The sequence below is a fragment of the Botrimarina hoheduenensis genome (assembly GCF_007859815.1).
Lineage (GTDB): Bacteria > Planctomycetota > Planctomycetia > Pirellulales > Lacipirellulaceae > Botrimarina > Botrimarina hoheduenensis.
In genome coordinates this window covers 1-57,671 of sequence record NZ_SJPH01000010.1, presented here as the reverse complement: position 1 = coordinate 57,671, position 57,671 = coordinate 1, and the positions used below count along the sequence as shown (strand labels likewise).

41 protein-coding genes (1 of these 41 running past the window's edge) are annotated in these 57,671 nt (G+C 60.5%); 10 read left to right on the top strand and 31 right to left on the bottom strand.

The window, feature by feature from the left end; genetic code table 11:
• Positions 1–2,343 carry the 3' portion of a hypothetical protein gene (locus Pla111_RS15645; protein WP_146575393.1) on the top strand. 18 nt of this gene lie to the left of the window's left edge, so only the last 2,343 of its 2,361 coding nucleotides appear in the window; the start codon falls outside the window, past its left edge; it ends in the stop codon at positions 2,341–2,343.
• A gap of 34 nt (positions 2,344–2,377) precedes the next feature.
• Complete coding sequence (locus tag Pla111_RS15640; RefSeq protein ID WP_197525081.1) at positions 2,378–3,673, top strand: cytochrome-c peroxidase; 1,296 nt, start codon at positions 2,378–2,380, stop codon at positions 3,671–3,673.
• A 72-nt stretch (positions 3,674–3,745) separates the two neighbouring features.
• On the opposite strand, the gene Pla111_RS15635 is transcribed toward Pla111_RS15640, so the two are convergent.
• The 4 genes from Pla111_RS15635 to Pla111_RS15620 all read right to left on the bottom strand — a co-directional run bounded on the left by Pla111_RS15635 (position 3,746) and on the right by Pla111_RS15620 (position 8,814).
• Complete coding sequence (locus tag Pla111_RS15635) at positions 3,746–4,567, bottom strand: response regulator (protein WP_146575392.1); 822 nt, start codon at positions 4,565–4,567, stop codon at positions 3,746–3,748.
• Positions 4,568–4,627: 60 nt separating this feature from the next.
• Positions 4,628–6,490, bottom strand: coding sequence for a PAS domain-containing sensor histidine kinase (locus Pla111_RS15630; protein ID WP_197525080.1), 1,863 nt, complete (start codon positions 6,488–6,490; stop codon positions 4,628–4,630).
• 537 nt (positions 6,491–7,027) lie between these two features.
• Positions 7,028–8,086, bottom strand: a complete 1,059-nt coding sequence (gene waaF / locus Pla111_RS15625; protein ID WP_146575390.1) for a lipopolysaccharide heptosyltransferase II — start codon at positions 8,084–8,086, stop codon at positions 7,028–7,030.
• Positions 8,087–8,178: 92 nt separating this feature from the next.
• On the bottom strand, positions 8,179–8,814 hold the full coding sequence (locus Pla111_RS15620; RefSeq protein WP_146575389.1) for an HAD family hydrolase: 636 nt from the start codon (positions 8,812–8,814) through the stop codon (positions 8,179–8,181).
• 258 nt (positions 8,815–9,072) lie between these two features.
• Between Pla111_RS15620 and ilvD the strand changes: the two genes are divergently transcribed.
• A complete protein-coding gene (gene ilvD, locus Pla111_RS15615; protein WP_146575388.1) occupies positions 9,073–10,764 on the top strand; it encodes a dihydroxy-acid dehydratase in 1,692 nt (563 codons plus the stop codon).
• Positions 10,765–10,888: 124 nt separating this feature from the next.
• A complete protein-coding gene (locus Pla111_RS15610) occupies positions 10,889–12,109 on the top strand; it encodes a DNA cytosine methyltransferase (RefSeq protein WP_146575387.1) in 1,221 nt (406 codons plus the stop codon).
• Here the strand turns inward: Pla111_RS15610 and Pla111_RS15605 are convergent.
• The 11 genes from Pla111_RS15605 to Pla111_RS15555 all read right to left on the bottom strand — a co-directional run bounded on the left by Pla111_RS15605 (position 12,024) and on the right by Pla111_RS15555 (position 24,114).
• Positions 12,024–12,860 (bottom strand): TIGR03792 family protein, encoded by an 837-nt coding sequence (locus Pla111_RS15605; RefSeq protein ID WP_146575386.1) that lies wholly within the window; start codon positions 12,858–12,860, stop codon positions 12,024–12,026. The genes Pla111_RS15610 and Pla111_RS15605 overlap by 86 nt on opposite strands.
• A complete protein-coding gene (locus tag Pla111_RS15600; protein WP_146575385.1) occupies positions 12,857–14,347 on the bottom strand; it encodes a Gfo/Idh/MocA family protein in 1,491 nt (496 codons plus the stop codon). The genes Pla111_RS15605 and Pla111_RS15600 overlap by 4 nt, the downstream gene beginning before the upstream one ends.
• Before the next feature lie 69 nt (positions 14,348–14,416).
• A complete protein-coding gene (gene ccoS / locus Pla111_RS15595) occupies positions 14,417–14,587 on the bottom strand; it encodes a cbb3-type cytochrome oxidase assembly protein CcoS (RefSeq protein WP_146575384.1) in 171 nt (56 codons plus the stop codon).
• A complete protein-coding gene (locus Pla111_RS15590; protein ID WP_146575383.1) occupies positions 14,587–17,148 on the bottom strand; it encodes a heavy metal translocating P-type ATPase in 2,562 nt (853 codons plus the stop codon). The genes ccoS and Pla111_RS15590 overlap by 1 nt, the downstream gene beginning before the upstream one ends.
• A complete protein-coding gene (locus Pla111_RS15585) occupies positions 17,115–17,909 on the bottom strand; it encodes a sulfite exporter TauE/SafE family protein (protein ID WP_146575382.1) in 795 nt (264 codons plus the stop codon). The genes Pla111_RS15590 and Pla111_RS15585 overlap by 34 nt, the downstream gene beginning before the upstream one ends.
• Positions 17,906–18,487: a FixH family protein gene (locus Pla111_RS15580; RefSeq protein ID WP_146575381.1), complete on the bottom strand. Its 582-nt coding sequence runs from the start codon at positions 18,485–18,487 to the stop codon at positions 17,906–17,908. The genes Pla111_RS15585 and Pla111_RS15580 overlap by 4 nt, the downstream gene beginning before the upstream one ends.
• Positions 18,484–19,926 carry a cytochrome c oxidase accessory protein CcoG gene (gene ccoG, locus Pla111_RS15575; RefSeq protein WP_146575380.1) on the bottom strand — a complete coding sequence of 481 codons (1,443 nt, stop codon included), beginning with the start codon at positions 19,924–19,926 and terminating at the stop codon, positions 18,484–18,486. Before ccoG ends, Pla111_RS15580 begins: the two co-directional genes overlap by 4 nt.
• Before the next feature lie 112 nt (positions 19,927–20,038).
• Positions 20,039–20,707, bottom strand: coding sequence for a cbb3-type cytochrome c oxidase N-terminal domain-containing protein (locus Pla111_RS15570; RefSeq protein ID WP_146575379.1), 669 nt, complete (start codon positions 20,705–20,707; stop codon positions 20,039–20,041).
• Positions 20,708–20,797: 90 nt separating this feature from the next.
• Complete coding sequence (locus Pla111_RS15565) at positions 20,798–21,133, bottom strand: cbb3-type cytochrome c oxidase subunit 3 (protein WP_146575378.1); 336 nt, start codon at positions 21,131–21,133, stop codon at positions 20,798–20,800.
• Positions 21,130–23,532: a cytochrome-c oxidase, cbb3-type subunit I gene (gene ccoN, locus Pla111_RS15560; RefSeq protein ID WP_146575377.1), complete on the bottom strand. Its 2,403-nt coding sequence runs from the start codon at positions 23,530–23,532 to the stop codon at positions 21,130–21,132. The genes Pla111_RS15565 and ccoN overlap by 4 nt, the downstream gene beginning before the upstream one ends.
• 96 nt (positions 23,533–23,628) lie before the next feature.
• Positions 23,629–24,114, bottom strand: coding sequence for an RrF2 family transcriptional regulator (locus Pla111_RS15555; protein WP_146575376.1), 486 nt, complete (start codon positions 24,112–24,114; stop codon positions 23,629–23,631).
• Positions 24,115–24,470: 356 nt separating this feature from the next.
• Between Pla111_RS15555 and Pla111_RS15550 the strand changes: the two genes are divergently transcribed.
• Positions 24,471–25,625 (top strand): hypothetical protein, encoded by a 1,155-nt coding sequence (locus Pla111_RS15550; protein WP_146575375.1) that lies wholly within the window; start codon positions 24,471–24,473, stop codon positions 25,623–25,625.
• A gap of 162 nt (positions 25,626–25,787) precedes the next feature.
• On the opposite strand, the gene Pla111_RS15545 is transcribed toward Pla111_RS15550, so the two are convergent.
• From Pla111_RS15545 to Pla111_RS15535, 3 genes are all read right to left on the bottom strand, one after another.
• Complete coding sequence (locus Pla111_RS15545) at positions 25,788–27,317, bottom strand: HlyD family secretion protein (RefSeq protein ID WP_197525078.1); 1,530 nt, start codon at positions 27,315–27,317, stop codon at positions 25,788–25,790.
• Positions 27,314–29,467 carry a peptidase domain-containing ABC transporter gene (locus tag Pla111_RS15540; protein ID WP_146575373.1) on the bottom strand — a complete coding sequence of 718 codons (2,154 nt, stop codon included), beginning with the start codon at positions 29,465–29,467 and terminating at the stop codon, positions 27,314–27,316. The genes Pla111_RS15545 and Pla111_RS15540 overlap by 4 nt, the downstream gene beginning before the upstream one ends.
• Positions 29,468–29,917: 450 nt before the next feature.
• Entirely contained in the window at positions 29,918–30,784 is an 867-nt protein-coding gene (locus Pla111_RS15535) for an AraC family transcriptional regulator (protein WP_146575372.1), read from the bottom strand.
• A 176-nt stretch (positions 30,785–30,960) separates the two neighbouring features.
• Here Pla111_RS15535 and Pla111_RS15530 point away from each other — a divergent pair, with 176 nt between their 5' ends.
• Positions 30,961–31,941, top strand: a complete 981-nt coding sequence (locus tag Pla111_RS15530) for a dihydrodipicolinate synthase family protein (RefSeq protein WP_231931095.1) — start codon at positions 30,961–30,963, stop codon at positions 31,939–31,941.
• Positions 31,938–33,365, top strand: a complete 1,428-nt coding sequence (locus tag Pla111_RS15525; RefSeq protein ID WP_146575371.1) for an oxidoreductase — start codon at positions 31,938–31,940, stop codon at positions 33,363–33,365. Before Pla111_RS15530 ends, Pla111_RS15525 begins: the two co-directional genes overlap by 4 nt.
• Before the next feature lie 22 nt (positions 33,366–33,387).
• Here Pla111_RS15525 and Pla111_RS15520 read toward each other — a convergent pair whose 3' ends face one another.
• The 5 genes from Pla111_RS15520 to Pla111_RS15500 all read right to left on the bottom strand — a co-directional run bounded on the left by Pla111_RS15520 (position 33,388) and on the right by Pla111_RS15500 (position 41,940).
• Positions 33,388–34,224, bottom strand: a complete 837-nt coding sequence (locus Pla111_RS15520) for a PhzF family phenazine biosynthesis protein (RefSeq protein ID WP_146575370.1) — start codon at positions 34,222–34,224, stop codon at positions 33,388–33,390.
• A gap of 113 nt (positions 34,225–34,337) precedes the next feature.
• Positions 34,338–36,035 (bottom strand): SulP family inorganic anion transporter, encoded by a 1,698-nt coding sequence (locus tag Pla111_RS15515; protein WP_146575369.1) that lies wholly within the window; start codon positions 36,033–36,035, stop codon positions 34,338–34,340.
• A gap of 27 nt (positions 36,036–36,062) precedes the next feature.
• Complete coding sequence (locus Pla111_RS15510; protein ID WP_146575368.1) at positions 36,063–37,520, bottom strand: proton-conducting transporter transmembrane domain-containing protein; 1,458 nt, start codon at positions 37,518–37,520, stop codon at positions 36,063–36,065.
• A complete protein-coding gene (locus tag Pla111_RS15505; protein ID WP_146575367.1) occupies positions 37,517–38,914 on the bottom strand; it encodes a proton-conducting transporter transmembrane domain-containing protein in 1,398 nt (465 codons plus the stop codon). Before Pla111_RS15505 ends, Pla111_RS15510 begins: the two co-directional genes overlap by 4 nt.
• On the bottom strand, positions 38,911–41,940 hold the full coding sequence (locus Pla111_RS15500; protein WP_146575366.1) for a DUF2309 domain-containing protein: 3,030 nt from the start codon (positions 41,938–41,940) through the stop codon (positions 38,911–38,913). The genes Pla111_RS15505 and Pla111_RS15500 overlap by 4 nt, the downstream gene beginning before the upstream one ends.
• A 317-nt stretch (positions 41,941–42,257) precedes the next feature.
• On the opposite strand from Pla111_RS15500, the gene Pla111_RS15495 reads away from it, so the two are divergent.
• Positions 42,258–42,962, top strand: a complete 705-nt coding sequence (locus tag Pla111_RS15495; RefSeq protein ID WP_146575365.1) for a response regulator transcription factor — start codon at positions 42,258–42,260, stop codon at positions 42,960–42,962.
• 54 nt (positions 42,963–43,016) lie between these two features.
• A complete protein-coding gene (locus Pla111_RS15490) occupies positions 43,017–44,441 on the top strand; it encodes a sensor histidine kinase (RefSeq protein ID WP_146575364.1) in 1,425 nt (474 codons plus the stop codon).
• Positions 44,442–44,502: 61 nt separating this feature from the next.
• Here the strand turns inward: Pla111_RS15490 and Pla111_RS15485 are convergent, their stop codons facing one another.
• The 7 genes from Pla111_RS15485 to Pla111_RS15455 form a co-directional block, all read right to left on the bottom strand.
• A complete protein-coding gene (locus Pla111_RS15485; RefSeq protein WP_231931094.1) occupies positions 44,503–46,713 on the bottom strand; it encodes an arylsulfatase in 2,211 nt (736 codons plus the stop codon).
• 207 nt (positions 46,714–46,920) lie between these two features.
• Complete coding sequence (locus Pla111_RS15480) at positions 46,921–49,302, bottom strand: arylsulfatase (RefSeq protein WP_146575362.1); 2,382 nt, start codon at positions 49,300–49,302, stop codon at positions 46,921–46,923.
• Positions 49,303–49,565: 263 nt separating this feature from the next.
• Positions 49,566–50,555 (bottom strand): HAD family hydrolase, encoded by a 990-nt coding sequence (locus tag Pla111_RS15475; RefSeq protein ID WP_146575361.1) that lies wholly within the window; start codon positions 50,553–50,555, stop codon positions 49,566–49,568.
• Between the two features lie 79 nt (positions 50,556–50,634).
• The gene (locus Pla111_RS15470; protein ID WP_197525077.1) at positions 50,635–52,236 is read right to left on the bottom strand and encodes an arylsulfatase; all 1,602 of its coding nucleotides are present in this window, start codon (positions 52,234–52,236) and stop codon (positions 50,635–50,637) included.
• Positions 52,237–52,331: 95 nt separating this feature from the next.
• Positions 52,332–52,898 (bottom strand): HdeD family acid-resistance protein, encoded by a 567-nt coding sequence (locus Pla111_RS15465; RefSeq protein ID WP_146575359.1) that lies wholly within the window; start codon positions 52,896–52,898, stop codon positions 52,332–52,334.
• A gap of 92 nt (positions 52,899–52,990) precedes the next feature.
• Positions 52,991–53,875: a hypothetical protein gene (locus Pla111_RS15460; protein WP_146575358.1), complete on the bottom strand. Its 885-nt coding sequence runs from the start codon at positions 53,873–53,875 to the stop codon at positions 52,991–52,993.
• 839 nt (positions 53,876–54,714) lie between these two features.
• The gene (locus Pla111_RS15455) at positions 54,715–55,638 is read right to left on the bottom strand and encodes an SgcJ/EcaC family oxidoreductase (RefSeq protein WP_146575357.1); all 924 of its coding nucleotides are present in this window, start codon (positions 55,636–55,638) and stop codon (positions 54,715–54,717) included.
• A gap of 383 nt (positions 55,639–56,021) precedes the next feature.
• Here Pla111_RS15455 and Pla111_RS15450 point away from each other — a divergent pair, with 383 nt between their 5' ends.
• Positions 56,022–57,251, top strand: coding sequence for a carbohydrate porin (locus Pla111_RS15450; protein ID WP_146575356.1), 1,230 nt, complete (start codon positions 56,022–56,024; stop codon positions 57,249–57,251).
• A 140-nt stretch (positions 57,252–57,391) separates the two neighbouring features.
• On the opposite strand, the gene Pla111_RS15445 is transcribed toward Pla111_RS15450, so the two are convergent.
• Positions 57,392–57,671: trypsin-like serine protease (locus Pla111_RS15445; protein WP_146575355.1), on the bottom strand; the 280-nt coding region annotated here is incomplete at its 5' end.

Here is a 57,671-nt window from a genome sequence, read left to right as displayed (position 1 = left end):
GCGCAAGCAGACCCGTTCAGCCAATTCAATTTCTACTTCGGGCCCTCCACGGCGGGAGCGGGTAACCTGGCGGGTTTCACGGTCGGTCCAGGCGGTGAGATATGGCTCGCCGGCACCACGAATGGCACGATTCGTCGCTTGCAAGAAAGCAATGGGGTATGGTCGGGGCAAACTTATGTCGGTTTGCTTGACTTGGCACTTTTTCACCGCTCCGAAGATGTGATCGGCGGGATCACCAATCCGGACGCCGGTGGGGTGATTGGTGGCTCCGCGGCATCGATTCTGCTCAACCCGGCTCCGCTGACGATCAATGTGACGACAGGCACGGGCGGCACGCAGGCGATTACTTACCCGGCCGGCACGATCGCTTACCTGACCGACGCGGTAGGTGTCCCTCGTTTTAATGGAGTCTCCCGCCCCGACGTTGGAAAGAAAGTCTATAGCTTCGATCTCCGACAGATCGACGAGCCCACCTCCGTTCAGCCCGACTACGATACGGCGAGCAGCGGCCCCCCAGAGATCGGCGGAATTGTCTTTGGTGAGTTTGGCTTCGCCGATTGGAATGATGTCTTGCGGCCTGTGGTAAGCGAACGTGACCTGCAAATCCAAGCAGGCTCAACCGGCAGCGACAGCTTCGGCCGACAGTTCGCGTGGTCTTCCGACGGTCAGTGGATCTACGCAGTTGATTCCAGCGTGAACCTGGGCGGCATTTACCGGATCGATCCCAAACGAACCGCCAACAGCTCGACCGGCATCGCGCGGGTCTGGGACGACGGCGGCAGCGATACCAACATGCCCAGTTTGCGATCTGAACCGGCGATTCTCTCGACCTCCGTTCGCAACTTCGCCCCTGGTGTCTTCGGGATGGGCGACCAGATCATCGTCGAAGGATCGCGAGACAGCGGCAATTCTGGCGGGATGAACGTTTTTTTTGACAACCGCACCACGAACCAGCTCGCGGCACCCCAGGTCGTTTTTACCGAGCAACAATTCCGATCGTTTGCTGATTACTACTCGAACGGTCCAGCAGTGAATGGTGTGGGTGTCGCATCGAACAGCGTCCCGCGGTACTTTTCAATCGCTTCGGATTCTGGAGGGAATCTCTACTTCTGGGAGCAAGAGACCGACGCGCTCTTTCGCTACGACACCCAGGGCCGCTTTATCAAGATCGCTAGCGAGCGTGAGCAAGATCTTTTCCAAACGGCCCAAGGTGTTGGCACCGCCACCGACGAGATCGGCAACCTGACCATCCGCACCAGCACAGCACCGGGCTTCCCCGTTACTGAAATTATGTACGCCGATGCCGAACTGGACGCTCCGGTCGGTATCTTTGCGTACAAGCCGGGTGACTTTGACCGCGACAACGATGTGGACGCCGCCGACCTATCTCTCTTTGCGGGCTCGATCGGCTTGAGGAATACGGCTGCTGATGACGAGTTTGTCCGCTTCGACCTTAACGGAAACGAAGTCGCTTTCTTATCGTTCCGTACGGACGGCCAGCCCGAGATTATTGCAAACGGAGATCAACGCCTCCGCCACACCAACAACGAAGGCATGGTCGTTGACTGGAAAGACGTGAAGATCCTGCAGCAATTTGTCGACTTCCCCAACGGCGACACCAACTTTGACTTCGCGCTCAACTTCACCGACCTCGACGTCATGGCGGCCAATTACTACACGCTGCCCGGTCAGAATGCCGAGACCTGGGTCACCGGTGACTTCGCCAGCATCGACCCCGATTACTTTTTCCTGGCCCCGGACGTGAATCTCGTCAACGAGGTCGATCTGGCGGTGATTGCTGAGGCCTGGATCAACGATCTGGGTCAGCCCGCCCCGAGCGACTCAGAGCTCATGGGCCGTGGCTATACGGGCCAGTTCCTGGCGGACGCGATCGCGGCGTTTGGCGGTGTCGGCGGGCTCGACGGCGACTACGATCGCGATGGCGACGTAGACGGGGCCGACTACGCCACCTGGGTGGCGGCTTACGGTGCCGCGGGGGTTGGATTGGATGCCGACGGCAACCGCGACGGTGTCATCGATGTGGCCGATTACACCGTGTGGCGGGACAATACCGTGATCAATCCCTCGGGAGCGGACTTCAACAACGACGGCTTCGTTGACGTCGCGGACTACACGCTTTGGCGTGACTCGCTCGGGCAGACAGGGGTCGGATTGGCCGCTGACGGCAACGGAGATGGCGTGATCGATCAAGACGACTATCAGGTGTGGAAAGATGCGTTCGGACTCTCGGCAGCGGCTAGTGCTGCCGTTCCCGAGCCTTCCGCCGCGGTGCTGTTGCTTTTCGCGATGATCGGAAAGATTCGCCGTCGCGGTGTTCAGTGATAAGCGTGATTCGAGAGAGGAATACAGCGTGCCGATGATCGTTCGCGTTAACTTTGCTCGGTTGAGCTCAGGATTATTAATCGCCGGACTGGTGAGCGGCGGGCTCGCAGGAGCCGATCCGGCTCAGCGCCTAGAAACCACGTCTGCGCAAGCAGCTTCCGCCGAAGCGCCTACCGCATCCTCCGCGACAGCCGCGGTGCGCGTCGTGGCTCAGCGGGTTTCGCGCCGCCTGGGCCTCCCCCCCCGCGAACCGATGTCGGCGGCGGAGCGCAGCGCGTACTTTGCCGAATTGCGTGAGCTTTACCAGCGACCGTCTGCCGAGTGGCCGGCTCCGACGCTCGATGCAGAGGTCGAGCACCGCGAGCTCGGTCTGCTACCGCCGATGGAGCATCCGGCCGCGAACCCGCCCGATGCTGAAAAGGCAGCCCTTGGCAAACTGCTCTTCTACGATCCGCGGCTCTCGGGAAGTGGTCAGATCGCGTGCGCCTCTTGCCACGATCCCGACCTTGGCTGGGGCGATGGACGAACCGTCTCTTTCGGACACAATCGGCGTGAGCTCGCGCGGAATGCGCCGTCGGTGCTCAACAGCGGTTATCGCACAACGATGTTCTGGGACGGTCGTGCGCCGAGCCTCGAGCAGCAAGCGAAGGATGTTCTCGCTAACGCCGACGAGATGCACTCGGGCGATGAGCTCTTCATCGGCCGACTCGCCGGAATTCCCGGCTACGTTGATCAGTTCCGTAAGGTCTTTGGAATCGAGCAGCCAACTATCGAAGAGGTAGCTCTGGCATTAGCGGCGTTCGAGAGGACGGTCGTGAGCTCGCAGACACGCTTTGACTCGTTCGTAAAGGGGAACTACCGAAAGCTCAGCGACGAAGAGCTTTCGGGCTTGCATCTGTTTCGCACCGATGCCCGGTGCCTGAACTGTCATAACGGTCCGGTGATGACGGACGATAAGTTCCACAACATCGGCCTGAGTATGTACGGACGGCCCTTTGAAGATCTGGGGCGTTTCAAGCAGACAGGACTCGCGGAAGATGTCGGTGCTTTTCGCACGCCTTCGCTGCGAGACATCACGCGCACCGAGCCCTACATGCACAATGGGCTGTTCGATATGGACGAGGTGCTCAGGCTATACAATGCGGGCATGCCGTCCGATGGGCTCCGCACGAGCAGCTTGAATGCCGATGCTCCCCGCCCGATCAAGAGCCCGCTGGTGAAACCCCTGGGGCTGAATGAGCAGGACCTGGGCGATCTCGCGGCGTTCCTGGCAACGCTCAGCGAGCCACACCGCCGGTTTCGACCTCCCCAGCTGCCCAAGGGGCTCTAAGCCGAGGGCTCGGAGGTGCCAGGTTCGCGGCACGGATCTGACGCCACCGGAGATCTCGGGGCGTAAACCGTACTAGCGATTCGTCGTGGCGTATTCTTCTCGTGTCGCGTGCAGCAGCGCGGCACCAAGGGGAATGAGTTCTTCGTCAGACAAAGTCTCAGGCTGACGACCGGATTGCCAGTCGGGATCGTCCCAAGGCGCGAGGGGCTCAGCAGCGCATTCGGCGCTCCTGATCAGCATCTCACCAACGCCGCTCAGGCGGGGAATCTCGCGGACCGCTATACCGAGTTCTGCGAGACTCTCCCCCGACTTGCCGAGCCCGCCAAAGGCCAGCGTTGCGGCGAGCCGGTACTCCCATCGGTCGGGAATGCCTGCTGCTTCGCGCTTCGCTTCGAACTGCTTTTCAGCCTCTTGAAACGATGGTCGTTGCTGTAGGCCGCAAGCGTCGCCGATGAGTCTTATCAAGTCGGGGAGAGTTTCGCTCAGCAGGTCTCGTTCGCGGCGTACAAGCTGATGATGCTTGAGGCAAGAGCGGATCGCTGCGGCGATCTCGCTGGGGTCGCAGGGCTTGTTGAGAAACGCCGAGACACATACCTCGCGTGTAGCACGAACGGCGGTCTGCATGTCTTGATTCCCGGTCAGCATCATCATGATGGAATCTGGCGAGAGCAAAGCGGCTTCGCGCAAGAACTCGACACCGTCCATCACCGGCATCCGCATGTCGCTGACGATAACCCCGAAGCTCTCGGAGTTTTTCATTGTGTTAAGCGCTGCAACGCCCGAAAGCTCCGTGGTCAGCTCGAACTCCATCCCCAGACATCGCTCCATGCTGGCGAGCAGCATCGCGTCGTCATCGACAAGGAGCACTCGATTATTCGTGATGGGAACGTTCATGAGCGTTTGTAGAAGTGTCGTGGGCGATACGTTGAGGATAAGACAAGGCTTTGCGGCCGATTAACCGGCAGCGACCGGTAACAATTCGAGCCTGTCCGCTGGGCAGGGGCTTTCTTGTCGAGGGTTGTTGGTGTTGGCGATCGGCAAGCGGACAGTAAAGGTGGTTCCGACTCCGAGCCGACTGCTGACCTCGATTCGCCCGCCGTGGTGGCCCACGACAATGGTGTGGCTGAGCGACAGCCCTTGGCCCGTGCCCCTACCAACCTCTTTGGTGGTGAAGAACGGATCAAACACTTTGGAGCGGACCGCTTCCGACATGCCACAGCCCGTGTCCTGCACCTCGATGATGGCTTCCGATCCTTGGCGGCGGGTGCAGACGACGATTTTTCCGCGGTTGGCCTCATCGGGGGCAGGGTTTAAAGCGGCGATGGCGTCTGAAGCATTGATAATCAGGTTCACAAAGACCTGGTTCATCTCTCCCTGGTAGCAATCGATCAGGGGGAGGTTGGGATCGAGTTGCAGATCGAGATCGGCCACGAACTTCCAGCGATTGCGGGTGATGGTCGCCATGCTCGTCAACGAGTTGTTCAGATCGGTCGACGTCTTTAACCGGTCACCGGGGTGCGAAAACTCTTTCATTGAGCGGACGATATGGAGGACGCGCTGCACCCCCTCAAGGCTGTCGGCCAGCGCCGTCGGCAGCTCCTTCCGCACCCGATCGAAGCGACTGGCAAGCCGAGTTGCCCGCACGTTATCGATCCGTTCCTTCCACGTGAGCGGAGAGACATCGCAATTCAGATTATCTTCGTAGCAGTCGATGACCTGCAGCAATTGGTCCATCACGTCGGAGAGGAAGTGCAGATTATTGCTAACGTACTGCAGCGGGGTGTTCATCTCATGGGCAACGCCCGCCGCCAGTTGACCGATCGATTCGAGCTTCTGCGCTTGAGCGAGCTGTGACTCGAGCTCGCGACGGTTAGTTAGGTCCATTCCGATAGCAACGTACACCGCTCTGCCAACTAGCTCGGAACGCTGAAGATGAATCATGACCGGATAGGTCGATCCATCGCGACGCTGATGATAGGTCTCGAACTCAACCCGGGGCTTCTCTCCCTGTTCAAGGGGGCGGACCAGCTCACGCAACTGTTCGAGAGTGTAATCGGGCAGAATGTCGGCGGGGGTCATCTCGGCGAGTTCCTCGAGCGCCCAGCCCAGATTCTCGCGAGCGCCGCGGTTCACGTCGAGAAAGCGCCAATTGTCCGAGTCGAAAACATAAACCTCATTGAAAGATTCTTCGATGATCTTGGCCATGCCGACGTCCTTGAGGACGGCGGTTTTGTTGGCATCGATATCGAGAAAAATGCCCGACAGGCTCTCGGGAACGCCATCGTCGCGACGCGCGTTAGCACGCCCCAGGGCATGCGCCCAGGAATAAGTGCCGTTAGCCCGACGCAAGCGGAACTGCCGGTCGTAGGGTTCTCCTAAAGCGAGGCTCGCCGCGTCGTCTTCTGTCCACAGGACGAGGTCGTCGGGATGGAGCAGCTCGCGGAACGAGTCCACCGCGGCTCCGAGGTCGGTATCGGTGTGCCCCAGGTTGACCAGCCAGTCGTGGCTGAGCTCGAAGTACCCGGTCTTGATGTCCCAGTGCCACAGACCCAGATTGCCCCCGTTAACGGCCAGCTCGATTGCCTTCTGGCTGCCTTCCAGTGCGCTGGCAAGGGTCTCGGCTTTTAGTTTGGCGTCTTGCAGTCGCTGTTCACGACGCCGTTGTTCGGTATGGTCTTCGACCAACACCAGCGCCCGCGCGCTAGCGTCGGCACCAAGCCGTGCGATCTTCACACGGCACTGAAGAGGCTCCGCTGCAAAGAGTATCGACAGATTGGTAGAGAAGTTTGGCAGGGCCCCGATCAAGATTTCGCTCAATGCGGATTGGATCTGCTGAGCACTAACTTCGCCGCACAGTTCCTTACACAAAGTTTTGTTAAAGGGTGTTCGATCGCTTTCGCTGAGCTCGGTGCCTCCCCTCTTGGTAAACGCCTGAAACAGCTCGTTGAAGGCAACGATGCGTCCCTCCTCGTCAAGCAGAGCCGCAGGGGCATCAAGCCCAGCCAAGAGGGCGCTGGCACCTTGCTCGGGTGCCGATTGACCGCAGCTGGCTCGGAGATCTTCGCCCTGACTTTTCTCCGTAGCCGATCGCGTCTTCTCACGCGGCACGAGTGCCCTCCCCTTTCGGACCCCGAGCCAGTAACCCGCGAGGGCTAACGCACTGGCAATACCGATGGTTATCGGCTGGAACGAGTCGATCGCGAACACAGCAACGCCGGGGCCTAAGGGGCGAACGTTCTATCCCCCAAACAAGACGGACAGATCTAAGAATCCTACGCCGAGCTGGCTGGCAGCTAACGACAATGCGGTCTACCACTATTCCGTCCCTCTCGGCACAGCCCGTGCCGTCTGCACTCACGCCGCGACAATCGCCGAGCGACCGTCTAGAGCGGCGTGCACCGCCCGCAGAACCCGCGCAACCGTCAGCTCCGTCATGCAATTATGATGGCCGAGCGGGCATTCTCTGGCCCAGCAGAACTGGCAATCCAACGCGAGCGAGAGTCGTTCCTCGTGTGCGTAATGGGTCTTGGTGGCCATCGGGTCGGTCGGTCCAAACAATGAGACCACCGGCTTGCCGAAGGCAATGCCGAAAAAGCGGGGCCCGCTGTCGGTGCTTACCAACAAATGGCTCCGCCGGATGATCGCTTTTGAGAGCCCGATCGGAAGCGAATCGATACGGCCCAGACTGACGACGGCAGGCGAGCCGGCGAGTTCGGCGATGCGGTTGGCGGTCTCGCGTTCGCCAGGGCCGCAATTGACAACCACGGCCAACCCTTCGTCCGCGACCAGCCTCCGCGCAAGCTCGGCAAAGTGTTCGGCCGGCCAACTCTTGGCGTCGCCGTACGCACCGCCCGTGTTGAACACCACCACGCGCTCACCTTGGGGCAGCCCGAGCTTTGACCACGCGTCGTCGGCGGCCGCTTCGTCTTGGGGAGTTGTGGCCAGACGCAGTTCGGGCGAGCGCCACGCGCCACCGGCGGCATAGGCCAGATTCAGATAGGAATCGATCTGGGGTAGCGGGGCTCTTTTACCGCGACGGCGCGGATCGCGCAACCGGGTCGAGAGCAGCCACGATCGTTGATCGCGTTCGTAGCCTATTCGCTCGGATGCGCCGCTGCGCCAGGCGAGCCAGGCCGTCCTGAGCGAGTTGGTCAGCAAGACCACCGCATCGAGGCGTTCCTCGCGCAGCGCGGCGATGACCGCGGCCCCGCTTAGCGTGCGGTCTTTCGCCCGGGGTTTGTAGAATACGTGTCGGTCGAGGGTTTCCAGACCCGCGAGCACGTCGGCCACATACGGACGCATAACGCCGACGACCCGCCCCTCAGGACCCGCGAGCTCGCGTAACGAGTCAAGGGCCGGCGTGGCCATCACCACATCGCCGATCCAGTTGGGCAAGAAGACTCCGAGACGCATCCGTGCGGCCTGGTGCAAAAATGTAGGGGGGATCTAATTCTCAGCGTGTAATGCGATTCTAAGGCACCAGCACGCTGCGCGGCTACGCGAGTTCAAGCCCCAGCAACCCCGCGGAGGCGTAGTTCAGCGGTCAGCTGCAGCGGATCCGTGAACACAATCGCGTCCCAGCCACAGGCGATCGCACCGGCCACGTTGTCGGCCCGGTCGTCGGCGAAGAAAATCCTTTCCGGGGCCACCCCGGTCAGCGCGGCTGCCCCCTGATAGATGGGCGGGGCGGGCTTCATCGCTTTCAAATGGAAGCTCCCCAATGCGATCTCAAACGCTTCGTTCAGAACCGGAAACCGACCGTCCATAAAGAATCGCCAGTGGATCGGGCTCGTATTCGAGAGCAGACCCAGGCGGTTTCCGGCCCGATGGAGCCGAGATAGCAGAGCCAGCGACGGGGCGATCGGCGTAAAAATATCACTCGCGGCGAGTTCCAGATCGGCCCGCGGAGGACGACAGCCCAGGGCGTCGGCGAGCTGTTCGTAGAAAACGTCTTCGGCGAGTGTGCCTTCCTCGAGTTGCCACTGCGAGTCGCCGGGCCGGAGCTCTCCCGAGGGCATCAGGGCCTGTCGCAGGGTGTTCTCCGGGACACCGGCGACCGCGGCCATCTGACGGACCATGCGATCATGGCAGAAGTCGAGCAGCACCCTGCCCAGATCGAAGAACAGAAATTCGGGCGGCATGCTTATCGGGACAGGGAACAGGGGAGGAGGCGCGGATCCGGTATCGAGCGGAAGCAAGATACCCGCTCTGCAGGCCGCAGTTTAGCCGATCTGTCGCAGCGGACCGGTCCAATCAGCGGGAGCTTGCCTGCGGCGCGGCACCCTCGCCCCGGCGAACCCGGGCCGGGTAAACTGCGTCTGGCGAGGAACGCCTGCGGGGGTCGCCCCCTCCTAACGAGCCGCCAATCCGATTTCATTTAACCCGCAAAATCACGCGAAATGTCTGAGCCGCTGAACAAGTATTCCCGTCAGATCACCCAGCCCAAATCGCAGGGTGCCAGCCAGGCAATGCTCTACGGGACGGGTATGACCGACGAGCAGATGAACCAGCCCCAGGTTGGCATCGCCAGCGTGTGGTACGAGGGCAACACGTGCAACATGCACCTGCTTGATCTCGCCGCGCAGGTCAAAACGGGAATGTCACCCGCCGGCTTGGTCGGAATGCGCTTTAACACCATCGGCGTGTCGGACGGCATCTCGATGGGCACCAGCGGCATGTCGTACAGCCTCCAGTCGCGCGACCTGATCGCCGACAGCATCGAGACGGTCATGCAGGCCCAGTGGTACGACGCCCTGGTCGCCCTGCCGGGCTGCGACAAGAACATGCCGGGCTGCGTGATGGCGATGGGGCGGCTCAACCGTCCGGCCATCATGATCTACGGCGGCACGATCAAGCCGGGCTTTACCAAGCGCTCGGGAGCCGACGAAAAGCGCGACATCGTTTCCGCTTTCCAGTGTTACGGAGAGTACCTGGCCGGCACGATCAGCGAGGATGAGCGCAAGGAAATCGTCCGCAAGAGTTGTCCTGGTGCCGGTGCCTGCGGCGGCATGTACACGGCCAACACCATGGCTTCGGCGATCGAAGCCATGGGCATGTCGCTGCCTTACAGCAGCAGCATCCCCGCCGAAGACCCGGCCAAGCTCGACGAGTGCCGTGCCGCCGGCAAGGCCATTCACCACCTGCTAGAGAAAGACATCAAGCCGCGCGACATCATGACGCGTCAAGCGTTTGAGAACGCCATGGCGCTCATCATGGCGGTGGGCGGTTCGACCAACGCGGTGCTCCACCTGCTGGCGATGGCCCGCAGCGTGGGCGTCACGCTGACGATCGACGACTTCCAGAAGACAAGCGACCGCGTTCCCTTCCTGGCCGACCTCAAGCCTTCGGGCAGGTACGTGCAAGAAGACCTGCATAAGGTCGGCGGCACCCCGGCGGTCCTCAAGCTGCTGCTAGAAGAGGGGCTCATCGAAGGCGACTGCCTGACCGTTACCGGCAAGACGCTCGCAGAGAACCTCGCCGAGTTGCCCGGTCTGTCCGCTGGCCAAGACGTGGTGATGCCGGTCAGTAAGCCGCTCAAGGCGACGGGGCATATCCGGATCATGCGTGGCAACTTCTGCCCCGAGGGGGCCGTGGCGAAGATCACGGGCAAAGAGGGGCTGCAATTCACCGGGGTCGCCAATTGCTTCGATTCCGAAGAAGACATGCTCGCCGCGGTGGAGCAGAAGAAAATTAAGAAGGGGGATGTCATCATCATCCGCTACGAAGGCCCGCAGGGGGGCCCCGGCATGCCCGAGATGCTTACCCCCACCAGCGTCATCATGGGGGCTGGCCTCGGTAAGGACGTGGCCCTGATTACCGACGGCCGCTTCAGCGGCGGTTCGCACGGCTACATCGTCGGCCATGTATGCCCCGAGGCGCAGGTGGGAGGGCCGATTGCGTTGGTGCAGAACGGCGACCGCATCACGCTCGACGCCGAGGCCAACCTGATCACGGTCGACGTGACCGACGCGGAGTTTGCCAAACGCAAGGCCGCTTGGAAGGCCCCCGCGTACAAGGCCAACCGCGGCACGCTCTACAAGTACATCAAGAACGTGAAGAGCGCGAGCGAGGGGTGCGTTACGGATGAGTGAGGACGATAAGCTCTTTGCAGCGAACTTTGTGACCAAGACGAATTCTGTAGGAGACAACGCGCGACCGTCAACCCTGAGTGATGCTGCCGTTCTCTCGACCTTTAGCATCTGACCTGCCAACGGAATGGAACCCCAACCCCTGCTGTTTGATTGCTCGCCCTGCCCTCCTTCGCGTACCGGCTGGACAGCGGCGGAGTACTTTGCCGGGGTCGGGCTCGCACGGATGGGGCTGGAGCAAGCGGGCTGGGTGGTCGAGTTCGCCAACGACCTCGACGAGCAGAAACACCGCATGCACCGGGGGCACTTCGGGCCCTCGCCGCACTATGTCGTGGAAGATATCCATCGGCTCTCGGCCGCAACCGTTCCGCCTACGCTGCTTGCTCACGCTTCGTTTCCCTGCACCGATCTGTCGCTCGCGGGCGCTCGGCGCGGGCTCAACGCCGGCCAGTCATCGGCGTTTTGGGGCTGGATCGACCTTTTGCGACGGATGGGCGCGGCGCGGCCGCCGCTGGTGCTGATCGAGAATGTCACGGGCCTGCTGACCTCCCGCGACGGGGCCGACTTTCGGTCATTGATCGCCGCGATCAATGAATTGGGCTACGCCGCAGATGCCATGGTTGTCGATGCCGCACACTTCACCCCGCAGAGCCGGCCCCGGTTGTTTGTCGTGGGCGTGCAAACGGAATTCGCGCCGGACGTGAACACGCACTGCCTCGACCAACTCGAACCAACAACCGTGCGGCCCCTTAAGCTGGTCTCGTCGATCCGTGCGCTGGGCGATCTTGCGTGGTCCCTCGCCGCGCTGCCCGAGCCCCCTCCCTACGGTGCCCGGCGGCTGGAAACGGTTCTCGATCGCGATTTGCCAAGCGACTCGCCGCAGTGGTGGAACGACGAGCGGGCTGAGTACCTGCTCAATCAGATGAGCGAGCGGCATCGCGCCACCGCTGAGCGGATGATCGCCGGCACCAAGACGAGCTACGGCACGGTGTTCCGCCGCGTGCGGAAGGGCAAGTCGATGGCCGAGCTGCGGACCGACGGCCTAGCCGGCTGCCTGCGAACGCCCAAAGGGGGCAGCGGGCGGCAGATCCTCTTCCAAGCCGGCGGCGGCGCGTATCGCGTGCGGCTGCTCAACGCCGACGAGTGTGCCCGGCTGATGGGGGCCGACGGCTACCGGGTGAGCGTCCCGCTGAATCAGGCGTTGTTTGGCTTCGGCGATGCGGTTTGTGTCGATGCGATTGCGTGGGTTGCCCAGCACCGGCTCAATCCGGTTGCGGATCGGCTGCTTGATCGGCCGCCGCCAGCGCTTCCAGCAGCCGAACACGCGTCACCGCATACGGCCACGTGAACGAGCGGTCTGCCGTATCAACGCCTGGCCAAACGACGTAAGCCTCGCCCATCTTCGCTGGCGCGGGGCCCTGATCGCTCATCCACCGCTGGCCCTGGGGTGCCTCCGCGTCGCGAAAGGCGAGCCAAGCCGACTGGCTAAGAAACCGCCGGAGCGGCATCTGCGAACGGTAATCGTCAACACAATCGAAAACCACAACGCAACGGTCGACACGCGCGGGATGCCAGTCTTTCGTCGCGGCCTCGATTACCGGGGTGAGTGGGACCGCAATAAAACGCTTGGCCATGTGATAGACCGGATCGCGCGGAATTGACACGATCCCGGTCAGAGCGAGCCGTTCGGTCGTCAGGAGTTCCGACACCCGCCAGTGGGTTACCGCCCGAGTCGGAGCGATTACCAACCCGCGAGCCGAGAGCATTCGGAAGTCGGTTTCCGGCAACGCCGCGCGAAAAAGACGGTCAGCCTGAGCAAGCAGGTCCGCCGGCACGGCATCCCAATCGGCCTGCGAGCGCCAGCGAATCTGCAAACGCACCTGATCCGGATTACTCGCCGGCAGCAGCGTTTCTTTACCTAGAAAACCGGGCTGGGTCTCAAGGGCTGTCGTCCAGATAACGCGATCCGCACGCAAGAATTCAGCGCGTGCCTCCGGTGCAACTTGGAAGATCAGTTCCTCGATAACCTCGCCGGCACCGGTTGGGGCCGCGCTCATGCCCAGCGCAAGCCACAGCGTCGCTAGCGCCTGTCGACTCATACGGCGATCTCGTAGCCCTTGCGGTTCTCGCGGGCGATCAGCTGGTTCGCCCGATCGTCGTTGACGAAGCGCTCGGTGGCGGGATCAAAAGTCAGTTTACGTCCGAGACGCATCGCGATATTCGCGGCGTGACAAACGGTCAGATGCCGATGGTGTGACGCGGCGTCGGAGATTGGCGTCTGTCGCGACTTGACGCACGCCATGAAGTTGGCCATGTGGGCTGAAGGGGCGTTCGGATCGGCGGGGCCATCGTAAATGGCTTTCAGATAGTCCCCGGCAAGCGGCTTGTCGGTCAGGTCCTCGACCGGCTTGCCGGTCAGCTTGCCACGGTTGACGAAGTAGCGGCCGGCGTCGCCTTGGAACAGGATGCCGTTACCAAACTTCAGCTCGTCAGAAAAATCGACGATGTCGAGTTCAATGCCATCTTGGAACGTCACTCGCAGGTGATAAGAGGTGGCGGTGTTGAAACGATCATCGAGGGTAGGCATGCCATCCTCAAAGGGAACCGGGTGCTCAGCACGCAACGCCTCGACCGTGAAGGGGCCGATTGATCCGTCGGATTTGTTGAGAGCCCACAGCGCGATATCGACATGGTGCGCGCCCCAGTCGGTCAGCTTGCCGCCGGCGTATTCGTACCACCAGCGGAAATGAACGTGTCCACGGCTCTGGGGCTGATGACCCCCATAGCCAATTCCGCTCGGCTTCTCGGCAGCGCGGTACTCGACCCAGGGGGCCGGCCCTAGCCAGCGATTCCAGTTCATTTCCGTGGGCGGTGCGCAGAGCGGCAGGGCATCGCTGCTCGGCGAGTCGTCGATGCCGCACGTGACACGACGGACTTTGCCGATCCGCCCTTCGCGCATCATTCCGGCTGCGATCTGAAAATCGACTTCGGATCTTTGCTGCGTGCCGACCTGAAACACGCGTCCCGTGTCGGCGATCGCCTTCTGGATCACGCGGCCTTCGTCGATCGTCAGCGTCAACGGTTTCTCGCAGTAGACATCCTTGCCAGCGTGCAGGGCCTCGACCGCGATCTTGACGTGCCAATGATCGGGCGTCGCGATCACCACCACATCGATATCCGGTCGATCAAGAACATAGCGGTAGTCCTCGCACTGATCGACTTGCGGGGCCGAGAGTCCGGCATCGTTGTAAACCCGGCCAAGCTTATCGGCCGCAGCGCGGAGTTGAGCACCGTCAACGTCGCAGATTGCTGCGCAGGGCCCGAAACGAACTCCGTCTGCGATCAGCGCTTCGTAGCGGATTCCGGTGCCAATGAAGCCGAAGACGGGCCGCTCGCCCGGCGAGCGGAAGCCCGCGGCCGAGAGGCGTCCCACACCGTGCAGGTTGGCGAAAGCCCCGGCGGCAATGGCAGCCCCCGTGCCAAGAAAACCGCGGCCAAGAAATTGGCGGCGATCGAGCGGGCTAGGAACCTCGAGGGGGGCAGTCTGACAATCCGTGGTGGTGCCGATTTGCTGGCGTTGGTGCATGGTGTCTGGATCAAGGAAGGAGGATGCGCTGGCACCCGACGCGTGCCGCAGATCGCCTAGCTTAATCGCTTAGCGTTTGTCGGTCACGTCGGCTTTTGGGGGGGGATCGTCAAACAGGATGCGGTGTTTGGGGGTCTCGACATCGTCGAATTGTCCGTCACGCGCCGCCCAAACAAAGCCCACGACCGCAACCGCGGCCAACACGAGCGCAATCGGTGCCATGATAAACACGACCGACACTAGGAGGGCTCCCGCTGGAGGGAAGAAGCCGAGCGCTTTGTTGTCGAGAAAGTCGCCGCCGAGGCCAGCACCGTTGCCGAGCTGATAGGCATCAGAATCGCGGCGACCAGCGGCGTGATGAGGCCGGCGATCGCGAGCGTAACCGCCACTAGGTTATACCCGAGCGATAGGCCCAGGTTGCGTCGGGCCACCCGCATGGTTTCTTCCGCCAGCTCAACGAGTTCAACCAGCTTTCCGATCCCCGGTTCATTCAAGTAGACGTCAGCCGCCGCCAAGGACACCTCGGCCCCCCCTTGAACCGCGATGCCAACGTCGGCCGCCGCGAGCGCTGCGGCGTCATTAACTCCGTCTCCGACCATCGCCACCACGCCGCGTTCCCCTTCTGGAACGCTAACGCACCGACGAACGTGTGCCAATTTTTCTTCAGGTGAAAGCTCGCCGTGGGCTTGCGTCGGCTCGATACCGACCGCCTGCGCGACCATCTGAACGGGTTGTGATGCGTCGCCCGAGAGAATCGTCGGGCACCAGCCCCCCTCAATGAGCCTTGCTATATCACGGCGACAATTCGCTTGTAGCGTATCGCTCAGCCAGATAACGGCATGAACATGGTTATCGAGGGCCACCACGGCAACCAGATAGCCCTGCGCGCGGCCGTGATCGATCAGTGTGACTTTGTCGGCAGCGATGAAGACGCCCGACTCGCGCGCGAAGCGGGGAGACCCCACCAGCATCAGCCCTAGTGGGGTTCGCGCGCGGACACCGCTGCCGTGCACTTCGGTGCGATCGAACAGCGAATCGGTTTGCTCTGCCGATACGGGGCCGAGACGGGCGACTAAAGCCTTAGCCACCGGGTGGTTTGATTCCGATTCGATCGCAGCAACCCAGGACTGTAGTTCAATCGGTCCGTGCCATTGTTCCATGCGCAGCACGGCGCGCGTGAGCGTGCCGGTCTTGTCGAGCAGCAGATGTCCGGGATTCTTGGGGCTGATCCGTGCCAGTTGCTCGAGGGCCGTCGCGCTCTTGATCAACATGCCCCGCTGAGAGCCTTTGCCGATCGCGACCGCCATCGTCAGCGGTGTCGCCAGCCCCAGAGCGCAGGGACATGCCACGATGAGCAAAGCGACGGTTGAATCAACGGCTCCGGCGAGGCCCGTTGTGGTTCCCCACCACGTGAGATTCAACGCCGCGAGTGCCGAGACGATCACGATGAACCAGCCCGCCACGCGATCGGCAAAGCGTACGATAGCCGGTTTAGTAGAGAGGCCGTCTTCCACAAGTTGGGTTAGCTTGCCGACGCGTGTCTCGGCTCCGACCGCAGATGTCTTCACCCGCAGCGTCGCGGCGAGATTCTGCGCTGCTGCGCAAACCGTGTCGCCCCGATCAACGGTGTGCGGCGTTGATTCACCGGTCAGGATCGATTGATCGATCGCCGATCGTCCGCTGATAACAACACCATCGGCGGGAAAGAGCTCGCCGGGGCGCACCTCGAACACGTCGTCGCAAGCGAGAGCCTCGATCGGCTCTTCAACAAGTTCAGCGCCGCGGACAACGCGGCACGTATCGGGCGTCATCGACAACATCAGGCCAACGGCCTCATGTGCCCATCGCTGCTGCATCGCTTGCAGATACCGGCCTACTAGCAGCAAGAAGACGAGCACACTGAGCGAATCGAAGTAGATATCGCCGCGCGCCAGCAGCACGTTTGCTGTTCCTGCTACGGCTCCAACCGCGAGAGCGCCCGCGATTGGTTGATCGAGGTTCGGTACACCAGCCCGCAAGCCCGTGATGGCACTCCTAAAGAAAGTGGCACCAGGCCAGAGCAGCGAGATCCAGCCGAGTCCCAAGCTCAACCAGCGAAAGAGCGTCGCGAACTGAGTCTCGATGCCATCAAACACTCCCGCGTAGAGTGCGAGCGCGATCAGCATGTTGTTGCCCGCTAACGCTCCTGCGACGGCAACGCGGACTAGCCTGCGGCGATTGTCGGCGTCATGCACCTGACGATTCGCGCTATCGCGGATTGGCTGCGGCGAGTAGCCAAGTCGATCTAGCTGGCGGGCAACGCACGAGAGCGACACACGCTCAGGATCCCAAACCACCCGTGCTCGTGCTGACCCCAGTGAGAGTCGCGATTCGACAACCCCGGGGACGATCTTCGGAAGCTTTTCTACTAGCCACACGCAGGCTGCGCAGTGAACCCCGCCCAACCGAAACTCGGCCGCCCGCAGGCCCCCCTCAGTGGTGTGCGTGTGACGATCAAGAAACACGCTTGAATCATAAGCCAGATAGGTTGAACCGATCCCCTGCGACGGCTGAGCCGATGAGACGACGCGTTGCCGAACCGCATAGTACTCGTCCAACCCGGCACCGTGGATCACTTCGTAAGCAACGGCACAACCACCGCAGCAGAATTGATGGGCAGCATCTGCCTCGAACAAAGCGATAGGCACGGGCAAGCCGCAGTGATCGCAGCTTACGTTTGGAATTCCCTGAGCATGCTCGACGGGCTCTTGAGCGCTTGTGGCAGAAGTCACTCGGACTGCTCCTTGCCGGCGCGACAGCATGCGGGGAGTTGATCGGGGTTGGGCACTGCGGCGGCGTGGGCGGCCGCGTCGGCAGTCGCCTGAGCCGCTATTGCCTGTGGCTCGAGCGCGAGCCGTCCGGACAGAGTAACAAGGCCAACCGCTACCAGAGCGGTCGCGGTAAGCACCGGCAGCCGATCGCCCAGCAGGCCGGACAGGCGCCGAACGCCAACGCCGAGCGTGAGCATGACCGGTAAGGTTCCTAACCAGAATACGGCCATCACCGTCGCTCCGGTGAGAGGTGCCCCTGCCCCTGCGGCGGTCACCACGAACGCATACAACCAACCGCACGGGAGCAGCGTTGTGAGCAGCCCGATGACCAGAGCGCGCGGCAAAGCAGGCTGCTTTGCCGCGAAGCGCTGGCCACGCTGGATGGTTTGCGTCCATCGCTGCGGAGGTCGCCAATGTCCCCAGCGGGCCAAGGCGTTATCGAATTTCTGCTGTCGCGCGATCTCAGCGAAGCCAAACAAGATCATCATGCCCCCGGCCGCAGCCAGAGCAAACGGCTGGAGCCCCGCAAGGGTCGAGGCCAGGTCGAGCATCGCTCCCGCACTACCTGCGATTGCGCCAACCAAGGCGTATGAGACGAGCCTGCCACCGTGGTAGGCGGCATGCAGGGCTGCGACGCTGCCGCCACGACGGTTACCGCTGACCGCAATGGCACACAACGGGCCACACATGCCAGCACAGTGGAGCGAACCGAAGAGGCTCGCCGCGAGCACCGCCAGCAAAAGGGAGGTCATGGCAGCCTTCCGATTGAAGCGGGGGACCAGATCTCCGTATCTACCAGCAACTGCTCGGCTCCGCGCTGGGCAACCGCCTTCAGTTGATAGGCACCTTCGCGACGCATCGGCAGTGCTGTGGTGTACAGACCGCTCTCGTCGGGCAGAACTTCGCTAACAAAGACCGTCCCGGGACGTGACAGGTGGTACATCTGCAGCTTTATCTCAGCGTTGCGGATTGGCTGACCGCCGCGATCAACGAGACGGATTTCGACAACACGGTCGCCGTTGAGTAAGTTTTTGTCCGTGGGAGACAACTCCAGGCTCCAGCCCAGTTGGTCGCTGCGTTGGCGAGCCGCTTGCAGATCGTCCCAGGCAAGAGCCTCTTCGTAGCCGGCCGGGGCGGTTAGCGCGGCGGGGATCCAGGCGAGCGAAAGCAGCAGAGCAACGGTAATAATCACGGCGTGGCCCCCCAGCAGCACGACAACTAGCAGCGGCCAGCGAGCGCTACGCCACCCTTCCCCGGGTGAGGGGGGATCAGTTGGCTGCGACTCAGCACCGCGGCCGACTCCGCTTGAAATAAGTTGAGGCGTGTTCATGGGTTGCTCAGGAGATTGCTGGACGGAGCAGGCGATGGCACCTTAGCGGGACCGAAGAGCCAATAGTTCAATTCGACTTGCCCCTCCGTTTGATCGCGGAAACGCAGTGCTATCTCGAGCGTGCCCCCTCGCTCGGCAAAGGCGGTGCTCGGCGCGAGCAAGCGGATTGGCTCGGTGAGAGAATCGCCGGCTTCGATTTCGAGCGTACGCACCTCGGCGAGGTGCACGGTTGCGGGCGAAAGCACCTCGATCTGATAACGATTGGCAGCGGTGCCCCGGTTAACGATCTTTGCCCGCAACAGATTCTCGATCTCTCCGCCCGGTGCTGTTGAGAACGGACGACCAAGTCCACGCAGCAGCGTGACATCAAAAGGCCGGCGGTTTGTAAGCAGGGTTAGGAACAGGATCAAGAGCCCGAGGATAACCCCGGCATAGATCAGCACGCGTGCTCGCACGATACGTGTCGGCTCCCCCGCCAACGCACGCTGCGAGCTATATCGGATCAGTCCGCGCGGCGTGCCAACCCGATCCATCACGCTGTCGCAAACATCGATGCACTGAGTGCAGTTGATACACTCAAGCTGGAGCCCGTCACGGATGTCGATGCCAGTGGGGCAGACATCGACACACATGTGGCAATTGACGCAGTCTCCGAGTCCTTTCTCTTGGCGATCGCGTCCGCGACCGCGTGGTTCGCCACGGCGTTTATCGTAGCCGACGATCAGGCTGGAGGGGTCTAAGAGCACCGACTGGAAGCGGCCGTAGGGGCAGCCGATGATGCACATCTGCTCGCGCCAATAGCAGAAATCAAACATCATCAAAACCGTCACGCTGAGAACCAACGCAAACGCACCGGGGTGCGCCCAAGGGGGTTGGGTCCAGATCCAACGATGCAGCGCCTCGACGCCAACGAAGTAGGCGAGAAACGTGTTCGCTAGGTGCCAGCAAATCACCAAGAAGACGAGGTACATCAGGCCGCTTCGCCAGGCAGGAACCGAGCCGCGTGGCTTGCCCCCCCTGCCAGACACTCCGGTAAAGAAGCGTTCGAGGGGGCGAAACACAAACTCCATATAGACCGTCTGCGGACATCCCCAACCACACCAGACCCGTCCAAAGATCGCGGTCAAGAAGAAAATGCTCAGTCCGACCAGCAGCCCAAAGACCGCCAGCAGCTCCAGGTCGGTGGGGCGGAGTTCAAGACCGAAAAGAGCAAACCGGCCATTGAAGAGGTCCAGCTGTATGGCCGGTCGACCGCCGATGCGGATAAAGGGCAGCAGCGTGTAGAGGGCGATCAACCCATAGGCTACGAGTCGTCGTCGAGACCAAAATCGTCCGGTCGACAGACGCGGAGACAACCAACGCCGACGCCCATCTTGATCAAGCGTTGAGAGGACCCGCTCTTCGGGTTGGAGGACAGGCAGTTGGTTCGTGGTAGTCATCGAAGTGAGCCTTCTGGCTCAAGAGGGTTGTCAAGCGCGCGAGCGCTGCGGCGGACAACGAGTGCCAACGCCTGGGTGCCTGACCGTCAGACCGCCGAAGTAAGGTCAAAGGTCAGCGCACTGAAGTGTCGGTACCAAACGCTTGCTGATTTTTATCGTCCGGCGCTTTGTCATTTGTTTCGTTAGGCACCGGCCAAGGAGCGATAATCTGTCCTTCAGCAGGCCGAGGCCCCGTCTCATTTTGTCCACGCAACGAAGCGACGTAAGACGAGACCAGCACGATCTCGTTCGGATGCAAGCGATTGCCCCAGGCGGGCATCGCGCCGTTCTTGGCACCCTCGGTTACGACCTTGGCGATATCCGCAATTTGCTTAACGTTCAGGTAGTGCTCATCGGTCAGATTGGGTCCTGAGAGGCCCTCCCCTTCGCGGCCGTGGCAAGAGACGCAGTTGGTGGTGAAAGTTGAGGCACCAACCTTAAGCCATTCTTCGTCGTTCATGTACTTAAGAATCGTTGCTTCGTCTGCGGTCAGGTCGCCGATCTCGCCGAACTGTAGCCGCATGTTCGCCGCCAAGTTTGCCTCGTAGCGCTTCTCAATGGTTCGGCCTTTCTGTGGCGAATGGAACCAGATTGTGTAGACCACACTGAACAGTATCGAACCGACGAACAGTAGTTCCCACCAGCGTGGTGTCGGGTTGTCGTATTCCTGGATCCCGTCGTAGCTGTGGCCAGCCAACTCGGGATTGTTTTCGTCACGCGATTGAGGATCTTGTTCGGCCATCGGACCAGAGCGTTTGCGAGGAAGGTTGCGTTACGGCAAGCGGAAACGTAAGTGGAGATAGCAGCAAGCTGCGGAAGTGAATGAGGCGGATCACACCGAGGCCGGTGTCGCGACTCCAACCTTTACGAGGGGCTGAGGATCGCAATCGCAGCGTTCGCACTTGCCACACGATTTCTTGACCGTGGGCAGTTGTGTGGCTTGGAGTCGATCGGTGGTGAGGGGGTCGGTGTCAGATGATGTTGGGGGCGTACGCGGTTGCACGGGGTCCTTCCCGTCTGCCAATGGCAGCGAAGACCACGTTTCGATATCGCGCCGCGGGCGAGTCATCGTCCACACAAGCACCCCAACGAACACCGCAAAAAAAGCGATCAGTCCCACTACCGCTATCGGTGCCAAGCCGGCTTGTGAGAGGGCTTCTTTAATCATTGTCGTTCTCCTGCGGTGGGGATCGCTCGGGCGGCTGTCCGCGCGGGCTCGGCCGCGGGGGCATCAGAAGGATCAGGTTCTTGTGCCAGGTTGGGGGCTTCGTCTTCGCTGGGGGGCACGTCCCCTTCGGAAGGGGTCGGCTCGGGGGTCTTGAACAGATCCGTCCCCACTCTCTGCAGGTAAGCCACCAAGGCGATAACCTGTTTGTCTTTGAGGTCGTATTCCCGCCCCTTCAGGTCCCGGTAGGGCTGCAAATCGTTTTGCTCTACAAACTCCTTGGCGATCTGGGCGGCTTGCGCCTCGGCGTCGGCCTTGGCTTTGTTACGGTCGTTGCCTTCGTACTGGGGATAGGGAACGCCCAGTGTTTGCATCGCACCAACCCGTAGCGGAATCGACTCGAAGTCCAGCTCCTTCCGCATCAGCCAGGGATAGGCCGGCATGATCGACCCCTGGTTGAGGTATGCGGGATTGCGGAAGTGCATTACATGCCACTGGTGGCTCTGCTTGCCCCCCTCGCGAGCGAGGTCGGGCCCGATACGACGCGAGCCCCATTGGAAAGGATGGTCGTAGACGCTCTCACCCGGCTTGCTGTAGTCGCCGTAGCGCTTGGTCTCAGCAACCGTGGGGCGAATCATCTGCGAGTGGCAGTTGTAGCAACCCTCGCTCACGAACAGGTCGCGCCCGGCGAGTTCGAGCGGCGTGTAGGGAGTTACCGAAGCGATGGTTGGCACGTTCGAGCGAATCACAAACGTCGGAATCAGCTCCAGTAGCGATGCCACCGCCACCGCCAGAACCGTCATCACGGTGAACTTGATCGGCCTGCGTTCCCAAACGCGGTGCCACCAGAAGCTGCTGAACACGTCAAGCCAGCGGGCAAAGCCAAGCACCTGATCGAGTTCAGACTGCGGCGGGCGCTCAGGCGTGAAAGCTACGTCGCGGAGCGCCGGTGCCTCGTAGACCGGAACGTCGTACACCGCGGGCCGCGACTTCCAGGTGCGGTAAAAGTTGTAGCAGCCAATCACGGCCCCAACGATATACAGACTGCCGCCGATCGCGCGGAGGTAGTACATCGGGATGATCGCTTTGGTTGTCTCCACAAAGTCGGGGTAGGCGAGCTGGCCGGTGGGGGTCATGGTCCCCCACATGAGCCCCTGCATGATTCCCGCGACGTACAGCGGGCAGACGTAAACCAAGATGCCGATGGTTGAGGTCCAGAAGTGCGCTTCCGCCAGCTTCGTGCTGAACAGCTTCGTCTGGAACAGCCTCGGGGCCAGCCAGTAGATCATGCCGAAGGTCATGAAGCCGTTCCAGCCGAGGGCACCGGCGTGAACGTGGGCGATCGTCCAATCGGTGTAGTGACTGAGCGCGTTGACCGCCTTGATCGAGAGCAGGGGGCCCTCGAAGGTGCTCATGCCATAGAACGTGATCCCTACGACAAAGAACTTAAGGACCGGATCGGTGGTGACTTTGTGCCACGCGCCACGGAGCGTGAGCAGGCCATTGATCATGCCGCCCCAACTGGGCATCCACAGCATGAGAGAGAACACCATGCCCAGCGTTTGTGCCCATTCGGGCACCGCCGTGTAGTGCAAGTGGTGTGGCCCCGCCCAGATGTAGATGAACACCAGCGACCAGAAGTGCAAGATGCTCAGCCGATAGCTAAAGACCGGCCGATCGGCGGCCTTCGGCAGGAAGTAGTACATAAGCCCCAAGAAGGGCGTCGTCAGAAAGAACGCCACGGCGTTGTGACCGTACCACCACTGCATCATCGCATCTTGCACACCGGCGTAGATCGGATAGCTCTTGATGAGCGACGGCGAGAGAATCGGCACCCACAGGTTGTTAAAGATGTGCAGCACCGCCACGGTCACGATCGTCGCGATGTAGAACCACAGGGCCACATACATGTGCCGCTCGCGCCGGGTCACGAGCGTCATGAAAAAGTTCACGCCAAAGAAGCCCGCCCAGACCAGCGCGATCGCGATATCGATGGGCCACTCTAGCTCGGCGTACTCTTTGCTCTGGGTGATCCCAAACGGCAGGGTCAGTGCCGCTGAAACGATGATCGCTTGCCACCCCCAGAAGTGGAGCCGGCTGAGCGTGTCGTTCCACATGCGTGCTTTGCACAGCCGCTGCGTGGAGTAATAAATCGCAGCGAAGATGCCGTTGCCCGCAAAGGCAAAGATGACCGCATTCGTGTGCAACGGACGCAGGCGTCCGAACGTGATCCACTCGATGCCACCGTTGAGCGAGGGAAACGGCAATTGCATCGCGAGGATCATGCCCGCCAGGAAGCCGACTAACCCCCAGATGAGCGTGGCGGTGACAAACATCCGGACGATCGCGTCGTCGTAGCTGAAACGCTCCAGTCGAGCGGTTGGAGCAGCAGACTCACTCATCGGGAAAGAACCTTGAAGACGGCGGGGGGTAACAAACGGAGGGGAGCCCTAAAACGCGCAGCGTGCGGGGTGAGAGTGTTCCTTGCAGGGATCTCGCTAATCCCCCACGTCATCGGCGGGCTTCGCCGTTGGTAAAGTCAAGCTAAAGGTGGCGGGAGAAGTGTCGCACAGCGGCTTGGAGCCGGTCTCTTGCCGAAGCAGGCCGGCAATCGTTTCGCTCGCAAAGCGTTGCTCGATACTACCGATCGCCTCGTCCAGCATCTGATGAAGCGGGCAGAGCTTTCCGGCGTGGGAATTCAATCGCAGCGGGCAGCGTTTGATCCGCTGAATCGGGTCTACGCAGTTGATGACCTCAAGAACAGTCAGTTCCTCAGGATCGCGTGCCAGGGTGTAGCCGCCGTTCACGCCGCGCTGGCTGGTCAGAATTTCGGCCCGCCCCAGCGGCTGGAGCACCTTGGGCAGGTAGTTGGACGAGACCAGCGTGCCGTCGGCCAGCTGCTGTGTTGTCTGCGGCTCGCCGGGGTTTTGAGCCAACCAAACAACAGCCCGAAGGGCGTATTCGGCGGTTTGCGATACGGACATAAGTGCTTTTCTCGATGAGGTTTGCGCTCAAGCCAGGAGACTTAGAAGGCCGGCGGGTCGCTACGAAGCCCGAATTGAGTTATGCAGCTCTCTTAGGCATCAATATCGGCCGACGGGCAATAAAGTCAAGAGGATATCTTTGTACGCAATACAAGTAGGCCCGTTTTGACCGGATTCGCTCATGCGGCTTCAGGGACCTTGCCGGGTTGCCGTGACCCTAGTGCCCCTCAACAGATTTAACGACTACCCTCAAACCGCATGCCGAAGTGACACCACAGCCGGCTATCCGCGGTGCTGATGCCGATGCTTGAAACCCCTGGGCGATTTCTTCGCCGGACGAATGGAGGCGTGTTCGGATGCGATACCTAGTGAATTCCGCGGCAATTCTTGCCGTGGCGTGCTGGATGGTGAATGCTGCTCATGCGGCACCCCGAGCGGTTGTTGACTGCTTTGAGGGAGTTCTCTCTCCGCAAGAATCGTGGACCGACACGCAGATCGATCCGGTGGGGTGGAGCGGCGACTGCTCGGCGGCCTGCTGCGGCGATAGCTGCTCTGATGCCGGCTGCTGCGGATCAACGGTTAGCGGCTGCGGAGCAGCATGTGGCTGCGCGTGCAGCCCCTGCTCGCTCGACAACTGCGGGCTGCTTGGCCAGGGCTACCTGACCTACGACGCTTGCGCCGAGGGTTGTGTGCTTCCGGAGATGCTACTGGGCTGCTTTGCTTGTCCGACCGAGGGCTGCTTCGACGAATTTATCAGCCCCATGACCAATCCGGCTTACTTCGAAGACCCACGGAATGTGAGCGAGCTGCGGGCGATCTTCCTCCAACACAAGGTGCCGCTTACCGCGGGCGGCGGCGACATCCAGTTGTACGCGCTTCAGGTTCGCGCCAAGCTAACCGATCGTTTATCACTGATCGCAACCCGCGACGGCTATGCCGTATCGACTAACCCGCTGATCGACGACGGCTGGGCCGATGTCGATGTGGGCCTCAAGTACGCCCTGATGCGCGACGCGGCGAATCAGCGACTGCTCTCAGCGGGCGTCACTTACACCCTGCCCGTCGGGTCGCAACGCACCCTCCAGGATCGTGGCGATGGCGTATTCAACCTGTTCCTCACCGGAGGAACCGAGATTCTTGGATGCGGCCACTGGGTCAGCGCATTCGGCGGACTGCTGCCGGTTGACCAAGATGCCAATTCTTCGTTCGTCTACTGGTCCAACCACTTTGACTACCAGGTGCGCCGCGGCTGGTACGCGGTGACCGAGTTCAACTGGTTCCACTACGCTCAGGACGGTGCCGGTCAGCTCGGCTTGCCCATCGACGGCGGCGACCTGTTTAACCTTGGTTCAGCCGGCATCGAGGGGCAGAACATCGTCACGGGCGCGATCGGTATGAAGTACAAGCCGAACAAGAAGACAGAAGTCGGCGTGGCGTGGGAGGTTCCGTTGACCGACCGTCGCTATGTTCTCGATAACCGTCTGACGGTTGATCTGATCCTTCGCTATTGATCCGGGTCGGAAACGACTCTTGCCCGCGTCGTTCGCCTGATCCGCTCGACGCTGCTAGATGATCCGTTGAAAGACTAACAGCCGGGTGTTTCGTCGTGAAACACCCGGCTGTCTTTCTATCGCGCGCCCGGGGTGCCACACAGCCGTGACAGGCGGGCGCTCTCAGATCTTGATCTTAGGCGCTTTTGATTTGGCGTCTTCTTCGTCCGCTGTACCGCGTGCATCGAGTGAGGGCGGGAATCCGTTCATCCGTCGCCAAACCTCCCAGCCCAGCGGGACGGTGTCGAGCAAAACCAGAGCGTTAGCCCGCACGCCTTGCCGCAGGTAAGGATACTTGGGCCAGGGCTGCTCGGGATCATCCACGCTCTTACCGATGACAGTTTCGTCAGGAATGATGACCACGCGAAACTTTCCCTTGCCGTCATCAGTGGGGTCAACAAGTGCCACCGTTCCGGCAAAGGTGCCGATAGCAACGGACGGCCAACCCGAGAACTGCACCGCGGGCCAGCCCTCGAAGGTCAAACGGGCATGATCGCCCACGTGGATCAGTGGTGCGTCGTTCCCCTTGACCCATACCTGCACCGCAGGCGACTTGGTCTCCGGGACAATCCGACATAATTGGTCGCCTACCTTAACGATCGATGACGTGTCGAAGACCCGCAGGTCCATGATGTAGCCATCGCGTGGGGCAAGGACGTCTTGGGTCTCTTGTACGGCAAGCTTGCGCTCTGAGTCGAGCAGCTTGGATTCTTTTTGATTGATCTCTTCGCGAGTCTTGGCGATGTTGATCGCGGCGTACTGGATCCCGGCCGTGGTCTTCTCGAGCGCTCCTTCAACCTTTTTAATTTTCGCCTGGTACTCCTCGCGTTTGGAGTCGCGCTCGCGTTCTTTACCGATGACCCCCGCCTCGGCAGCCGCTACTTCTTGCTCGGCGACCGCCACCTCGGCGACCGCCACTTGATAGGCTTGGTCGCTTTTCTGCTGCTCGCGTTCGGAAACGATCCCGTCGCGGAAGAGGTTCGACTGACGGATGTAGTCTTGCTCTAGCTGCACACGCTTCGCTTCGGCCCCAATCAGCTTGTTGCGGGCCGCGCTGAGCTTGTTGCGAGACTGCTCAATCTGTTGATCGATGGCTTTGACGAGCTCGTCACGTGCAACTTTGAGGTAATCGATCTCTTCTTCGACACGCATCAGCTCACGCTCGCTGGTCTCTTTGAGCTCAGTAGCGCTCAGGAGGCGTTCACGTGAGCGTTCCACTTCAGCCTGGGCGAGCTGGACCTGCGTTTGCAGGCGCATCAGATAATCGGGATCTTGGTCCTCAATACGGAACAGAAGCTGACCGCGTGTGACGTAGGCTGCCTCTTGCACGCCCGCGCCCCGCTCCGCGATACGCCCTTTTACGGGTGCCTGGACAATCTGCGGACGCTCAAACGGATCGAGCGCAATCACGGCTCCACTTCCTTTGATGACCTGCACCCAAGGCACAAACACAAGCGCTACAGCGCTGACGCCGATCAGCCAGAGCACCACCTTGCCAATTAATCGTATGCGGCGCGAGGTGCGCACCATTTGTAGAGCAGGAAAAGCCTCCTCCAGATACGCGACCTGGCTTAGCGTACGGGTCTTTTCGAGATCAATCTGAGGCTGAGTTTGGCGAGCCCGGGGCTCGACGCGCGTGGTGGTTTGGCTCATTCGCTGATCCCCCGCGAAGTCGACAGGCGTTCTTGCCCCGGTTGCTCGTCGGCCGCAAAGTGCAAGATGCGTCCGAACGGCTGGGCGATTGACTTCTTGCCGGTGGCTAGCACCAGCGTCCATTGTGCCGTCCGATCGGTCAACGCCGCCAGGGCGTCGTCAAACTCGGCATCCGGCAGTGCGTCGAGCGTTCCATCGACCATCACCAGAGACGGACGCGAAACGATGGCTCGGGCGATCATCAGCAATCGCAGCTGATTTGGCGTAAGCGGCACGCCCGAGGCCCCCAGGTGAGTTTCGATACCGTCTGGCAGTTCCAGGATGTCATCCAGCAAACCGATCGCTTCGAGTGCCTTGCGGACATCCGTCGAGGTGACTTCAGGCCGCCCGATTCGGACGTTCTCCATCACCGTGCCGGCGAATGTTTCGGGCTCGCCCACCAGGGCGATCTTTGCGCGGAGCACATCGGGCCGCAGATCACGCGGATCAGCCCCCTCGATTTCGATGTGGCCATCGTCGGGACTTTCAACACCATAGAGCAGGTTCAGCAGGGTTGTCTTACCCGTACCAGCGCGTCCGTACAACGCAACGCGCTCACCGGGCTCGATGCTGACCGTAACACCGCTCGAGAGCGCTTCGCCCCGGCCGTGGCGCTGCACGTCGGTCAGCCGAACCCCGAAGCCGGTACCCTGCGGGACACTGAGCAGGCCGTCGTGGCGCTCGATCGAGAGATCGAACAGGTGGCCGAGCTTATCGACAGCTGCCGTGAGATCGTAGAAGCCCTCCAAGTGCTTGCCTAGCTTCGCGAGCGAAGCCAGGATTGTTGAAACGATGAGTTCGGCCGCCACCAATTGTCCGAGCGAGAGCTGACCCTGCATCACCAGCCAACCGCCGCCGGCCAACAGGACCGTGCCAGCGATTGCTTGCAGCGCGAGCACGAAAACAACCTGTCGGAAGAGCAACCGAAAGTGCTTGCGACGACTGCTCAGGTACTTAGAAACAAGCAGATTGGCTCGGTCGGCCGCGAACTCGCTCCCCCCCTTCCCTTTGAAACCGGTGGGGCACCGCATCAGGTCTTCTAGCCAGGCACCGATCTTGTACTTCATCTTCGATTCGTTGATTCCCGAATCGATGGCACCGCGCCCCAGAAACAGCAAGCCGCCGATCACAACAACCGCAAGCAGCGCCGTGAAGAGCAACAGAAAGGGGTGGTAAAAAGCCAAGACCGTCATGCCGATCAGCGTCGTTAGCACGACGGTCAGACCATCGAGTAGCAACTGGGCGACGACTTTTTGGAGCGTCACGACATCGAAAAATCGGTTGGCAAGCTCCGGGGCATATTCCGACCCGAGCTTGGCGTGATCCACCCGCGGCAGCCGGTGCGCTAAATCAGCTGCCACTCTCGCAAAGAGTCGGCGCTGGATCATCTCGACGACGTAGGTCTGCAAACCGCTCATCGTTGCCGCAATCGTGAGGCAGCCGAACAGTAACGCGGTAATGACCGCTAGCTGTTGGAACAACCGACCAAACGCCACGGTATCGACCAGCGCCTCAACAGCGATTGGCGTTGCGAGACTCATGATGCCCGTGAACAGGGCGAAAACAATGATCACCCAGATGTCAGGCCATTCGGGCCGAACAAGCTCCAGCACACGGTCAATCGGCCGGTGCGTATGAGCGGCGTGCCCCGGCGAGGCACCCAACTCGGGGGGCTCAACCACCACCCAGGTGTAAACTCGCCCCGTTGAACCTTCCGCCCCGCAACGCGACTCCAGGGCTGAGCGTGAGATCTTCGTGCGGCCATCGATCGCCCCTGTGGCAACCTGCGCATTGCGGCCGTCGTAGCTCAGCAGAACCAGAACGCCGGCGTTGGGCTGGTAGCCGCCGATTACGTGCGCGCCATCTTCAACGAGCTTGAGCGCATCGTCCAGCGACAGCCGCGCCACCTTCGCCCGCAGTGCGAGTGAGTTGCTCGATTCCACGAGCCACTTCGCCCAGCGATCGGATTCTTCACCGGGCCAGGCAACCCGCGCCTCGGTCAGAAGTTGTTCGGTCCGCGACCGTTCGACCACGGCACCACAGTCGCGGCTGATGCGCAGCAGAGTCGTCGCGAGCGATTGCCGGTCGGTATTGAGCGATTCGGGGGCCATGCGGCGGCTTGATCGGGGCAAAGGGGGCCGACTCAGCGGGCTTGTACCAAGCCCCAAAGCCAACAATACGTTGCTATCCTGCAGGAGGATTGCGCCAAACTATAGAAAAATGCTGCAATCAGACGACACCAGTTTGGCGTATTTCAGCGAGATCGGGAGACCGATTCCGCTTCTTACCCAGTGGTTTAACCAGAAAGCCTTGAATAGCTCTCTCCCACTACGCCAACGCGAGACGCGGGAGGCGGCTGAAATCCGGATTTTTAAGGCAAGAATGGCCTGCTGTGAATCGTCAAACGGCCGTTGTTCCCATAGGTATTATCTATGCTTGATGGCGAGAGCGATGCCGCTCCAACAAGACGCAGGCTGATTTAGTCGTCTTGATTACGCCGCTTCATCTTTCTAGCGGAAAAGAACATCTCGCGGGCGTGCCGCACGGCCGCTTTAGCTGGCCTACTGATCCGCAGCTGGCTTGCCGGTCAGTGTTGCTCGATAAGCGGCAGGCGGCATCCCCAGCCTCGCCTTGAACTGTCGGTAGAAAGTTGACAAGTCTCCAAAGCCGCACTCGAAGGCGATTGCGGTGACCGGAACTTCGGTTTCTCGGAGCAGGCGTGCGGCATAGTCGATCGCTTTGAGTCGTGTGTAACGCAACCAAGACTCGCCCGTGTGCTGGCGGAACCTTTGGGTGAAAGCGCGGCGCGAGATCCCCAGTTGCTTTGCGGCGGCATCGACCCCCTCGGCTTCAAAGAAGTGCTCGTCCAGGTAAGCGATATACCGCGCCATATCGCTTGCGGAAGTGCTTTTTTGTCCGCCGGGGCCGTTCGTGTTCTGCGATCTCGCATCGCGTGACGCTACCGCAACCAGGTGCAGCAACCCTAGCGCCTCCGCAACCATCGGCACGCTCGCTTCATCGGCACCGTGGGTATGGTGGAATCTAAGCCGACGAAGACGCGTCTCTGCCCGATTTGCTAATAGTGCCGACCGGGGCCGCCGGCCCAAGCCGAGGCTTGCTTCGCAGCGGGGTTCAAAGCGGATCAGACGCCGAGCGATGCACAGCACATAGAGCGACGAGGGGCGACCGGGGGTATCCACAATCCGATTGCGAACCCCTGCCGGGATGACGAGCAGGTCTCGTGGAGCGAATGATTGCTCCAAATCTCCAAGGCACAAGACCCCCTCCCCTGCTAGCACGTAAACCAACTTCAAAAACGGATGGGTGCGCCATTCCATGCTGAAATCGTCAGCGTGGTGGCTTTCTAAGATGGCAACCCCCCATGGGGGCAGTCGTTCGGGCAGCGCGACACGGGTACGAGAGAGCATGGCAAAAAAGCGGTGACGAGCTACGGTGCCCAAAATGCAAATAGGTGATACCTGATTGTCCAAGACACCGCTCCGCGGGGCAACTATTTTTTTGATCGAGTTAGAGAACCGGCGTGGGGGGGCGGAATCGCTCCCTCGCCCTGCTCGCCATTCGAATCATCGTTGGAGGCTGTGCCGTGGAAGTCGATCCGCTCGAACTTATCCAACCTCGCCGCCGCATCACCGGCATCACCGCCGTCTTGCTCCCCTACTGCAGCGCGGGTGAGGTCGATTGGCCGGCGTTTGAGTCCCTGCTCAAACGCACCGTCGCCGCGGGCCTCACGCCCGCTGTCAACATGGATACGGGCTACGTCAATCTTCTGGACGATGCCACACGCGGTGCTGTGCTCGCGCGAACCGCAGCCGTCTTGGGGGGCGAGCGCTTTGTCGCGGGAGCATTTGTCGCAGACTGCCCGGGCGATGCCTTTGACCTTGCTGCCTACGCCACTCAGATCGACGGGATCCAGGCGACCGGCGGCGTCCCCGTCATTTTTCAGTCATTCGGTCTGGCTCACCAACCCGACGAAGCAATCCTGCGGGGCTATCAGGCGCTGGCGGAGCGGTGCGATGAGATGATTGCTTTTGAGTTGGGGACCATGTTTGCCCCGTTCGGACGGGTCTATTCACTGGAGGTTTATCGCGAGCTGATGGCAATCCGTCGGTGCACCGGTGCCAAGCATTCTTCCCTCCGACGGGATCTGGAGTGGCAACGCCTTGCGCTTCGCAATCGCGTTAGGCCCGACTTCCGCGTTTACACGGGGAACGATCTGGCGATCGATATGGTGGTCTACGGCAGCGATTACCTGCTGGGACTGAGCTGTTTTGCTCCGGACGCTTTCGCGCTGCGCGATGCCATGTGGGAAGCGGGCGACTCCGGCTGGAATGAGGTCAATGACTTGTTGCAGCATCTGGGTTTCTTGGCCTTTCGCGACCCGGTGCCGGCCTACAAGCATTCGGCAGCCATGTTTTTGAAGGAAAGAGGCTGGATTGGTGATCCGGCAACGCATCCCCGCAGCCCCAAACGCGGCTCTGCCGACCGTGAACTGCTGGCGCAGATCGCGACGCGGCTAGAACTCACCTTGGCGAACCAAGCCAATCACGCAGGATCGAATCAATGAGCTTTCCCAAGATCGCGTCTCTTAAAGATTATGCAGCGTTCCTCACCCATCTCGAGACGCTCGGCCTCGATCTGCCTGTGGATGAACAGGTGACGCAGGGTCCCGCAGCGCCGCTTGCGGCCGGCTTGGTCGCGGGTTCGTATAAGATCGGCAATCGCTTTTGTATCTTGCCGATGGAGGGCTGGGACGGCGACCACGCGGGTCTGCCCAGCGATCTCACACGGCGACGTTGGCGCAACTTTGGCGACAGCGGCGCCAAGCTGATCTGGGGGGGCGAGGCCGTCGCCGTTCGCCCCGACGGACGTGCAAACCCCAATCAGCTGATGCTGCTCGAAGCGAACATCGGAGCGATCGAGTCTTTGCGGCACGAGCTTGAGAATGCTCACCAGGAGCGTTTTGGCTCTACCGACGACCTTCTCGTCGGGCTGCAATTGACGCACTCGGGCCGCTTCGCGCGCCCCAACGCCAAAACCACCCCCGAGCCCCGGATTGCCTACCGGCATCCCCTGCTGGATCGGCGCGTTGGTGTTGAGGACGACGGGCCGCTGCTATCCGACAGCGACCTGGATCAGCTGATCGACGATTTCATCGCAGCGGGGGTACGGGCCCAGCAGGCAGGCTTCGCCTTTGTGGACGTGAAGCACTGCCACGGTTACCTCGGTCACGAATTGCTCTCGGCCTATGATCGACCGGGAAAATACGGGGGCGACTTCACGGGCCGGACCCGCTTCTTGCGAGAGATCGTTGCGGGGCTCGCCGCCGAGGCACCGGGCTTGAGTATTGGCGTTCGTGTAAGTGTGTTCGACTTCAGCCCTTATCATCCGGGTGCCGATCGCATCGGTGAACCCGACACAACCGGCGACTACCGATACGCCTTTGGTGGTGATACGACCGGCTTGGGGATCGATTTGACGGAGCCTAGCCGCTTCCTAAGATTGCTCAGCGAGTTGGGCATCTCGCTGGTTTGCACGACGGCTGGAAGTCCCTACTACAATCCGCATATCCAGCGCCCCGCGGCTTTCCCGCCTTCGGATGGTTACCAGCCCCCGGAAGATCCGTTGGTTGGAGTCGCACGGCAGCTCCACGCGACCGCTCAGTTGAAGCAGCAGCATCCTGAACTGATTGTCGTCGGGTCGGGGTACAGCTACCTGCAAGACTGGCTACCAAACGTCGCCCAAGCAATGGTCCTCACCGGTTCGGTGGACTCGATCGGACTAGGACGCATGGTGCTCTCTTACCATGACTTGCCCGCCGACGTTCTTCAGGGGAAATCGCTGACTCGCAAGCGGGTCTGCCGCACGTTCAGCGATTGCACGACGGCACCGCGGAACGGCATGGTTTCTGGCTGCTACCCGCTTGACCCGTTCTACAAAGATCGACCCGAGCGACAGCGACTCTTGGAGTTGGCAAAAACCAACGGCTAACGAGTGGTTCGAGATCCTGCGACTAAGAAGGATCGACAGGCGTGACAAGCTCACCCCGTAAGACGGTGATCGCCTTCCCCGCGAGCTCGACGCGATCCCCATCAGGTTGATCGCTCGCGGGATCCTTGCCAAGAACACGCACCCCAACGGTCCCGCCGCGATTTGAGAGCTGGCGGCCTGTCAGTTCGTTCTTGCCGAGCTTTGTCGCCCAATAGGGCCCCAGGCAGCAATGTGCCCAGCCGGTGACCGGGTCTTCGTTAATGCCGTGGGCCGGGGCGAAGAACCGTGAGACAAAGTCGTAGCGCGGATCCCGGGAGCGTGCCGTAATGATAAAGTCGTCTTCCTCCGCCTCGGCGAGTCGCAAGTAATCAGGAGCTGCCGAACGGATCTCCTCTTCTGTAGCCAGTTCCAGCATCAGACCCTGCGTGAAATGCCGCGTGCTAATCGGGTGAACCCCCAAAGCTTTTAGCACCGTGGCCGGCGCGTGGGTTGGAGTTGAAACCGTGGCAGGCAGGTTGAGAACAATTTTGCCGTCGGTCTGCGTCGCGATTAGCGGTCCGCTGCGAGTAGCAAATTCGATCGGTAGGCCGGCTTTGCACACCCCCGATTCCCACAGCGCGTGGGCCGCAGCGAGTGTGGCGTGGCCGCACAGATCCACTTCGACGGTTGGCGTAAACCATCGCAGTCGATAGCGATTCCCTTCCGCAACAACAAAAGCGGCTTCCGAAAGGTTCATCTCCGCCGCCACCCGACGCATCCAGCTATCGCTCGCTGCGTGGGGCAGCAGCGCGACGGCAGCCGGATTTCCGGTGAACGGTTCTTCGGCAAAAGAGTCGATCTGCCAGAGCGGAGTCGTCATGAATCTCGATATCGTAAAACTCGAAGCACGCAAAGCCTTTTCTTCCGTCTTAGCCAGCCAGCAAACCGGTTGTCTTGTTTCGCTGGCTGGCGGCTACCGTAGCGGTCTAAGATTCAGCTTACCGGTTTCTCCTTAACGCGTTTACGTGCCGCGTGCGGATCTGAGCTGTAGGGTTGCAGGTTTTCGAGCCCCTGGATATCCAGGACAAGCCCCTCACGGGTGAAGTCACGCTGCATCTCTTCCAGCTTCTGCATCACGCTAGAGTCCACGAGTAACGCACCCGACATGTCGAGCACGACGTTCCGGTGCTGGACCAGGCCGATCTGCTCAATCTGACGGCGGAAGGGGATCCAGTTGCTGAAGACCGCCGACTCCTTCGCTACGATTCGGCTGTGCGTATCGTCGATCGCCTGAACCTCGATGTAGGGCTTAAACAGCGACTTGATCGGTACGCCGTTCATTAGATGGATGGCCAGCTTGAGCATAATTCCGATGAAGATGCCGATCAGCAGGTCGGTTGCGAGCACAGCGATAAGCGTGGTAACGAAGATCGCAAATTGCTCTTTGCCGATGCGGAAAACGTGCAGGAACTCCGACGGATGGGCCAACCGAAAGCCCGTGTAAACGAGCATCGCGGCCAACGCGGCGAGCGGGATCCGGTGTAACAGCATGGGCAGCAGCGCTACGCACAGCAGCAGGAGTACACCGTGCCACAGGTTGGCATAGCGGGTGTGAGCGCCGTTGTCGATGTTTGCTTTGGACCGGACGATCTCCGAGATCATCGGCAGGCCACCGATTGATGCTGCGATGGTGTTACCAACGCCCACAGCGGTGACGTCGCGATCCAGGTTAGTCTTTCGCTTCCAAGGGTCGAGCAGATCGATTGCTTTGGTGCTCAGCAGGGACTCGATGGTTCCGATCATGAAGAACATCAAGACCCACTTCCACGCCTTCAACTCGCTCAGCGCCGAGAAGTTCGGGTAGGTGATGTCGTCGAACATGCCGAAGATGCGGGTGGGCATGCTCACTAGGTACTGTTCGCCGAGCTGGTACTGATGCCCTTGCAGGGTGTAGGAATGCGCGTGCAGTAGATCAAAGAGCATGCCAAGCGGGACCGCGAAGAGGAGCACAACCAGTGGCGCTGGAAGGACGCGCAGCGGCCCGAGCTTCCCTTTTATAAGCGGCCACAAAAACATGATCGCGATGCTAACGATGCCGATCGTGGCGATGGCGGGATTCGCTTCAAGCACGTACTTGGGAAACTCGCGGAGCATCTCAAGGGGTTCGCCACGAGCGCTCACCCCCAGGGCTACAGGAAACTGCTTGATGATGATGATCACGCCGATTGCGGCCAACATTCCGTGGACCGCAGCGCTCGGGAAGAACTCGCCCAAGATACCGCCGCGAAACAGGCCGAACGCAATCTGCAGCACCGCCGCGGCAACTCCGATGGCCAGGGCAGCCTGATAGGCCGCGGCGTCAGCATCAGACCAGCCCCCCGCCATGCCGTTACCACCGAAGTCTTCGATGCAGCCGATGGCGATCACAATCAGCCCGGCGGCGGGCCCCTTGATCGTGAGTTCGGAATTGCTCAGGAACGTTGCGACCAGAGCTCCCACGATCGCGGTGAACACACCGGCGATCGGCGGGTAGCCCGATGCAAGGGAGATCCCCAAGCACAGCGGCAGGGCGATCAAGAAGACAAGAAAACCCGAAAGAAAGTCGTACTTGAAGTAGCCGAGGAAACCTGCGCGGTCACCGATCGGTGTGATCTCGTCAGCGGCGTGGGAATGGGTGGAAGTAGCGTTCATTTCAAGAGCGGCTCGCGATAACTGAGCCTACCGGGGAGTGAAAATCGTTCGGTTGATGGTTGCTGTCGAGGTCGTTTCTCGGTCGGGCAGGGCAGCCTTTGCTCCGGACTGACGGTGTTCAAGCAGAGCACGGGCGGCGTGCTCGCGCGACGCGACGCCGGGCTGAGGAAATATTCCGCCGCCGAGGATCAGCAGCGAGAGGATCAAGACCGCGACCCGCTCGGGCGGGCTGGCCTTCAGGTTGATCGTGCCGGAGTGCACTTTGCCGGTGAAAACGCGGAAGTAGGCACGCATTACCGCGATGCCGTTCAGAGCGGTCGCAATGAGCAACATCACGCCAATTGCGGGAGCCGAGTGGACGGCTCCCTCGATGAGGATTTCAAGCGCGATGAATCCGATCGTGCCGGGAAAGCCGATGCTCGCGAGTCCGGTGAGCAAGAAGAGCCCGGCCAGTGTCGGCACAGCGTCGTGCAGACCGTTGAACCGATCGAGTGCGAGTCGCCCCACCCGGCTTTCAACGCACCGCAGTGTCAAGCCGAATCCGCTCATCGCCAGACCGACCGATAACCAGACACACAAAGCACCGGTCATGCCTAAGAGTGTGGCGAGTTCCATCCCGAGTAGCACCAGCGATGCCTGGCTCAGCAGCAGATGAGCATAGAAGCGCCTTGCATCCCGCTCCACGAGCGCCAGCCCAGCCGAGTACAACGCTGTCAGCATCGAAACGGTCGCGATCGTACGTAAAGCCCAATCGGGCGAATCGGGCAGCACCAAACGCAGAGCCGCATAAGCACCAAGCAGCGGAGTCATAAATAAAATCGACGAACCGAAGCTTGCCCTCTGAAACAAATCAGGGATCCAGCCATGCAGGGGGAAACCGCCGCAACGGATCAGCACCGCAAGTGTGACGAATGCCTCGCCGATACCGTGGGGTAAGCTTCCGGCCGCCGCGAGTTGGCGGATTGCTAATCCGCTAAAGAGCAGCAGCACGAAAAGACCCATATGTGCCACAAACACGCGTGGCGTTTGCCCTCGCCGAATCAGCTCAAGCGTGGGGGGGATGGTTCCCAACGTAAGCAGGGTTGCCAGCACCCATGGCTCGCGGGTGGCGAGCGTCGCAATGACAACCGCCTCGCTGATCAGGGCTCCGGTTAGTGAAAAGCGGCTCGCTTTGGTCCGCAGTGTCGCCAAGATCACCAGCAGAAACTGTAGGGAAGCCAGCGGGATCAACGGGGCGCTTAGCTCGTCGATCACCAGCGGATCGCCGCCCGGTAGCCAGCTCAGCAGTGTCCAACGATCGTGCGCTTCAAACGAGCGGATCGATGCAAGATCGAACCAAGCGACCAACCCGCATGTGAGCGACAGGGCTGACGCTGTAAGAGCGATGCGTCGCGCTCGATCGGGAGCCGCTCCATGGGCGAGAATTGCACCGACCAGCGGCGCGAGAATCGCCAGTTCGAGCAAGGGAAAATGAAGTTCGATCATAAGAGGTCAGATGCCTCCGCGGTGGTCTTTGGCAGGGCATCGAGTGGAGCGCCGTTCTCGGGGCCGGCGAGCCAGCCTAACCAGCGGCTTTCTAACTGCTGGCAGCCGCTAAACAGGCTTAGTAGCGGCGTCACAAGGTAGCGGTCCATCGTTCCATCCAGCTGGCCACGACGGTGGGCAAAGCGGTACAGAACACGGCTCAGCCTGGAGCGATCGGATCGGTGTTTGGGCGCGTTCAAACGGCCGCCAAGAGCATTCTCTAGTGATTGATGATCCTGCAATACACTAGGTGCCCGCAGGAGCTGTAGTGTCCTAAAACTCGCGTGGCCCAAGATGTGGATCAGGGCGAGATACTGCCATCCCAAACCGATCTCGATCGTGATCAGGCCCACCTGGGTCAGTGAGGCGAACGCCAGCGCGCTCTTGATATCGGTCTGGGCTCGCGTGACGACGGCACCGTAGACGGCGGTAATGGCACCCAGGGCAATGATGCTCGCCGCCAAGGGGACCGATTGTTGAATCAGCGGACTGACCCGCAGGAGCAGATAGGCACCCAAATGGACTGACAACGCACCGTAGAAGACGGCGCTTGAAGGGGTTGGGCCCTCCATCGCGCGGGGGAGCCACTCGCAGAACGGAAACAGGGCGGACTTACCCGCCGCAGCGATCAGCAAGAGCAGACCGATCGCGAGCGCCGGCCCCGGGGCAATCGAAGCCTGGGCATAAGGCCACGCCCCCTCGCCAGTCAGTGCCGCAAAATCGCCACCCCCAACAAGTTGGTGCATCGCAATCGCGGCGATCAAGAACGCGGCGTCCGCCACGCGGTAGACCGTCCAGACACGTTGCCCGTTCTGCACGGGTGCCGTGCGATCATGGAAGAAAGCGACGAGCAACGCCGACGACAACCCCACCAACTCCCAACCTAGAAACAACGTCTCGACCGTGCCAGCAAGGATGGCGGTAACCATTCCAAGCAGGAACAGCGAGTAGAGCGCGAAGAATCTGCCGTAACCCTTCTCGCGGTGCAAGTAGTTGTTGGCAAACGCGCCAACCGTTCCCACCAGGATAAAAGTCAGCAGGACAAACGGAACCGAGAGCCGGTCGAAGACAAACTTCAGATGAAAATGATAGGCCTCTCCGGTCTCATCCGGATGCAGAGAGACCCATTCGCCGAGTTCGACGATCACATTTCGATTGCCCGTGGTGAGCATTCCGAACAGAACCAGCGAAGACGCAAGCAAGCCTGCGAGGACCGCAGCCTGCGTCAGCCGGGCACTCAGTCTCTCGCTGGGCTGACGGGTAAACAGCGCCGTCGCGCAAAAAGCGAGCACCAGCAACGACGGCGCAATCACCACCACAAGTCCAGCAGTCGCAAGCACTGTATCCCAACTCATAGCAGCCCGCCTACCGAGGTACCGCGTGAGGGATCGATTTGAGCAAACTCCAGATGATCGCGTTGACCGCGGTACCAGGCTAGTGAGCTTGTGGCGACAGGCAGCTTCTCGCCGTTGTCGACAAATGGTTCAAACTGCCCCCGCTGAAAGAGCAGGAGTTCGTTGTTGTCGGGATCAATCGAAGCGATTTGAACCCAACTGCCGCGGACCAGTCGGTCGATCGCCGCGTTATTCGCCATGATCTTAAGAAGCACCTTGGGGGGGGCTTCGATGACAAACAGGATCCGCATGGGCTCGTGGATCTCGACCATCTGCCAGGGCAGTCCCGTTCGCACATCGCTGCCGGCACCATCCATTACACCCAGCATCGCGGCAACGTTGTGGGGCAACTTCGTGCCGCACCCGTAGCCGCGGTTGTCGACGCGCGAAAAGTAGTACTCAAGGTTGATGCCCGCGCACACGGGAATCACCGCTCCCAGGAGCCCCGCGAGGACGGTGCGCTCCTCGTTGTCGGTAGCCGGGTCGTAGCTGGTTAAGAAAGCGCGACGGTCCATAAAGAGACCGCGACTCCAATCACGACGACCGACCAAACAGGTTGCATTGGTCGCGTGACCGCACTCGGAACGGACCTGAGAGAGGTCGGCGGCACGCCCCTCGACGTGGTGCAACGCTTGTACGGTATCGGCGGTCAGGCTGGCCGACTCGAATCGGCGTGAACGCTCGTGAGCGTTTCGGGCGCGGGCCTCATCGATCGAGAGCCGTGCTCGACGTATCTTTTCCGTCACCCGAGCCGGCGCTTCGTCGAGATCGTAATAGTCGACGCTATCGTCGCACGTATTGTGGTAGGCACCGATGAAAACAGTGCTCTCGGGAATCGCCACTCCTAAGGCAAGCACCGCCTGTCGCACGCGGGGATCATTCGCCATCCGCGCAAACGCTCGTGCGTTGGGTCCGCCACGTCCGCCACCACAGGCACCGCAGTCGTACGCCGCCGCGTGCGGATTGTTCACGCTCGAAGAGCCGTGGCCGCAAATCACAACCAGCGGCGACAATCGTCCCTCCAAACCACACATCCGCAAGACAGCGGCCACAATCGCGGCCATCTCGTCAACGGTGTAGCCGTTCGCCTCGGGGCTTTCTGCCGAAGCGCCGGCTTCAATCGCCAGCCTGGTCCGCCCGCTACCAACCAATCGACGCGCGGTGTTTGCCAAACGTCCTGAACGGCGAGGGAAAACTACACGCAGCACAAGCGGCAGAGTTGCCAACGGCCCGAGCACCCCCGCCAGCAGTCCGCCCAGGATTGATTGCGAGCCACGTGTCGCGCTCTGCGCGGCCTTCCCGATCACCTTGCGAGCCGAGGCGCGGCGACGACTCGCCTCGGTCTCTGAGTAGACGGGCTCCTCGACGATATGGTGCTTAGGTTTGACATTGACGGGACACAGCGGGCGATAGAACGCTTCTCCCAGTCCGCGATAGTACATCGCCACACCAAAGAAACCTGCCAGACCAAGCGTTTCACACTCAGGATCCACTTCTTCCAGATGGCGTCGGAAGGATTCCTCACGATCGTCGATGCAACAGACTACCTGATAAGCAGGTTGCTGAGGTTTGGCCGTCGATAGGTGACCTTTCTTGCGCCCGTTTTGCACGAGAGCGTTCAGCGCCCGATCGCGATAGTGCCGCTCGTAGGCCTGATGAAAGACGCGTCGCCGCTCGCGGCTTGGGAACCGCTGCAGCTCGGTCCAGAGCGTCGCCCATTCATCGTTGGTTAGGGAGAGCAGATCGATCCCGGACCACCCACACACCTGAGCAATCTGGAACAACACATAAGCTCGACAGACCGGTGCCGAGGCCGCTCCTTCATCTTGACCCGAGGCCGACGCCGAAACGGCCGACACACTAGCGCTCGACGTGGCGAGTTCGCGAAGCAACAGTCGAACCGCCATGTACTCAACGAGCGTTCCTCGCGGAGCGGGGCACGGGGTCCACTCGGCATTGGTCTCCATTTGCCACAGCAGTCCGGCCCAACCCCGCAGAGCCAAGAGCTCTCGCTGCAAATATTCTGGTTGATCGGCAGCCGCCACTCCCATGCGATCCAGAGCAAGCGAGATCACCTCTTCCGGGGAAAGCTCGTCGCGATCGATCTCAAGAATGCGATCCGCTAGCGAGTCGAGCCAGTGATCAGCGTGCCAACCGTTTCGATGCAGCGACACAAACGCTTGGAGAAATCCGCGCCCGCGGTCGGGAAGGGTTGCCGCGGCCTGGCCCTGATCCAGGAAAGCCGCACAAAAGCGGATCAGGATCGGGTTAATTTGCTGGCCGATGGCCTCATCGGCGGCAGAACATCGCCACGGGTTATCGACGCTTACCCGCGATTCGGCCGAATGGAGCTGAGCCCCGAGCAGGCATGCGTCCCAGAGCGTCTGCAGACAGAAGGCTTCACGCTCTTCCTCATTCCATGTGGCGATCGCGCTGCGGCCACCAAGTCTCTCGACCGAGGCCTCGATCGAGTTGGCTAGCGGGCAGTGGCTTCGTGCTCCGTTGTTGTAGTCACGTACCAGCCAGCGATAGCTGGCCTCGACCGCGGTGCGGCGCGACGCTTCGGGGGCATCGGATCGAAATCGCTTGAGCGTGTCGGACTCATCAATCGACCAGCGGACTTCTTCTTCGCTACCTTCGAACAGCTCGTAAGCGAGCATGCTCATACGCAGGTAATGGAGCGTTCCTAGGTGACCGATCAATCGATCGCCCGTGTCATTTAGTTCGTCAAAAAGCTCGTGCTCAAGGTCGGCGCTAGAGATCCGGTCACACGCCACGGCACGGCGATACTCGGCTTCAGGTAGATAAGGGTGACAGTCGTAGAGATCCGCAGCGGCGTTCACTCCAGCCGAAAAGGTCTGATCTTCGAACGCATGGAGCGTGTTGTGATGGACGAAAACACTGATCGGCCCCTGCGAAGGCAGCAGGTGCGCACCGTGCTCGATTAGCTCCACGAGCAAGCCCGTCTCGCCGGCAACATGATTCATGGGGAGCCGGAGCGAAGCGAAGGGGACGGCGGTAACGATGTAAGGCGGGGCAGGTTACACCAGAAAGCGGGGCCCCCCGACTCGTCGTGGCGAAGCGAGCAGAATGCTTCATGGTGCATCGCCAAAAGCTACCCTGCGATCGGCTTCTTCGCATCACCGGCTGGATTACAATTCGTTAAGGAACCGCCAGACGGACGTCTCAATTCGTTAGGCTGATGCTAGGCTTGTCCAAGTCGTTCGAAACGTTCGCGAAACAGCCCGCACTTTCCTCCCGACGCCCCCCCAGCGCTTGTCGTCAAGGGTAGAAACCGTAGCGTATGAATATCTTGTTGATCGAGGACGACTTGACCCTCGGTCGATCGCTCCAGAAGGGGCTCGCAGAGGCCGGGATGCGATGCGAATGGCGTCGTGACGGCAAATCGGGCCTCACCGCGCTACAGGAGCAACAGGCCGATGTGGTCATTCTTGACCAACTGCTTCCTGATCTTGTGGGTCTCGAAGTTCTAAATGCTGCGCGTAAGATGGGGCTACGTGTACCGGTGCTGATCCTTAGTGCGCTGGGGTCGGTAGAAGATCGTGTTACCGGGCTCCAGCATGGGGCCGACGACTATCTTGTTAAGCCGTTCGCTTTCCCGGAGTTGCTTGCCCGGCTCCAAGCGCTCTCGCGCCGTACGCTCGAAGTGCCGTCTCAGCGACACACCGTTGGAACACTCACACTGGACCTCAGCACGCGGCGTGTCACCCGTGACGGCGAAGACATCGACCTCACCCCCACCGAGTTTAGCCTCCTCGAGTATCTCATGCGGCACGCGGGTCAGGTCGTGACAAGGCGGATGGTCTGCGGCCACCTCTGGGAAGCTGACTGGGAAGGGGTCACGAACGTTGTTGAGGTTCATATTTCACGATTGCGTGCTAAGATCGATCGCGGCCATCCCGAACCTGTACTCCAGACGGTTCGCGGACGAGGCTACCTGTTGACCGATGCCTCGCCACCCGACGCGAGCGGCTCGGCCCGTCTTTGAAGAGGGCTTGCCGGGCCAGCCTGCCTGGGGGGTCGATCGCTAAACGATCTTGCCATGCCGATTCGCTGGATAGTTCGCCTGCTTCGGTCGGTGCGTTTTCGACTAGCCTTGGCGACGTCCTTGGCGGTTGCGATCGTCGCGATTCTGACCATCTTTGGTTTGCGGCGATCGATCCATTGGGCCATGAGCAGCGAGATCGACCGGGGCTTGGTCGAAGACGCCCGAGAGCTTGGTCTGATTCTGCAAGAGCTAGGTCCACAGGGGCTTGAACCCGTCTCCGACGAGTTGCGTCGCAAAGCAACCGGCCACGCTCAGCACCGCTGGTTCGTGCGTCTCTGGGACGAAGACGAAAAGATTCTCTGGCAGAGCGAATTGGCCGATGAGGCTCCCCCCTCACCGGCGACGACACCCACCCCTACCCCTTCTCGGCCAAGCAGCCACTTGCTTTCGATCGCTGACTATCGAATCTACCGGAACGCAGCTCCTGCCAACCCCTTGTCGATCAGCTACTACGAGATCGGCTCCTCGCTGGATCGGGTCCGGGCGGACTTGGAGCGGATCGATCAGCAAGTTTTTGGCGCCGCGCTGCTTATGTTGCTCGCCTCGCCGGTGTGCGGCTATCTGCTCGCCGGCCTCGCAACGCGTGAAGTGTCTTCCATGACTCAGCAGGCGGCAGGCCTGCGGCCCACACAATTGGACGAGCGGTTGCCCGAGAGTGGGCTAGACGACGAGTTCGATCGCCTCGCTAAGACCATCAACGGTTTGCTGGACCGGATCGCCGAATTCATCCGAGAGAAGCGCACCTTTCTGGCGAATGCCGCCCACGAGCTACGCACACCGATTGCTGCGATCCGCAGCTCGATCGAAGTGGGATTGATGGCGGATCGGTCGGCAACCGAGTACCGCGAGTTGCTCGAACAGCTGATTGAAGACAGCGAATCGCTCGAAGTGCTCGTCAATCAGGTGCTGTTACTTTCCGAGGCTTATGCTCTCCAAGATTCACCGAGTGCCGAACGCGTTGCGCTCAGCACCATGATCGAACGGGCCGCCGAGATGTTCAGCGGAGTGGCTGAAGCCGGCGGGATCACCCTTGAAACCGACATCCCGCCCGACATCACCGCTCACGGATTGAAGCGTCACCTTGGTCATGTCGTCAATAATTTGATCGACAATGCCTTGAAGTACACCCCGCCCGGGGGCGTGGTTCGAATCACTCTCCGCGCTGACAACGAGCAGTGGATCCGACTCGTCGTTGCGGATACGGGTATTGGTATCGCCGAAGACGACTTGCCGCGCATCTTTGATCGCTTCTATCGGGCCGACCCGGCTCGTCGGCGCGACGGCACGCGTGGTGTGGGGCTCGGACTGAGTATCTGCAAGACGATCGTCGAGACCCACCGAGGCCACATCGAGTGCATTAGTCGTGTAGGAGAAGGCACTCGATTCGTCGTCAGCCTACCCAAGGCGGCTCTCGGATAGAGACCGCTGTCGACGCAGCCCGAGAGAGTACTCCCGGCATGTTGGTCGTTTCAGCGGGTGGTTAATCGATCAATTCGACCTCAACACGATCGATAACTCCGCTGAACTCGAAGGGGCGACGGCCTTCGTAACTCGCGCTCACAACAGAGCCCAGATCGACGCCAACGTCGAAGGTTTCGCTCGCAGAGAAAGCGACGGGGGTTGTCCTTTTGAGATCGACAGCGGCGACCTGCTTGTTATCGACTAGGATCGCCACCGTGCCGGCACCACCTAGTCGTGCGATGCGGGTAATCACCTCAACCCGATGCGTACCTGCTGCTAGCGGCTGCGAACAGCGAGCAACGTATTGCTCGATAATCATCATGTTGTAGTGGTAAACGAGACATCCTTTCTCCATCGAGAGCGACAGCCCTCCCCCCGCTCCTCCGAGCGCGTAAAGTACCCCGCTTGCTGCATCTTCGACCGAAATGTCGAGCACGACGCGGTTGCTTTGTTTCCCCAAGCCCGGAGCCGTAAATTCCGGCATACGGCGTGTCTTACCGCTGAACGTCCAATGGTCGTAGGGGGGGCGCTTCACATCCTCGGGGTGCAGGCGAAGCCAGATGCCCGCGCCCAACGGAAAAACCTGATTATCCTTCGCAACTTCGACAAACCGAGACTGTAACTCGGCAAGCTTCTCTGGATAGCGAGACGCCAAGTCGGTCGCTTGTGAAAAATCATTCCGTAGATCGTAGAGCTGCCAAACATCGCGTGCCGAGTCCCATTCGGACAAGCCCTTCTGGGCGTTGATCCAAGGCGTCAACGGTCCGAAAGTCGAAGCGAACCATCCGTCACGGTACAGACCACGACTGCCGTTGTTATCAAAAAACTGTTCCTGCTTTTGGCAAGCGGCTTCCGCGTTGGAGAAGGTGTAAACCATGCTGACGCCATCAATTGGCATCTGCTCGTGGCCGTTCACACTCTGGGGAGGAGCTATCTGGAGCAACTCGTAGATTGTAGGAGCGATATCAACAACATGGTGGAACTGCTGTCGAACAACTTTGTCGCTTCGGATTTGGTTGGGCCAGGAAACAACCAGCGGGTTTCTGGTGCCGCCAAAGTGCGCGGCAACGAGCTTGGTGCTGCGGAAAGGAGTGCAGCCGGCCCATGCCCAACCGGCATGGTACATGTTGTCGGTCTTGGCAGTTCCTAGCGCGTCGAGTCCGCCAAGCCGCTCTAGCGCAACGATCTGCTCATCAACGGTGTTTGCGATCTGGTTCTGCGCTAGCAATTCGCTGATGGAGCCCCGCTGGCCTTCGGCTGATGATCCATTATCGCCAAAGAGGTAGAAAACGATCGTGTTATCACGTAGACCCCGCTCTTCCAGACCTGAAACGACCCGCCCAACCTGCACGTCGGTGTGCTCAACAAAGCCCGCATAGAGTTCCATGAGTCGAAGTTGAAAGGCGCGCTCTTCTGCCGGCACGTCGTCCCAGGCCTGCATGGTTTCGGCGCGGGGAGTCAGCTGCGTGCCGGGCGGGATAACGCCCATGGCGAGCTGTCGCTGGTGGACTCGTTCGCGGTAAGCATCCCACCCGGAATCGAACTTCCCCTTGTACTTATCGGCCCACTCCGGAAAGACATGATGCGGGCCATGTACCGCACCCGGAGCCCAATACATCAAGAACGGCTTGTCGGGCGAATAAGCCCGGTGGTCATCGAGCCAATCAAGAGCCCGATCCACCAAGTCTTCGGTTAAGTGATAGGTCGGGTCGTCGTTGGGGGGCTCGACAAAGTTGTAGTTCTCAACCAGCCGCGGCTCCCACTGCGATGTTTCACCGGCCAAGAAACCGTAAAAATACTCGAATCCGTAGCCGTTGGGCCAACGGTCCTTTGGACCGATCGCGGTGGTTTCGGTTGCGGGAGTGTTGTGCCACTTGCCGAACGCTGAGGTCCGATAGCCGTAGTGTTTCAAGACCTCGGCGAGCGTCGCTGCTTCCTTGGGAATGACTCCCGTGTAACCATCGAAGGCAACGGCGCGTTCGGCGATTGTGCCCGATCCAACGCGCGTGTGGTTGCGACCCGTGAGAAGTGCGGCCCGGGTCGGTGAGCAGATCGAAGTCGTATGAAAAGAGTTGTATCGGATGCCCTGGTCAGCAAGCTTGCTGAGGGTTGGCGTGTGAACCTCACCACCGAAAGTCTCTGACACCCCAAAACCAACGTCGTCGAGCAGCACGATAAGGATGTTTGGCGCGTCTTCGGGAAGACGCTTTGGCTCGGCCGGCCAACGCATCGCAGAATCTTGAATCCTGGGCTTAGTGACGCTGTCCATCGGCACTGGCGGGAACGGCAGTGCCGAGCCGATGCTGGTCGGCGAAGCGTCAGTTGCCTGTGCGTGACTCGTCAACGCCAATAAAACGAACAAGCCTAGAAGACAAAAGTATTTTAGCCAGCAAGTCATGGCGTCCCAATTGCTATGGAGGTAAGCGTTTTTTTGCAATCAGTCTTCGAGGTACTTGACCTTCAAGCCGGCGATCTCGCTATTAGACTCAAAGGGAGCACGATCAAAATATGCCGGCGTGACGGGGGAGTAGCTGTCACGTCCCACGTCGAAGGCGTCGTTGGCGGTAAGACTATAGCCCGAGCTGCGAGGAGCCGTCCCCCTGCCCCGCTCGACACCGTCTACGCTGATCGTTACTTCGACAGGTCCGTTGCGGATGCCGGGCTTGAAGCGAGACTCGATCTCGATCGTCGTGTGACCAACCGGCAGTTTCCCGGATGTCGTTATCCGCGTCCGTTTAACCTCGTACAGGTTGTACTCATAGTGAATGGCACCCTCGTCAATCCAGACGGCGATGCCTCCCGAAAAACCACCGAGTGCGTACATCACGCCGCAAGGTTCTGGCTTTAGGGTGACATCGATCGTGACAAGACTGCTTCGTAGTCCCAGCTTGGGGGCCGACGCCTCGGGTACCGCGGTTGTACTGGCGGTGTAAAGAAACTCGGTGGCGGGATTCTGCTGCGTGAACTCGGGGTGCAGGCCGACCCACAGACCACCGCCGATCGGGTAGACCTTGTTGGCCTGCGCTTCCGCATCAAAAATTGCGGTTAATTCGGCAAGCTTTTCTGGACGCGACTCAGCGAGGTCGTTGGCCTGTGAAAAATCACTTGCAAGTTCGTAAAGCTCCCAGTGATCCTGGTCGGGTGTCCATTGGAAGATGGCGGGGTCGAGTCCTGACTTCCAAGGAACCCTCGGACCAAATGCTGAAGCGATATAGCCGTGATCGTAGATCGCGCGGCTGCCCATGATCTCAAAGTACTGCCGTTGCTTACGCCCTGGCGCTGTAGGTGAATCAAAAGCGTAAAGCATACTTACGCCATCCAGCGGATCCTGAGTCACGCCATCGACGAGCTGCGGGGACTGGATATTGAGCAGGCTGTAAATCGTGGGCGCTATATCGTTCACATGATGAAATTGAGGGCGGGGTCTCGCGTCGGGCTTGATCTTTGCTGGCCACGAAATCGCCAGCGGATTTCGCGTGCCGCCGAAATGTGACGCTACCAGCTTGGTTCCTTGGTACGGAGTGCTTCCGGCCCATGCCCAGCCGGCGTGGTAATGGTTATCCGTTTTGGGTCCCCCCAGCGCGTTCAAGCCACCGAGCGATTCGAGCGCTCTCAGCTGATCGGAAACCGTTGTCGCCGTACCGCTCTGCGCGAGGAACTCACTGATCGAGCCGTTTTGTCCTTCCGCACTCGATCCATTGTCACCCCATAGATAGAAGATGAGGGTGTTATCGCGGATCCCTAAACGGTCTAGCTCATCAACAAGCCGTCCAACTTGCGTGTCGGTATGCTCGCAGAAGCCGGCGAAGATCTCCATCAGCCGACTCTGAAACGGCTTCTCTTGCTCCGGAATCGACTCCCAAGCCGCTAGCGAATCCGGGCGGGGTGTCAGTTTTGCTTCCGCGGGAAGATAGCCGAGCGCCTTCTGCCGGCTAAACACACGCTCGCGCATCGCGTCCCATCCGTCGTCGAATTGTCCCCGATATTTGTCCGACCAGACATTCTCTACGTGGTGCGGGGCGTGAACCGCTCCGGGAGCCCAGTACATAAAAAATGGCTTATCCGGAGCGAGCGTTCGCTGACGCTGTAGCCATGCTATCGCCTGATCTGCAAGATCTTCGGTCAGGTGGTAGCCTTCCCGGTGTTGGGGAGTTAGTCGATTAAAGTTCTCGACGAGCGCGGGCTCCCATTGCGAGGTTTCACCAGCCAGGAATCCATAAAAGTAATCGAAACCAACGAGATTGCCGGTAGGCCACCGATTGAAAGGACCCACCGAAGACGTTTCCGCGTGGGGCGTGTTATGCCACTTGCCAAACGCCGAGGATGCGTAGCCGTAGCACCCGAGCACTTTCGGCAAGGCTGCCGCGGTAGCCGGCCACATGCCCGAGTAGCCATCCCAATCGTTAGCCAGACTGGCAATCTGTCCGGCACCCACACGATGGTGATTACGACCCGTCAGCAACGCGGCACGTGTCGGGGAGCACATCGCGGTAGTATGAAACCGATTGAACGAGACCCCCGAATCGGCGATCCTTGTTAGCGTTGGAGTGTGGACTACTCCTCCATAAGTATCGGGCAACCCCGGCCCCGCATCGTCGATCAGAATGATCAACACGTTGGGGGCGTTGTCGGGAAGGCGATTTGGTATTGGAAGTGGGCTGTAGGTGGACTCTTGCATGGTTCGCTTGGCGACACTGCCCGACGGCGTCGGCGGGAACGGCAAGACCGAGCCGTCCTGAGGAGCCCCGACACTAGCTGGTCCGCTAACCAGTGTTAGGCTGAAGCCGACCAGCGCGGCGATAAGATGGGAGTACTTCATCGCTAAGACCTTGCTTTACATCTCAGGCGGATAACTTCGAGATTGATAACCACAACAAATTTGAGCCAGCTTTTCATCTGGATCGTCACCCTGAATCACGCGCCGGCAATACTCCCGGCAAGCCGGCCACGTATCTGGAAAGTCCGACAGCTACGGCATCCAACGAGATAAGCAGGGCCCCGGCGAGCCATGGAAGGGCGGGCCCAAATGAAACGCAGCCGAAGCCAGCCTCCACGAGGTACCTTCCTGTCGGACTAAACCAGTTAGGGCTGAACTGAAGCCGGATAAATCTGCCGCCAGTCGCGCTTCATGTCGATAACCGCCCAACCTTGGACCGGAGCTTCTCGGAGTGCTCTATCGAGCCGACCCACTAAGGAGTCGCGGTCGTACGCCTGCTCGCGTTCGTTATCGGTGTGGTGGATCAGTACGCCGAGCCGCGGCCCCGATCCAGCGGTTGTCCACTCCAGCATCTGATAATCGCCATCCGAATTGCCAAATGCCAGAATCGGTCGGCGACCGATGTGCTGTTGAATACCGACAGGCTTGCCAACCTTGTCGTCAATGAAATCGATCTCAGCAAGCCGTTCGATAACCGGTGATCCGTCGCGATACTGATAGGCCAGCCTGATGCTCGAACCAACCACTTGCTCGGGGGGAACTCCGTAAACCGCTTCCGCCCAAGGCCGCATAAAGTCGATGCCGCCGCCCGAGACAATGAACGTTTTAAAACCACTCTTCCTGAGATGTGCCAAGATCTCGAGCATCGGCAAATAAACCATCTGCGTAAAACGGCGTTTGGTAACGGGATGGCGTGCTTCGGAGATCCAGTCAGAGACGACGCGATCAAACTCGTCGGTCGTCAGGCCGGCGTGCGTGGCCATGATGATTTCTAGCAATGCTGGCTCGCCCCCCTGGAGCGACGTCGCAAGATCTCCGCGCAGGATCGAAGCGAAGGGTTCGCGTTCTCTCCATTCAGGGTGCTCCGGAGCCAGCTGCCGAACGCGGTCGAAGGCAAAGAAGGCCTGCACGTACATCGGCTGCTCTGACCAGAGCGTGCCGTCGTTGTCAAAGACGGCAATCCGTTCGGATGCAGGAACCTCCTCGGGAGATCCGGGAGCCGAGACGCGTTGGATGAATCCGAGGATCGACTCTTTAGCGGGTCCTTCAGCCCAAGAAGGCAACGGATCGGAAGCCCGCACGACCATCGGCAGGAAGAACAGCGCGACCGTGACGCAGACGGAGAACAAACGCATTAATTCTTGCTCGCTGCCATGGATAAAAAAATGCCGTCGGCGGCATCGAATGCCGCCGACGGCTAGCGCGCATCAGAACCTAGCTGCCTTGATTGGCAGCCTTGATTTGCTCGATCACCTTTTCCAGGTTGAACGAACCGGGCGTCTGGCTCGGCGGGTACTCGATCATGGACTTAAGGAACTTGCCAGCGATGTTCTGCATCGGCAGCAGCACATAAGCCCGGTCGATATACCAGTCCCAATACGTATTTGAGTTGTGCTGTGACTTCTCAAACGGATCGCGACGCAGATTGAAAAGCAGGGGGATGCGGAGTTGGATAAAAGGCTCCTGCCAAACGCCCAGCTGCCGACCACGATTGGAAAGGAAGACCGCCTTCCAATCGTCGTAGCGGATCGCGACGATCTCGCCAACATCGTTAACGTACATGAACTCCTTGCGAGGCGACTCCTGGACCTTGCCCATCAGGTAGTCCAGCTGGTTATAGCCATCGACCAAGTTGCGGTACCGACGGCCGATCAGCTCGGTCCCTGCTGCAAGTTTCTCCTTGATGTCCGGAGCACCCGCGGCCGCAGCAAAGGTCGGCAGCCAATCCTCATGAGCAACAATTCCGTTGAGCGTCACTCCGGCAGGAAACTTACCCGTCCAACGAACGAACGCTGGCACACGGTAGGCTCCCTCCCAGTTGGAGTTCTTCTCGCCGCGGAACGGAGTGGTCCCCGCATCGGGCCAGGTGTTGTAGTGCGGGCCGTTATCGGTCGAGTACTGCACGATCGTGTTCTCGGCGATGCCTAACTCGTCGAGCAGGTCCAATAGCTCACCAACGTGCATATCGTGCTCCACCATGCCATCGTGATACTCGTCACCCGACTTGCCGGAGAGCCCGCGGTGTTCCTCCTTCACGTGTGTACGAAAGTGCATACGCGTGCCGTTCCACCAGCAGAAAAACGGTTTGCCGGCGGCGTTCTGCCGCTTGATAAAGTCTTTCGCCGCGGCGAGCGTCTCTTCATCAACCGTCTCCATCCGTTTCTTGTCGAGGGCGCCGGTGTCTTCAATCTTCTGGGTGCCGTCCGGCAAGGCGTATGATCGGATCACACCACGCGGGCCGAACTGCTCGCGGAAGGTCTTGCCGTTGGCAAGCACCATCTCAGCGGGATAATCTTCATTCTCAGGCTCTTCTTCGGCATTGAGATGGTAGAGATTGCCAAAGAACTCGTCGAAGCCATGGTTGGTGGGAAGATGCTGGTCGCGGTCCCCTTGGTGGTTCTTGCCGAACTGGCCCGTGGCATAGCCCTGGCTCTTCATAACAGCAGCCATCGTGGCGTCGGTTTCTTGCCACCCTTCCTCGGCCCCTGGCATCCCGACCTTCGTCATGCCGGTTCGGACGGGCACGTTGCCGGCGATAAACGCCGCGCGGCCTGCCGTGCAGCTCTGCTGTCCGTAGTAGTCAGTGAAAGCCACCCCTTCACGGGCGATACGATCGATGTTTGGCGTCTTGTAGCCCATCATGCCACGGTTGTTGTGGCTGATGTTCCAAGTGCCGATGTCATCGCCCCAGATGACGAGTACGTTGGGCTTTTCGGCGGCAAACAGACTTGAGGCGGTTGATATGCAACAGGCGATTAAACAACTCGTAACGTAGGTCACCAGTGGAGTCAATCGCTTTAGTCGAAGTAAGATCATTGTGGTCATCGCTACAGGGTCAATGAAACGGGAAGACGATGGGCTAGTCTGGCAGGACTAAAAGTTTGGCAAAGCCGCGACAATCGCATCTCGGCTTATGCCTCTTGGTGTACCCCGTAAGCACGCAATCGAAACGCAACATAGATCATAGCCACTCCGGCGATCACCGCGAAACCTCCGAGAACTTGCACAAGCAAGACCGCAGCAAGTACCGGTGCTGAGAGCAAAATGGCTCCGAATCCGATCGAGAGCAGCCCGCCCAGCACGAGCCACGCTTCGCCTTCGATCTGTTTGCGTTCCCGGATGGCGGTGATGATCTCGAGGCCCCCGCCGACAATCGATTGGAAGGCCAGCAGAAACACGAGCGTGGTCGCGGCAACCGCCCCGACTAGTGCGGGGTGCGCTATCACGAAGAGCCCTGCGGCAATGCCGATCGCGCCACGCAAGAGGGTCCACCCTCGCGAATCGACCCAGCCCATGACTCCCGCAAGGATCGCCAACACGCCATCGGCCAGCACAAAGGCACCCAGCACGAGCGTATAAGCGGAAAGCGTGATGCCGGGGGTCAACAACGCGTAGCCCCCCAGTGCAATCAGCATGACGCCGCGCAGTAGCGGCACCCACCAGAGCCTGGTGATGGCCCGGATAACAGAACGTTCCACGCTGACTTCGCTGACGGCGTTAGCCGAAGAGGAATTATCTGGCACAGGTTAAACTCCGTACACGATCGGTTATCTGCTGGTAGAAAACCGAGCTACTCTTGTGTTTCGTTTGCTTCCTCAGAGGGCTCATCGAGTCGCACGAGCAAGTAGTTCTCGGTTTTTTCGGGACCAAAGTGAACAAGCACCGGCGCTTCCTCTTGTGTCAGGTTGTAGAGCCCTGTTTCGGCAACCAGCTCGTCGTTCTCACCGAAGCGAATGGCAACACGCTGCGTCTGCTGGTCTACCGCGCCTTGGACTGAGGTCGCGTCGTCCGTTTGGACGTTGTAAAGCGTGCCGGCAACGATGCCGTCGCGATTGACGGCAAGCTGTAGGGTGAGGTTGGGATCCGTGTCACGCTCATCGGTGGAAACGGCAAAAGTACCCAGCGGCATCCACTCCGCCTCGGCCGCTTCTTCCTCGGTAGCAGGCGGCTCGACCGTAGCGAGATCCATCGCGCTCATCGCAAATTCCTCGCGCGAGGCCACCTGCGTGCCACCGACCAGCACAGAGTCCCCTTCGTAGACAACGTTACCGCCGACGCCGTAGTCGTAGTAAACCGGCTGAGACCATACCGTCTGAGGCTGCGACCAGGTGAACCAGTTAGTCACGGCAGACCATGTGGGAACGGTCCACCAATAGTTCCAACCATGGGAGTGGTTCCAGTAGTGGTAGTGCCATCCACACAGCGCGTGAGGATGACCTAGCCACCAACTATTATTGAACCATCGCCCCGCGTGGTGATGGTGCCCCCAGCCGTGACGTACCCCATCCGCCCAGCCATTCCAGTAGCCGCGTCGTGCGACCCCCGGATTGGCCCAACCAGGGCGGGCGAAGGCGTTGTTCCAGCGGTTGTGAAGATTTAAGTTCGTGCTGTTATCAATATTTGCCCAGCCGGGGCGGCGATTGATCACGTTGTTGTCGCCCCATCGGCCGCTCAAGTCGGGCCGGGTAGTGGGTCTCGCTGCAATTCCTGGTCGTCCGCCAGACCCCGGCCGTCCGCCCGGGCGATCGGGTCGCGAGGCTCCCGGCCGACCGATTTCGCCAGGAAGGGTTGTCGCCCGATCGGGGCGGCCACCGGCTCCTGGCCGACGATTGCCCGGCCGCGTCGCCAGATCGCCCTTGCCGGGACGCAGCGGCTTGTCGAGACCCAAGAAGTCCTCGATCCCTCCCGGCGTGGGCCGACCCGCTCCACCACCGCCCGGACGGCTCGGACGATTGACTCCTGGTCGACCCGCAATATCGGGCCTTGATGTCCCCGGACGATTATTCCCCGGACCGGTGGCTCCTGGCCGACCGGTGACTCCCGGCCGATTCGTGGCGGGCCGGTTGCTGCCGGGACGCGCTAGATCCGGGCGCGCGAGATCCGGGCGTGGACGCGCGGCTCCTGGTCTTTGCGGACCCGTTGGCAAGCTCACGCTGGGCCTCGCTGCCGGGCGATTCGCAACGGATGAACCACCCCCGGGACGCGCGGGAAGATTGGGCCGTGTGGTCGGGCGTGCTCCGCCAGGTAGTCGACCTCCGCCAGTCGGCAGATTGGGCTTGATGCCACCACTAGGTCGAGGCGCTGGCCGTGTGGGAGCCGGGCGCGGCGCTGGCCGACTGAGGTTGGGGCGTGGAGCTTGTCGAGGGGCACTTATGTTTGGTCGGGCTCCTCCGCCACCTCCCCCCATCCGCCCGCGGCCGCCACCTCCCCCCCCGCCGCGCATGCCAACAGCGCAAGCCACTTCGGCGGAGCCAAAGCTAAGGGCAACGATCAGAACCCCAAGTCGAAAGACGTTCATCGGGTTCCTCCGACAGCCGCGGAAGCCGCTTGATCCGCAACGACACGCACCACCTTCACGGGGTCGCTGGCCGGAACGGGCATGCCACCGATGGTCGAACCAATTGCTTCAACCTGAAAAGCGTCGTCGGCCAGACGGGTGATTAGCTGCCCCTCGGCTGAAACCTCGCCGTTGCCGCCAACATGCGTCATCTTAATGAGCCAACCAGCACCCTGCTTGGCGATGGTTCCTTCGCCGAAGGAACCATCCGAACTAAAAATCCAGGTACGGAACCCTCGGTCGCGGGGATCCCAGCCGATGACCTGCGTCCCCTCGATGCCTTGCGCATCTTTGTACTCGGCTTGAAACGAGCGGATCAGAAACGCCTCGTTTGCCGACCAACGAATCTTGGTGCGAACATCAACCGCATCACTCTCGTCACGCCAATCGCCAACCAGCCACGCGAAGTCTTGTAGCGCATCGCGTGGCGTCGTCGGCTGGGGAAGTTCACGCTCGTGAGAGCTCTCGATCACCCAGGTGCCCCCTTCTTTTACCAACACGATGGTAAAGGCCGAGCGCGTTGGCTCGTCATCGGGAACAAAGAGCGTCACGCTACCTTCACCGATCGCCACCTCCGGGCGTATCGCGCGGACGGTATCGAGCTGTCCTGTCAGGCGAGCGCGCGGATGCCTTGTAAAGAAGTCCGCAAACTCTTCTTTGATCGCGGGCCTCCCCTCCGTTACTTGGCCTGTGGCGTCGTCATAGGCCACGGCGTCGGCGGCCCAAAATCTTCCCAAGGCTTCGGCATCCCCCTCATCAAAGGCGGATAAGTATCCGGCGAAACGGGCGCTGAGTTCCGTCTGAAGCTCGGTCGCTCGCGCCGACATTGCCGGGCCTGCAACCCCGGAAAAAGCCACCATGAAAAGCAGACAAGAACGCATCGCTTCACTCCATATAGGGGCGAACAGGTGATCGAGAAGAGGAGGACAAGCAGCTTCAGCGCGTAGAGAAACTGTTTCTCTCTTTAGCTCTGACCCTGTGCGGTACTCACCGTCCCGCTTTGTTCCGGATCTTAGTTTTATCTTTCGTAAGCTACCTGATGTGCCCTGTCAATCAACTTGGCCTCAGCAGGCAGAACGCCACGCGGCTTTTATTCTGCTTCTGAGTTCCGTCAATTGCGCGAGCGACTTTTCTGCTTGTTCCGCTTAGTTCAGCGTCCTTTGGCACCCGACGGTTCGCACCCTCAAGAACCGATCACTATCTCTAGTGGACTGAATCATGTGGTTGACGTAATCCTGCATTCTGTACGCACGAGCCTTGCGTCATGCCCTTTACAAGATGTCTGCCGGCGTTGCTCATCGTGGCCTGGGGATTCCCACAGCTCCTCGGTGCCCAGCCGCTCAGCGGAGACTGGTACGGCAATCGCACCTGGATCGCCGAGCAGGGAGTCACGTTTGACCTCGACGTTGCTCACTTCTATCAGGGAGTGTCAAGCGGTGGGCTCAACCAGCACGCCAAGTACGGCGGCCACGGCGACTACGTTACCAATGTCGATTTCGGCAAGCTGGGCTTGCAAGAGGGGCTCTTTCTGAAGGTGCGCGCCGAGCACCGCTTCGGAGAGAACGTGAACGCCGACACCGGCGCTTTGTTGCCCGTCGCGGTGTTGGCAGACCTGCCGGTCCGTGGCGACGAGGATCTGCTGCTCACTAACGTCCTCTTCACGCAAGCGCTTTCTGAGCAATTTGCCGTGTTCTTTGGCAAGCTCGATACGCTGGACGGAGACCCCAACGCCTTTGCACACGGCCGGGGTAAGACGCAATTCTCTAACGTCGGTTTTGTCGCAAATCCCCTCGCGTTGCGGACCATCCCTTATTCGACTCTCGGTTGTGGCTTTGCGGTGCTGGGAGAAGAGGGGACGCCCCTGTTTACCTACACGGTACTGAACCCGACCGATACCGCTTCCACAGCAGGCTTCGATGAGCTGTTCGCCGAAGGCGTAGCGATGTCGGCTGAGCTACGACTGCCAACTTCGTTTTATGGTCTGCCGGGTCATCAGCTGTTCGCGGGCACTTGGAGCAGTCGCGACTATGTCTCACTGGGGCAAGACCCCCGTGTCGTTCTCCCCGATGTCCCGATCAACGAGGCCGACGGCTCATGGTCGGCTTACTACAATTTCGACCAGTATCTGTTTGTTGATCCGTGCAACGAGGGACGCGGTTGGGGTCTGTTCGGTCGAGCGGGAGTCGCTGACCAACAGGCGAACCCCCTCTCGTGGTTCCTCAGCTTTGGTCTGGGCGGCCATAACCCGATGAGCGGCCATGGGGCCGACACCTTTGGTGTGGGTTGGTTTGTCGCGGGATCGAGCGATCAGATCGGGCCGATTCTGGAGACCGTTCTGGGGCCGATCGAAGACGGCCACGGGGTCGAACTGTTCTACAACTGGCAAGCAACGTCCTGGCTGAATGTGACACCGGATCTGCAGGTCGTTGTCCCCTCACGCGATAACGTTGACACGGCTTTGGTCTTAGGCGTCCGCGCTGTTATGCAGCTTTAGTTGCAAGACAGTATCGCGTCTCTGGTACGCATCGAGCCGACTTGACTGACCGCCCAAAACGCCCGAGCCGCCCAGCGTTTGCCGGGCGGCTCGTGCGTGAGAAGGTGGTAAAGGTATCAGCCTTCTTCCTTCGGCTTTGCTCAGAGGGGCCAGGCGGCGAGCAGGTCGCGGGGGGCGTCGGCCGTTGGGTTGTCGTCTCCGGCGTAGGCGGTTAGGAAGGCCCGCACCTCGCGGATGTCGATGGCGTAGCTCACCAGCCGGGCCTTGGTGTTGCCGCTGGAGTTGATCCCCACCAGCTCACCGTTGTTGTTGACGATCGGGCCACCGCTGTCGCCCGGGTTGATCGGCGAGGTGGTCTGCAGCACGCGGGCCTGCACCTGCTGGCCGTCTTCGTAGTGCATGCGGATGTCGTGCACCTGC

Excerpts from the sequence above, each read along its gene's own strand:
- Pla111_RS15640 (WP_197525081.1), top strand. The coding sequence starts at position 2,378 with ATGATCGTTCGCGTTAACTTTGCTCGGTTGAGCTCAGGATTATTAATC.
- Pla111_RS15635 (WP_146575392.1), bottom strand. The coding sequence starts at position 4,567 with ATGAACGTTCCCATCACGAATAATCGAGTGCTCCTTGTCGATGACGAC.
- waaF (WP_146575390.1), bottom strand. The coding sequence starts at position 8,086 with ATGCGTCTCGGAGTCTTCTTGCCCAACTGGATCGGCGATGTGGTGATG.
- Pla111_RS15620 (WP_146575389.1), bottom strand. The coding sequence starts at position 8,814 with ATGCCGCCCGAATTTCTGTTCTTCGATCTGGGCAGGGTGCTGCTCGAC.
- ilvD (WP_146575388.1), top strand. The coding sequence starts at position 9,073 with ATGTCTGAGCCGCTGAACAAGTATTCCCGTCAGATCACCCAGCCCAAA.
- Pla111_RS15610 (WP_146575387.1), top strand. The coding sequence starts at position 10,889 with ATGGAACCCCAACCCCTGCTGTTTGATTGCTCGCCCTGCCCTCCTTCG.
- Pla111_RS15605 (WP_146575386.1), bottom strand. The coding sequence starts at position 12,860 with ATGAGTCGACAGGCGCTAGCGACGCTGTGGCTTGCGCTGGGCATGAGC.
- Pla111_RS15600 (WP_146575385.1), bottom strand. The coding sequence starts at position 14,347 with ATGCACCAACGCCAGCAAATCGGCACCACCACGGATTGTCAGACTGCC.
- Pla111_RS15590 (WP_146575383.1), bottom strand. The coding sequence starts at position 17,148 with ATGCTGTCGCGCCGGCAAGGAGCAGTCCGAGTGACTTCTGCCACAAGC.
- Pla111_RS15585 (WP_146575382.1), bottom strand. The coding sequence starts at position 17,909 with ATGACCTCCCTTTTGCTGGCGGTGCTCGCGGCGAGCCTCTTCGGTTCG.
- Pla111_RS15580 (WP_146575381.1), bottom strand. The coding sequence starts at position 18,487 with ATGAACACGCCTCAACTTATTTCAAGCGGAGTCGGCCGCGGTGCTGAG.
- ccoG (WP_146575380.1), bottom strand. The coding sequence starts at position 19,926 with ATGACTACCACGAACCAACTGCCTGTCCTCCAACCCGAAGAGCGGGTC.
- Pla111_RS15570 (WP_146575379.1), bottom strand. The coding sequence starts at position 20,707 with ATGGCCGAACAAGATCCTCAATCGCGTGACGAAAACAATCCCGAGTTG.
- Pla111_RS15565 (WP_146575378.1), bottom strand. The coding sequence starts at position 21,133 with ATGATTAAAGAAGCCCTCTCACAAGCCGGCTTGGCACCGATAGCGGTA.
- ccoN (WP_146575377.1), bottom strand. The coding sequence starts at position 23,532 with ATGAGTGAGTCTGCTGCTCCAACCGCTCGACTGGAGCGTTTCAGCTAC.
- Pla111_RS15555 (WP_146575376.1), bottom strand. The coding sequence starts at position 24,114 with ATGTCCGTATCGCAAACCGCCGAATACGCCCTTCGGGCTGTTGTTTGG.
- Pla111_RS15550 (WP_146575375.1), top strand. The coding sequence starts at position 24,471 with ATGCGATACCTAGTGAATTCCGCGGCAATTCTTGCCGTGGCGTGCTGG.
- Pla111_RS15545 (WP_197525078.1), bottom strand. The coding sequence starts at position 27,317 with ATGAGCCAAACCACCACGCGCGTCGAGCCCCGGGCTCGCCAAACTCAG.
- Pla111_RS15540 (WP_146575373.1), bottom strand. The coding sequence starts at position 29,467 with ATGGCCCCCGAATCGCTCAATACCGACCGGCAATCGCTCGCGACGACT.
- Pla111_RS15535 (WP_146575372.1), bottom strand. The coding sequence starts at position 30,784 with ATGCTCTCTCGTACCCGTGTCGCGCTGCCCGAACGACTGCCCCCATGG.
- Pla111_RS15525 (WP_146575371.1), top strand. The coding sequence starts at position 31,938 with ATGAGCTTTCCCAAGATCGCGTCTCTTAAAGATTATGCAGCGTTCCTC.
- Pla111_RS15520 (WP_146575370.1), bottom strand. The coding sequence starts at position 34,224 with ATGACGACTCCGCTCTGGCAGATCGACTCTTTTGCCGAAGAACCGTTC.
- Pla111_RS15515 (WP_146575369.1), bottom strand. The coding sequence starts at position 36,035 with ATGAACGCTACTTCCACCCATTCCCACGCCGCTGACGAGATCACACCG.
- Pla111_RS15510 (WP_146575368.1), bottom strand. The coding sequence starts at position 37,520 with ATGATCGAACTTCATTTTCCCTTGCTCGAACTGGCGATTCTCGCGCCG.
- Pla111_RS15505 (WP_146575367.1), bottom strand. The coding sequence starts at position 38,914 with ATGAGTTGGGATACAGTGCTTGCGACTGCTGGACTTGTGGTGGTGATT.
- Pla111_RS15500 (WP_146575366.1), bottom strand. The coding sequence starts at position 41,940 with ATGAATCATGTTGCCGGCGAGACGGGCTTGCTCGTGGAGCTAATCGAG.
- Pla111_RS15495 (WP_146575365.1), top strand. The coding sequence starts at position 42,258 with ATGAATATCTTGTTGATCGAGGACGACTTGACCCTCGGTCGATCGCTC.
- Pla111_RS15490 (WP_146575364.1), top strand. The coding sequence starts at position 43,017 with ATGCCGATTCGCTGGATAGTTCGCCTGCTTCGGTCGGTGCGTTTTCGA.
- Pla111_RS15485 (WP_231931094.1), bottom strand. The coding sequence starts at position 46,713 with ATGCGTTGGCCGGCCGAGCCAAAGCGTCTTCCCGAAGACGCGCCAAAC.
- Pla111_RS15480 (WP_146575362.1), bottom strand. The coding sequence starts at position 49,302 with ATGAAGTACTCCCATCTTATCGCCGCGCTGGTCGGCTTCAGCCTAACA.
- Pla111_RS15475 (WP_146575361.1), bottom strand. The coding sequence starts at position 50,555 with ATGCGTTTGTTCTCCGTCTGCGTCACGGTCGCGCTGTTCTTCCTGCCG.
- Pla111_RS15470 (WP_197525077.1), bottom strand. The coding sequence starts at position 52,236 with ATGATCTTACTTCGACTAAAGCGATTGACTCCACTGGTGACCTACGTT.
- Pla111_RS15455 (WP_146575357.1), bottom strand. The coding sequence starts at position 55,638 with ATGCGTTCTTGTCTGCTTTTCATGGTGGCTTTTTCCGGGGTTGCAGGC.
- Pla111_RS15450 (WP_146575356.1), top strand. The coding sequence starts at position 56,022 with ATGCCCTTTACAAGATGTCTGCCGGCGTTGCTCATCGTGGCCTGGGGA.